The organism is Anaerolineales bacterium, assembly GCA_019637805.1.
Taxonomy (GTDB): Bacteria; Chloroflexota; Anaerolineae; order Anaerolineales; family UBA11579; genus JAMCZK01.
The window spans coordinates 1-57,671 of sequence record JAHBVB010000001.1 but is presented as its reverse complement, the minus strand read 5'-3'; the positions used below and the strand labels follow the sequence as shown (position 1 = coordinate 57,671).

Annotated in this window: 49 protein-coding genes (1 of these 49 running past the window's edge); 23 read left to right on the top strand and 26 right to left on the bottom strand. The window is 63.3% G+C overall.

Annotated features, from left to right (window positions below):
• The 4 genes from KF885_00245 to eno all read left to right on the top strand — a co-directional run.
• On the top strand, positions 1-224 hold the 3' portion of the coding sequence (locus KF885_00245) for a hypothetical protein (GenBank protein ID MBX3047585.1). The gene continues 64 nt to the left of window position 1, outside the view; 224 of the gene's 288 nt are visible here — the last part of the coding sequence; the start codon falls outside the window, past its left edge; its stop codon occupies positions 222-224.
• An 85-nt stretch (positions 225-309) separates the two neighbouring features.
• Positions 310-660 carry a roadblock/LC7 domain-containing protein gene (locus KF885_00240; GenBank protein MBX3047584.1) on the top strand — a complete coding sequence of 117 codons (351 nt, stop codon included), beginning with the start codon at positions 310-312 and terminating at the stop codon, positions 658-660.
• 111 nt (positions 661-771) lie between these two features.
• Positions 772-2,418 (top strand): CTP synthase, encoded by a 1,647-nt coding sequence (locus tag KF885_00235; GenBank protein ID MBX3047583.1) that lies wholly within the window; start codon positions 772-774, stop codon positions 2,416-2,418.
• Between the two features lies 1 nt (position 2,419).
• Complete coding sequence (eno, locus tag KF885_00230) at positions 2,420-3,721, top strand: phosphopyruvate hydratase (protein ID MBX3047582.1); 1,302 nt, start codon at positions 2,420-2,422, stop codon at positions 3,719-3,721.
• 24 nt (positions 3,722-3,745) lie between these two features.
• Here eno and KF885_00225 read toward each other — a convergent pair whose 3' ends face one another.
• A complete protein-coding gene (locus KF885_00225; protein MBX3047581.1) occupies positions 3,746-4,297 on the bottom strand; it encodes a hypothetical protein in 552 nt (183 codons plus the stop codon).
• Between the two features lie 78 nt (positions 4,298-4,375).
• Between KF885_00225 and KF885_00220 the strand changes: the two genes are divergently transcribed.
• The 4 genes from KF885_00220 to KF885_00205 all read left to right on the top strand — a co-directional run bounded on the left by KF885_00220 (position 4,376) and on the right by KF885_00205 (position 7,559).
• Positions 4,376-5,302, top strand: coding sequence for an AEC family transporter (locus KF885_00220; protein ID MBX3047580.1), 927 nt, complete (start codon positions 4,376-4,378; stop codon positions 5,300-5,302).
• Positions 5,303-5,385: 83 nt separating this feature from the next.
• Positions 5,386-6,495 (top strand): recombinase RecA, encoded by a 1,110-nt coding sequence (recA, locus tag KF885_00215; protein ID MBX3047579.1) that lies wholly within the window; start codon positions 5,386-5,388, stop codon positions 6,493-6,495.
• A 69-nt stretch (positions 6,496-6,564) separates the two neighbouring features.
• Positions 6,565-7,080 (top strand): hypothetical protein, encoded by a 516-nt coding sequence (locus KF885_00210; protein ID MBX3047578.1) that lies wholly within the window; start codon positions 6,565-6,567, stop codon positions 7,078-7,080.
• Between the two features lie 44 nt (positions 7,081-7,124).
• Entirely contained in the window at positions 7,125-7,559 is a 435-nt protein-coding gene (locus KF885_00205; GenBank protein ID MBX3047577.1) for a YbaK/EbsC family protein, read from the top strand.
• On the opposite strand, the gene KF885_00200 is transcribed toward KF885_00205, so the two are convergent.
• The 5 genes from KF885_00200 to KF885_00180 form a co-directional block, all read right to left on the bottom strand.
• Positions 7,556-9,031, bottom strand: a complete 1,476-nt coding sequence (locus tag KF885_00200; protein ID MBX3047576.1) for a glycosyltransferase family 39 protein — start codon at positions 9,029-9,031, stop codon at positions 7,556-7,558. The two genes, KF885_00205 and KF885_00200, sit on opposite strands and share 4 nt — an antisense overlap.
• A 96-nt stretch (positions 9,032-9,127) precedes the next feature.
• Positions 9,128-10,219 carry a peptidoglycan DD-metalloendopeptidase family protein gene (locus tag KF885_00195; protein ID MBX3047575.1) on the bottom strand — a complete coding sequence of 364 codons (1,092 nt, stop codon included), beginning with the start codon at positions 10,217-10,219 and terminating at the stop codon, positions 9,128-9,130.
• Entirely contained in the window at positions 10,216-11,916 is a 1,701-nt protein-coding gene (locus KF885_00190) for a PD40 domain-containing protein (GenBank protein ID MBX3047574.1), read from the bottom strand. Before KF885_00190 ends, KF885_00195 begins: the two co-directional genes overlap by 4 nt.
• Before the next feature lie 48 nt (positions 11,917-11,964).
• Entirely contained in the window at positions 11,965-12,387 is a 423-nt protein-coding gene (locus tag KF885_00185; protein ID MBX3047573.1) for a hypothetical protein, read from the bottom strand.
• A gap of 82 nt (positions 12,388-12,469) precedes the next feature.
• Complete coding sequence (locus KF885_00180; protein ID MBX3047572.1) at positions 12,470-13,210, bottom strand: hypothetical protein; 741 nt, start codon at positions 13,208-13,210, stop codon at positions 12,470-12,472.
• Positions 13,211-13,321: 111 nt separating this feature from the next.
• Here KF885_00180 and KF885_00175 point away from each other — a divergent pair, with 111 nt between their 5' ends.
• From KF885_00175 to KF885_00165, 3 genes are all read left to right on the top strand, one after another.
• Positions 13,322-14,479, top strand: a complete 1,158-nt coding sequence (locus KF885_00175; protein MBX3047571.1) for a cystathionine gamma-synthase — start codon at positions 13,322-13,324, stop codon at positions 14,477-14,479.
• A 15-nt stretch (positions 14,480-14,494) separates the two neighbouring features.
• Complete coding sequence (locus KF885_00170) at positions 14,495-14,845, top strand: hypothetical protein (protein MBX3047570.1); 351 nt, start codon at positions 14,495-14,497, stop codon at positions 14,843-14,845.
• A 200-nt stretch (positions 14,846-15,045) separates the two neighbouring features.
• Complete coding sequence (locus tag KF885_00165) at positions 15,046-15,252, top strand: hypothetical protein (GenBank protein ID MBX3047569.1); 207 nt, start codon at positions 15,046-15,048, stop codon at positions 15,250-15,252.
• A gap of 23 nt (positions 15,253-15,275) precedes the next feature.
• On the opposite strand, the gene KF885_00160 is transcribed toward KF885_00165, so the two are convergent.
• From KF885_00160 to ruvX, 4 genes are read right to left on the bottom strand one after another with little or no spacing between them, the layout of a single operon-like run.
• Positions 15,276-16,115 carry a hypothetical protein gene (locus KF885_00160; GenBank protein ID MBX3047568.1) on the bottom strand — a complete coding sequence of 280 codons (840 nt, stop codon included), beginning with the start codon at positions 16,113-16,115 and terminating at the stop codon, positions 15,276-15,278.
• Between the two features lie 10 nt (positions 16,116-16,125).
• Entirely contained in the window at positions 16,126-17,541 is a 1,416-nt protein-coding gene (locus KF885_00155; protein MBX3047567.1) for a cystathionine beta-synthase, read from the bottom strand.
• Positions 17,542-17,569: 28 nt separating this feature from the next.
• Positions 17,570-18,694, bottom strand: coding sequence for an endolytic transglycosylase MltG (gene mltG, locus KF885_00150; protein MBX3047566.1), 1,125 nt, complete (start codon positions 18,692-18,694; stop codon positions 17,570-17,572).
• A gap of 1 nt (position 18,695) precedes the next feature.
• Positions 18,696-19,112 carry a Holliday junction resolvase RuvX gene (gene ruvX, locus KF885_00145; GenBank protein ID MBX3047565.1) on the bottom strand — a complete coding sequence of 139 codons (417 nt, stop codon included), beginning with the start codon at positions 19,110-19,112 and terminating at the stop codon, positions 18,696-18,698.
• A gap of 106 nt (positions 19,113-19,218) precedes the next feature.
• Between ruvX and KF885_00140 the strand changes: the two genes are divergently transcribed.
• Entirely contained in the window at positions 19,219-19,587 is a 369-nt protein-coding gene (locus KF885_00140; protein MBX3047564.1) for a hypothetical protein, read from the top strand.
• 100 nt (positions 19,588-19,687) lie between these two features.
• Here KF885_00140 and alaS read toward each other — a convergent pair whose 3' ends face one another.
• The 5 genes from alaS to KF885_00115 all read right to left on the bottom strand — a co-directional run bounded on the left by alaS (position 19,688) and on the right by KF885_00115 (position 25,391).
• Positions 19,688-22,420 carry an alanine--tRNA ligase gene (gene alaS / locus KF885_00135; GenBank protein MBX3047563.1) on the bottom strand — a complete coding sequence of 911 codons (2,733 nt, stop codon included), beginning with the start codon at positions 22,418-22,420 and terminating at the stop codon, positions 19,688-19,690.
• A gap of 62 nt (positions 22,421-22,482) precedes the next feature.
• Positions 22,483-23,100, bottom strand: coding sequence for an alpha/beta hydrolase (locus KF885_00130; GenBank protein MBX3047562.1), 618 nt, complete (start codon positions 23,098-23,100; stop codon positions 22,483-22,485).
• A complete protein-coding gene (locus KF885_00125) occupies positions 23,100-24,047 on the bottom strand; it encodes a ring-cleaving dioxygenase (GenBank protein ID MBX3047561.1) in 948 nt (315 codons plus the stop codon). Before KF885_00125 ends, KF885_00130 begins: the two co-directional genes overlap by 1 nt.
• A 191-nt stretch (positions 24,048-24,238) precedes the next feature.
• Complete coding sequence (locus KF885_00120) at positions 24,239-24,895, bottom strand: methylated-DNA--[protein]-cysteine S-methyltransferase (GenBank protein MBX3047560.1); 657 nt, start codon at positions 24,893-24,895, stop codon at positions 24,239-24,241.
• Positions 24,888-25,391 carry an RNA polymerase sigma factor gene (locus KF885_00115; GenBank protein MBX3047559.1) on the bottom strand — a complete coding sequence of 168 codons (504 nt, stop codon included), beginning with the start codon at positions 25,389-25,391 and terminating at the stop codon, positions 24,888-24,890. The genes KF885_00120 and KF885_00115 overlap by 8 nt, the downstream gene beginning before the upstream one ends.
• Before the next feature lie 75 nt (positions 25,392-25,466).
• Between KF885_00115 and KF885_00110 the strand changes: the two genes are divergently transcribed.
• From KF885_00110 to KF885_00100, 3 genes are read left to right on the top strand one after another with little or no spacing between them, the layout of a single operon-like run.
• Positions 25,467-25,964, top strand: coding sequence for a DinB family protein (locus KF885_00110; protein ID MBX3047558.1), 498 nt, complete (start codon positions 25,467-25,469; stop codon positions 25,962-25,964).
• 28 nt (positions 25,965-25,992) lie between these two features.
• Complete coding sequence (locus tag KF885_00105; protein ID MBX3047557.1) at positions 25,993-27,546, top strand: fused MFS/spermidine synthase; 1,554 nt, start codon at positions 25,993-25,995, stop codon at positions 27,544-27,546.
• Positions 27,546-28,202: a TIGR01906 family membrane protein gene (locus KF885_00100; protein ID MBX3047556.1), complete on the top strand. Its 657-nt coding sequence runs from the start codon at positions 27,546-27,548 to the stop codon at positions 28,200-28,202. The genes KF885_00105 and KF885_00100 overlap by 1 nt, the downstream gene beginning before the upstream one ends.
• 129 nt (positions 28,203-28,331) lie before the next feature.
• On the opposite strand, the gene KF885_00095 is transcribed toward KF885_00100, so the two are convergent.
• From KF885_00095 to ugpC, 3 genes are all read right to left on the bottom strand, one after another.
• Positions 28,332-30,029, bottom strand: coding sequence for a hypothetical protein (locus KF885_00095; protein ID MBX3047555.1), 1,698 nt, complete (start codon positions 30,027-30,029; stop codon positions 28,332-28,334).
• Positions 30,030-30,033: 4 nt separating this feature from the next.
• Positions 30,034-31,245 carry a 2,3-bisphosphoglycerate-independent phosphoglycerate mutase gene (locus KF885_00090; protein ID MBX3047554.1) on the bottom strand — a complete coding sequence of 404 codons (1,212 nt, stop codon included), beginning with the start codon at positions 31,243-31,245 and terminating at the stop codon, positions 30,034-30,036.
• 77 nt (positions 31,246-31,322) lie between these two features.
• On the bottom strand, positions 31,323-32,423 hold the full coding sequence (ugpC, locus tag KF885_00085; GenBank protein ID MBX3047553.1) for a sn-glycerol-3-phosphate ABC transporter ATP-binding protein UgpC: 1,101 nt from the start codon (positions 32,421-32,423) through the stop codon (positions 31,323-31,325).
• A 145-nt stretch (positions 32,424-32,568) separates the two neighbouring features.
• On the opposite strand from ugpC, the gene KF885_00080 reads away from it, so the two are divergent.
• Positions 32,569-33,441 carry a hypothetical protein gene (locus KF885_00080; GenBank protein ID MBX3047552.1) on the top strand — a complete coding sequence of 291 codons (873 nt, stop codon included), beginning with the start codon at positions 32,569-32,571 and terminating at the stop codon, positions 33,439-33,441.
• Positions 33,442-33,471: 30 nt separating this feature from the next.
• Positions 33,472-36,057 carry a DNA mismatch repair protein MutS gene (mutS, locus tag KF885_00075; protein MBX3047551.1) on the top strand — a complete coding sequence of 862 codons (2,586 nt, stop codon included), beginning with the start codon at positions 33,472-33,474 and terminating at the stop codon, positions 36,055-36,057.
• A gap of 143 nt (positions 36,058-36,200) precedes the next feature.
• Here the strand turns inward: mutS and KF885_00070 are convergent, their stop codons facing one another.
• The gene (locus tag KF885_00070; GenBank protein MBX3047550.1) at positions 36,201-36,914 is read right to left on the bottom strand and encodes a class I SAM-dependent methyltransferase; all 714 of its coding nucleotides are present in this window, start codon (positions 36,912-36,914) and stop codon (positions 36,201-36,203) included.
• Positions 36,907-37,794, bottom strand: a complete 888-nt coding sequence (locus KF885_00065; protein MBX3047549.1) for a homocysteine S-methyltransferase family protein — start codon at positions 37,792-37,794, stop codon at positions 36,907-36,909. Before KF885_00065 ends, KF885_00070 begins: the two co-directional genes overlap by 8 nt.
• Before the next feature lie 166 nt (positions 37,795-37,960).
• Between KF885_00065 and KF885_00060 the strand changes: the two genes are divergently transcribed.
• From KF885_00060 to KF885_00050, 3 genes are read left to right on the top strand one after another with little or no spacing between them, the layout of a single operon-like run.
• Positions 37,961-39,370 (top strand): MBOAT family protein, encoded by a 1,410-nt coding sequence (locus tag KF885_00060; GenBank protein ID MBX3047548.1) that lies wholly within the window; start codon positions 37,961-37,963, stop codon positions 39,368-39,370.
• A gap of 8 nt (positions 39,371-39,378) precedes the next feature.
• On the top strand, positions 39,379-40,497 hold the full coding sequence (locus KF885_00055; protein ID MBX3047547.1) for an SGNH/GDSL hydrolase family protein: 1,119 nt from the start codon (positions 39,379-39,381) through the stop codon (positions 40,495-40,497).
• Positions 40,494-40,742: an acyl carrier protein gene (locus KF885_00050; protein MBX3047546.1), complete on the top strand. Its 249-nt coding sequence runs from the start codon at positions 40,494-40,496 to the stop codon at positions 40,740-40,742. The genes KF885_00055 and KF885_00050 overlap by 4 nt, the downstream gene beginning before the upstream one ends.
• A 6-nt stretch (positions 40,743-40,748) precedes the next feature.
• Here KF885_00050 and KF885_00045 read toward each other — a convergent pair whose 3' ends face one another.
• The 4 genes from KF885_00045 to KF885_00030 form a co-directional block, all read right to left on the bottom strand.
• The gene (locus tag KF885_00045) at positions 40,749-42,407 is read right to left on the bottom strand and encodes an AMP-binding protein (protein MBX3047545.1); all 1,659 of its coding nucleotides are present in this window, start codon (positions 42,405-42,407) and stop codon (positions 40,749-40,751) included.
• 55 nt (positions 42,408-42,462) lie between these two features.
• Entirely contained in the window at positions 42,463-44,298 is a 1,836-nt protein-coding gene (ftsH, locus tag KF885_00040; protein MBX3047544.1) for an ATP-dependent zinc metalloprotease FtsH, read from the bottom strand.
• A 162-nt stretch (positions 44,299-44,460) separates the two neighbouring features.
• The gene (locus KF885_00035; protein ID MBX3047543.1) at positions 44,461-45,819 is read right to left on the bottom strand and encodes an FAD-binding oxidoreductase; all 1,359 of its coding nucleotides are present in this window, start codon (positions 45,817-45,819) and stop codon (positions 44,461-44,463) included.
• A gap of 85 nt (positions 45,820-45,904) precedes the next feature.
• Positions 45,905-53,932 (bottom strand): isopeptide-forming domain-containing fimbrial protein, encoded by an 8,028-nt coding sequence (locus KF885_00030; protein MBX3047542.1) that lies wholly within the window; start codon positions 53,930-53,932, stop codon positions 45,905-45,907.
• Between KF885_00030 and KF885_00025 the strand changes: the two genes are divergently transcribed.
• Positions 53,913-54,206, top strand: coding sequence for a hypothetical protein (locus KF885_00025; protein MBX3047541.1), 294 nt, complete (start codon positions 53,913-53,915; stop codon positions 54,204-54,206). The two genes, KF885_00030 and KF885_00025, sit on opposite strands and share 20 nt — an antisense overlap.
• Before the next feature lie 13 nt (positions 54,207-54,219).
• Here the strand turns inward: KF885_00025 and KF885_00020 are convergent, their stop codons facing one another.
• The gene (locus tag KF885_00020; GenBank protein ID MBX3047540.1) at positions 54,220-55,110 is read right to left on the bottom strand and encodes a dihydrodipicolinate synthase family protein; all 891 of its coding nucleotides are present in this window, start codon (positions 55,108-55,110) and stop codon (positions 54,220-54,222) included.
• Between the two features lie 8 nt (positions 55,111-55,118).
• A complete protein-coding gene (locus tag KF885_00015; GenBank protein ID MBX3047539.1) occupies positions 55,119-56,033 on the bottom strand; it encodes a DMT family transporter in 915 nt (304 codons plus the stop codon).
• Between the two features lie 107 nt (positions 56,034-56,140).
• On the opposite strand from KF885_00015, the gene KF885_00010 reads away from it, so the two are divergent.
• Both KF885_00010 and KF885_00005 read left to right on the top strand, forming a co-directional pair.
• Entirely contained in the window at positions 56,141-57,361 is a 1,221-nt protein-coding gene (locus KF885_00010; protein ID MBX3047538.1) for an acetyl-CoA C-acetyltransferase, read from the top strand.
• 50 nt (positions 57,362-57,411) lie between these two features.
• Positions 57,412-57,648: a PspC domain-containing protein gene (locus tag KF885_00005; GenBank protein ID MBX3047537.1), complete on the top strand. Its 237-nt coding sequence runs from the start codon at positions 57,412-57,414 to the stop codon at positions 57,646-57,648.
• The last annotated feature ends 23 nt before the right edge of the window (positions 57,649-57,671 follow it).

Sequence of the window (57,671 nt, the reverse complement as noted above, 5' to 3'; positions counted from 1 at the left end):
TGGCCTTGTGGGCCAGCCTGGTGTATTGGACCTGGAGAGACGCCCAAGCGCGTATCAGCCAGCCGCTGCGCCGCACGCTGGCGGTGTTGGTTCCAGTGGTCTTGTTTATCCCCGGGGTGCTGATCTACCTGATCCTGCGCCCGGCGCGCACTATCGAAGAAGAGTATTTGCTGACGTTGGAGGAAGAAGCCCTGCTGAGGGCGGTGGAGCAGAGCGAAGAGTAGCCTGCCTTCCCGCCGGATAGGGCTGCGCTTGACCGATATGGTAGACTAAACCAACCGAGTGATGGCTGAAACGCGCGCGACTGAAATGATACATCGCCTGCGAGAGCTGCAAGCCGCAGCTCCCGACATCCTCGGCTCGGCGGTGGTCACCGCCGACGGTCTGTCGCTGGCCTCGGCCCTGCCGGCCGAAGTCAGTGAAGAGCGCATTGCGGCCATGTCTGCCGCCATGCTGAGCCTGGGCGAACGCATCTCTGTAGAATTGCAACGCGGCGAATTTGAGGAAGTCTACATCCGCGGCGACCAGGGTCTGGTGCTGCTGACTGCCGTGGGCCGCGACGCAGTGCTGGCGGCGCTTTCCCGCAACGAATCCAAGCTGGGTATCATCTTTTTGGAAATGCGCCGCGCCGCGGCGGATCTGCTTGCCTATGTGTCGTAGAGTACGCCGTTCCACCCTGCCATCTGATCAACGCCTCGGGGAGGGGTCCCTGTCAACACCCCTCCCCGATGTCTTTTAACTCCCCTGCCATGAGAACAAGTGGAGAGCACAATGACTGTTAAATATATTTTTATAACCGGCGGCGTGGTCAGTTCGGTGGGCAAGGGCGTCACTTGCGCGGCGATCGGCCGCCTGCTCAAAGAGCGCGGCCTGAAGGTGGCCATCCAGAAGCTAGATCCTTACATTAACGTGGACCCAGGCACGATGAGCCCTTACCAGCACGGCGAAGTCTTTGTGCTGGATGATGGGGCCGAGACCGACCTGGACCTGGGCCATTACGAGCGCTTCGTGGACGAGAACCTGAGCCGGGTGTGCAACGTGACCACCGGCCAGGTCTACGCCGATGTGATCGCCAAAGAGCGGCGCGGCGATTACCTGGGCGGCACGATCCAGGTTATCCCGCACATCACCAACGAGATCAAGCGCCGCATTGGCCTGGTGCCCAAGGAGACCGGGGCCGAAGTGGTGCTGGTGGAGGTGGGCGGCACAGTGGGCGATATCGAGTCACTGCCCTTTATTGAATCGCTGCGCCAGATGCGCAGCGAAGCCGGGCGCGAGAACACCTTCTATATCCACACCACCTGGCTGCCACATATTTCGGCCACGGACGAACTGAAGACCAAGCCGACCCAGCACTCCGTGCGCGAGCTGCGCGCCCTGGGCATTTCGCCCAATATGATCGTGGCGCGCGCCGACCGCGAGATCCCCGCCGAGCTGGCCAACAAGATCGCCCAGTTCTGCGATGTGGACCCGCAGGCGGTGGTGCCGATGCCCACCACAGATGTGATGTACGAAGTACCGCTGCTGCTGGAGCAGCAGGGCGTGGGCGACTATATTGTGAAGAGCCTGGGCCTTAGGCCGCGCCGCAAGCCCGACCTGTCGCAGTGGCGGGAGATCGTGACCCAGGCGCGGGCCAGCAAGCCGGTGGTGCGCGTGGCACTGGTGGGCAAATACGTGGAGCTGCACGATGCCTACATGAGCGTGCGCGAGTCGTTGTACCACGCCGGCCTGGCGGTTGGCGTGCAGGTAGAGATCGACTGGGTGAATTCCGTGGAGCTGGAAAAGGGCAATGGCTGGGAGGAAGTGCGCGCCGCCGATGGCGTGCTGGTGCCTGGCGGCTTTGGCAACCGCGGCATTGAGGGCAAGATCCAAGCCGCCCAGCATGCGCGTGAGCAGGGCGTGCCCTATTTTGGCCTGTGTCTGGGCATGCAAGTCATGGCGATCGAGTTCGCCCGCAACGCCCTGGGCCACGCGGGGGCCAATTCCACCGAGTTCGACCCGAAGACCGCCTACCCGGTGATCGACCTGATGCCCGACCAGCGCGACCTGGCCGACAAGGGCGCCACTATGCGACTGGGGGTATACCCCTGCCAGCTGCAGCCCGGCAGCCTGGCGGCGCGCGCCTATGCTGCCGAGACGGTCAGCGAGCGCCACCGCCACCGCTTCGAGTTCAACAATGCTGCGCGGGACGCCTTTGAAGGGCGCGGTGTGCGCTTTTCCGGCATCTCGCCGGATAACCGCCTGGTCGAAATTATGGAACTGGCCGAGCATCCCTTTATGCTAGGTACCCAGTTCCACCCCGAGTTCCTCTCGCGCCCGACGCGGCCGCACCCCCTGTTCATCGCCTTTTTACAAGCCGTGGCCCACAAGGCCGGCGTGCTTGCCGAAAGCATCCCCATGAAAGCGGAGATTAACTAAGATGACTTCCACCAAGATCCAATCCATTCACGCCCGCCAGATCCTGGATTCGCGCGGCAACCCGACCGTTGAAGTGGACGTACGCCTGGAAGGCGGCGCTTTTGGCCGGGCGGCGGTGCCCTCTGGCGCCTCCACCGGTATTCACGAAGCGCTGGAACTGCGCGACGGCGACAAGAGCCGCTATGTGGGCAAAGGCGTCTCCAAGGCGGTGGCCAACGTGAACGGGGCAATTGCGGCTGGGTTGAAGGGCGCCGATACAGCTGACCAGGCCGGGCTGGATGCAGCCCTGCTGGCGCTGGACGGGACGTCGAACAAGGCGTCCCTGGGCGCCAATGCCGTGCTGGGCGTGAGCCTGGCGGCGGCCAAAGCCGCCGCGGCGGCCGCCGGCCAGCCGCTGTACCGCTGGCTGGGCGGCGAGGAGGCCGTGCTGCTGCCGGCGCCGATGCTGAATATATTGAACGGCGGGGCGCACACCGGCTGGCAGTCCACCGACTTTCAGGAATTCATGGTGATGCCGCTAGGCGCGCCCAGCTTCAGTGAAGGTTTGCGCTGGGGTGTTGAGGTCTACCACACGCTGCGCGGCGTGCTGAAGGAGAAGGGTTTCAGCACGCTGGTGGGCGATGAGGGCGGCTACGCCCCGGCGTTGGGCAGCAACGAGGAGGCCATCGAGCTGATCTTGCAGGCAATCGAGAAGGCTGGCTACCAGCCCGGCGAGCAGATCAGCATCGCCTTGGACCCGGCGACCAGCGAGCTATTTGATGAAGACAAGGGTGACTACCACCTGCGCAAAGAAGGCCGCCGCCTGAGCAGCGCGGAGATGGTCGGCTTTTGGACCGAGTGGACGCAGAAATACCCGATCGTTTCGATCGAAGACGGCCTGGCCCAGGAAGACTGGGACGGTTGGAAGTCGCTGACCGCCGCGGTGGGCGACAGCCTACAGCTGGTGGGCGACGACCTGCTGGTGACCAATCCGAAATTCGTGCGCCGGGCGATCGACGAGCAGGCCTGCAATGCGCTGCTGGTCAAGGTCAACCAGATCGGCAGCCTGAGCGAGACCATCGAGGCCGTCAAGCTGTGTCAGGATGCCGGCTGGGGCACGGTCAGCTCGCACCGCTCCGGTGAGACTGAGGACAGCACCATCGCCGACCTGGCGGTGGCGCTGCGCATGGGCCAGATCAAGACCGGCGCGCCTGCGCGCTCCGACCGCACGGCCAAGTTCAACCAGCTGCTGCGCATCGAAGAAGAGCTAGGCGATAAGGCGCAGTATGCTGGGTGGAGCGCGTTGAACCTGAAGCAGTTATGAATAAAGACTGCTCAGAGGACACGTTTAAACTGAAAGCCTCTTCTTGCACAACCTTACAAACTCAGCATGTTTGGTTTCGAAATTATTTGCTGCAGTATTGATTGCTTCAGCAGCTTCCATGAACTGAGCGTGCTCCAAATCTTTTGAAATAGCACGCACATCCCCTCCTACAAAATTGGAGTGGACACTAACTTCTTCTAAGAGGGTGTCTATGCAATCAAGTAACTCTACATGCTTTGCAGCTATTTTCTTGTCCAGAAACTCGTGCTCCGGGTTTTTCCACGAATAGAGGTGTTGCTTTAGAGGATCAAACCACTCGGAGCGGAAAGCTGAACCAAAATCGTAACTTCGAAACGTCTCAAATTTATGTGTTCCTAAAGATACAAGGAATTCTTGATAGAGCCTCTTATCAGCTTCATTATCTTTTTCTCTCTTTTTGAGATAGAACTCAGTAAACAGTAGAATAGCGACAGCTGATAGAGAGGTTCCCAGTGCGCCCCAGTCCTTGCCCTGTAACAGAACGAGTGCTGAAGTCAAAAGCAAAATCCCACTAGCTATTTGATAGAAAATCATCATTTCTTTGCCTCCTAGTTTTTGATGATTTTAATCGTGTTCGTTTGTGGGGGACAACCGCTTCGGGTGTAAGATAGCCCCGTGACCCACATCCTCGCCATCATCGTCCCCGTCTTCGCCGTGGTGGCCGTCGGTTACCTGGCGGCCCGCTGGGGTTGGCTGTCCGCGGCGGACAACAGCGGCATCTCCAAGTTCGTCTTCGTCTTGGCGCTGCCGCTGCTGCTTTTCGACTCACTAGCGAACTTAGAGTCGCCCGGCGTCTTCCGTTGGCAGTTCCTGCTGTCCTTCTTCGCCGGGTCTTTCATCGTCTACGCGCTGGGGTATTTGCTCAGCAAATGGCTGTTTGGCGCGGCCCCGAAAGAGCAGGCCGTCTTCGGCCTGGGTGGGGCCTATTCCAATATGGTGCTGATCGGCCTGCCGGTGGTCTCGGCAGCCTTTGGCGAAGCCGGGCTGCTGCCCATGCTGATCCTGATCTCGTTGCACAGCGTGTTGTTGTTCAGCGTCTTTCTGCTGCTGATGGAGCGCGGCGACCCAGGCGACTGGCTCCGCCAGCTGCGCTTCTCTGCCCGCCAGCTGATGACCAACCCGCTGATCCTGGGCCTGTTGGCCGGTGTGCTGGCCCGGGCGCTGGGGCTGGGGCTGCCCGGCCCACTGGCCGAGGCGGTGCACATCATCGGCCAGGCGGCGCTGCCCTGCTCGCTGATCGTGCTGGGCGCCTCGCTGCGCGAGTACAAGATTGGCGGCGAGCTGGGCAAGGCCTGGGTGATCGTGGCGCTCAAACTGCTGGCCCAGCCGCTGATCGTCTGGGCGCTGGCCTTTCACGTCTTCGAGCTGGAGCCGCTGTGGGCGGCCGTGGCGGTGATCGCCGCGGCGCTGCCGGTGGGGGTCAACGCTTACATCATGGCTGAGCAGTACCAAGTGGGCCGGGCGACGATCTCGACCGCCATCCTGGTCTCGACGTTGCTGTCGGTGGTGACGCAGTCGCTGTTGCTCTCCATTTTGCTCTAGCCAACGCCTTGACAGAACTGTACGAATGTTCTATATTCTGTCTGATATTAGAACACTCGTTCACTGACGGAGGCTGAACAGATATGGCACGAGCAAAAGGCAACGAAAGCGCGAACGGCTCTCTCGAACCCGGCGACGAGCGCGGCAAGACCCTGCAGCGCACCCTGGATGACATCATGAAACGCTACGGCGAAGGCGCCATCATGCGCCTGGGCGAAGCCCACGGCATGCTGGTGGAGGCGGTGCCGACCGGCTCGCTCTCACTGGACATCGCCCTGGGCGTCGGCGGCATCCCACGCGGCCGTGTGACGGAGATCTACGGCCCGGAATCCTCGGGCAAGACCACCATCTGCCAGCACATTGTGGCCGAAGTGCAGAAGCGCGGCGGCACGGCGGCTTTCATTGATATGGAGCACGCCCTCGACCCGAAATACGCGGCGCGCTGCGGCGTGGATGTGGACAAGCTGCTGGTCTCCCAGCCGGACACCGGCGAGCAAGCCCTGGAGATCGCCGAAGCGCTGGTGCGCTCCGGCGCGGTGGACCTGGTGGTGATCGACTCGGTGGCGGCCCTGGTGCCGCGTTCCGAGATCGAAGGCGACATGGGCGATGCCACCATGGGCATGCAGGCTCGCCTGATGTCGCAAGCGCTACGCAAGCTGTCGGGCGCCATCAAGCAGACCAATACCTCGGTGGTGTTCACCAACCAGCTGCGCCAGAAGATCGGCGTGATGTTCGGCAATCCCGAGACGACCACCGGCGGCATGGCGCTCAAGTTCTACGCTTCGGTGCGCATGGACGTGCGCCGCATCCAGTCGATCAAGGTCGGGCAGGACGTCGTCGGCAACCGCACGCGGGTGCGCGTGGTCAAGAATAAGGTGGCCCCGCCGTTCCAGACCGCCGAGTTCGACATTATGTACAACGAAGGCATTTCCAAGTCCGGCGACCTGCTGGACCTGGGGGTGGCCTGTGAAGTGATCGACAAGCGCGGCTCTTTCTACAGCTACAACGAAGAACGCCTTGGCCAGGGCCGCGAGAGCGCCAAGGACTTCCTGCGCGACAACCCGGCGCTGGCGGAAACCATCGAAGCGCAGGTGCGCGAGAAAGTGCTGCAGGCGCCAGTATCGATGGAGATCATGGACGAGGATGGCTTGGAGGCTGAGCCGCTGGATGAAATGGAAGCACTGGAAGCCTGATCATAAAAAGGACGGCATTCGCCGTCCTTTTTCTTTTATCCCCTGCTGAACAGCTAGTATACTGACCGTATGCGCGCTTTCCCCCTCCGCCAATGGCTGGCTGGCGCCGGCCTGGTGCTGCTGCTGGCCGCCTGCACCCGCAGCGCGCTGCCGGCAGACCAGGGGCTGTTCATCCCACCGACTCTGGCGGGTGACACCGCTCCGCTGATCCTGGAGACGCATACCCCGCTGCCGCCCTCGCCGACGGCGCCTTGTGACAATGGCCTGGTCTTCCTGCAAGATCTGAATATCCCCGACGGCACGCACATGCTGGCCGGCCAAACCTTCGAGAAGAGCTGGCAGGTGCGCAATGATGGCAGCTGCCCCTGGGTGCGCGGCTATACGGTGCGGCTGGTGGGAGACGTGGCCATGGGCGCCATTGACCGACAAGCCCTGCCGGAGGTGCCGCCTGGGGAAACCGCTGCCATCACGATCCAGTTCCAAGCCCCGCAGCTGCCCGGCACTTACCGCAGCGCCTGGAAGGCTTTTGACCTGGGTGGCCAGGAATTTGGCGTGCAGATCTACGTGGAGATCATTGTCCAGTAATGCTGCCGCCCAGCAACCCCACCGCGATCAAATTTCAAGAGTTGTTGAAACGACTTGACCTTTCAGGTCAAGTCGTCGAATTCAGCCAGACCACTCGCACCGCAGCCGACGCGGCGGCCGCGATTGGCTGCGAAGTCGGCCAGATCGTCAAGTCGCTGATCTTTCGCGTGGCCCCGGACGGGGACGCGGTGCTGGCCTTCACCAGCGGCGCCAACCGCGTGGACGAGGCCAAACTGCGCGCCGCGGTGGGCGGCGAGCTGGCCAAGGCCGACGCCGACTTCGTGCGCCAAGTGACGGGCTACGCCATTGGCGGCGTGGCGCCTTTCGGTTACGCCCACCCGGCGCACACCTATATCGATGAAGCGCTGTTTCAATACGATCAGATCTGGGCCGCGGCCGGCACGCCGAATGCGGTCTTCCCGCTGACCGCCGTTGAGTTGCAGCAGCACACAGGCGGCCGCCGGTTGCAAGTGGCTTAGTCGCCGGCCACCGGCGCCAGGGCGAGCCAGCCGTTCTCAAAAACTTGCACCGGTTTGTATATCTGATTGATCTGGTAGGCCAATTCTTCAGAACGGGCTGTTTTGCTGCCCCCAAAGCGATTGGGCATATCTGTATCACCAGTGGTCAAGATGATCAGCGCAGGTTTGTGGCGCAGCACATCTTCAAAGAACTCTTCCAGATAGTCGGGTTGGGCGTACGCCTGGCGATAAAGGGGATATTGGTACACGAAGCGAGTTGGGCTTGTCCTCCGGGTTTCAAAGTTAATGCTTGTCTCCGCTCCAACCAGCAGGACTTGATCCTGGTCGCTGGTGTGTTGCTGGATATAGCTGATTACATCCAATGGCCTTTCAATGTTTTGGTTGGCGCGCAAGTTTTCCTCGTAGCGTGGGTAGATGTAGATCAGGATGCATACAAGCGAGAGCGCCAAAATTCGCTGAGCCGTCACAATTGTGGTTTTGGTAGCAAGCCAGCGCTCGATACGCGAGAAGCAATATCCTGCCATGACGGTCGCCATGGGCAGCAGCGCAATGAAATAGGGCAGACGTGGCCGCCCACTCATGGCAACCAATGCGAATTCAAGCACAAAAGCCAATGTCAGATATTGCAGGTAGCTACTAATGTGAGATACCGAGCTTGATTTGTCTTTCAGCCAGGCTGGAACTGCCAAGACAAACCCAGCCAATAGGAACACGGCCAAGCCAACACTACCCAAAGCTTGAAAGCCGCTGACCAGTGCGGAGATGCGTTCCCTAATCCCGCCTTCAGAGGCGTAGTGGATATTGAACAGAACCGCAGCATCCCACAGTTCAACCAAAGCAGAGTGATAGGCAAAATACAAAGCCACCGGGAGCGCTACAAGCACAACACCGGCCACCCCATTGAGGGCAGATCTTAGGATGAGGGTGGGCTTTCTGTTGATCGCCGCCCAAAGCAGCATCCAAGCGGCGGCTGCCACAAAAACGCCTACCGAATTCTGACGGAACACGACGGTGCCAGCAGTCAGAATACCCAGCCAGAACCAGGGCTTCTTGTCTTCCGGATTCTGAGTGAGCCTTAGCGCCAGCCACAGGCCGCCAGCCTGGAACGGCAGCGCGGGGAGCTGCGTCAGATTTCCCCCTGCCAGCATGTCCGACAACGCGACTAAAACCATCAGCATACTGAGTGCCGCGCTGGTTGTGCCAAATAGGCGCTTAACCAGCAGGAATAGCAGGACACTTGCTGCGCAAACGAACAACCATTCCAGCCCCCAAACTCCCCAAAGGCTTGCCGGATCCAGAGCCAACCCAAGAGCATCCAAGTAAAAGATGCCAGGGGTTTTGTGGTCCCAAACATCGCGATAGGGTATCTCTCCCTCTAAGATGCGCCATCCCGTGTACAAGAACACGCCGGAATCCCGGCTAATTGCCTGGCGATTGGCTGGGCTGCTGGGCCACAAGGCCACGGTTGTCAACAGGACCAGCGTTAGCAGAAGAATTGCATTGGTGTAAAAGGTCTTGTGAATGTCTACCCCCTTATATTCTGGATGTACTTGCCTAACGATGCTAACTCAAGGCGTGTTACCCGGCAATGCTGACGCGGGCAGGTCAAAATTATAGCCATTATTTCCTGAGAATCGGAAATACGTAACCGCGCCCGGCCTGATCTCTACCTCGGTACGTTTCCAGATGCCGAAGTGCGGGATGGCGATTTCATAGCGGCCCGGGGGCAGCTCCCCCAGCACAAAGTTCTCATTGTAATAACCGTCCGGCAGCAGCCGAGTTTGGGTGGCGTAGCTGTAGGCGTTGATGCGCCGGCGGTCCGCCAGGTTGCGCACTTCGACCAGCCGGTTCATCAGCGGAAAGTCGCGCGTGTCGGTAATGCGGCCGACCAGCACGCCGTAGCCATCAGTCGGGGCGATCCACAGCTCCGGGTTGTGCGTGAAGTACACGCTGTTTTCCCCCAGACGCACTTCAAAATGCAGGTGCGGCCCGCTGGACTGCCCGGTATTGCCCGAGAGGCCGATGACCTGTCCGGCGACCACCTGGTCGCCAAGCATCACTCGGGTTTCGCGCAAATGTGCATAGATGGTGTACAGCGGTTGCCCCTGATGGCCGAAGCTGTGGCGGATAGCCACAGAGATGCCATAGGGGTCTTCTAGGTAGCTGGGTGATCGATAGAAGAGCCCGTAATCTGCCCAGACCACTTCACCGGCCCCCGCCGCCAGGACGGGTGTGCCCGCATTCAGACTGACATCCAACCCGAGGTGCGGCAGGCTGTTGTCGCCGGTCTCTTGAAATACGCCATAGCGCTGGCTGGGGGGCAGGTTGTGCTGGCTCAGCGGCCAGTGCAGATAGAAATGGTCGTATGGGCCTAAGGCTATAGGCGCACTCAAGGACGTGGCTGAGCTCACTGGCGCTGTGGTCGGCTGCAGCTGCTCAGCGGAGAGTGGGAAGGGCGCCAGAGTGATTTCCGGATAGCCTGGCCACGGCGTGGGGCTGGCTGCCGGGGAGGGGGTCCACGCCGCGCTGGCTGAGGCCGCCTGAGTGTCTGTAATAAGCAGAGTGGCCGCAGGTGTGTTCCTGGGCAGCCCAGCCTGGCTTTGGCAGGCCGCCAAAGCCAAGCCGACGCAGCCCAGCGCCAGCCAGCCCAGCGGCTTCATGGCGACCCGCTGGCCAGCAGGCCGGCCAGTTCGTCTGCTGCGTAAAGCTGCAGCATGGCTGCTTCCCAGCTGAGCCCCTGGCGATATGCGAATTGGCTGAAGAGCGTGCCCGGGTAATAGCGCTGCCAGTTGTCCAAGGCTGCCGGGCGTTCAAAACCGTGGGCGGCGGCCAGGGCAGTAAAGTCGATCCAATAACCTTGCGGGATTTCATTGGCCGGTTGGCCCAGCGTGAAATCCCAAGGATGCGCCAGCAGAGGCAGCCCCAGCCCGCCATCTTGGCGGGCGGTGCGCAGGTAAACGCGCCAATAGGTCTGGCCGGCAAAGTCTTCGCGCACCGCCGCCAGCCAGCCGGCCGGCTGCAGGGCGGCATGCAGTTCAAAGGCACGCCCGGTGTACAGCCAGTCCTGCCCGCGGCCCGGCGGCAGCAAGCCGCTGAGCGGCACAAAGGCATTGTCCAGGCTGGAGAGAGCGTCCCAGCCCAGCAGTTGGGCCGTGCGCTGGCGCAGCAGGTCAAAGGCCGGCTCTGCCGCCGAGCTCAGCTGCGCACTGGGCGCCTGCACGCTATCCAGCGCGCTCAGCTCGGCGCTGGGGTTGATCGCCTCACTGGCCGCTGGAGCCATGGGCTGCGCTTGGGCTTGCAAGGTTGCGCCTAGGGCGGCCGGCCCCCAGGCCAGCCCATTCAGCGGGCCGGGCAGCGGCTGCGGGGCCAGCGCCAGGCCGCCATCGAGGTCGTAGCCCGTCAGGTAGCTGCGCTGGGCATCCCGCAATTCCGCCAGCACGGTTTCACCCGAGGGGCTCCATTGCGGGTTATGGCCGGCACCAAGCCGCCGCGCCGCGCCGGGGTTGCTCATGTCAAGCAGGTAGATGGCCCAGGTCAGGTCTTCTTGTTCGGACCAGGCCAACCAGCGGCCGTCTGGCGACCAGGCCGGGGCAGCTTGCGCCCGCGGGCTGGCGGCTATCAGCTGGAAGCGCTGCGCCCCGCTGTGCTCCAAATCCAACAGCCAAAGCTGCGCCAGGCCGCTACGCACGGAGACGAACGCGATCTGCTGCTCGCCCGGCCGCCAGGCAGGCTCAAAGTCCGCGGCGGCATGGTTGCTTAGGGGCACGGGGTCGACCGACGCGTCCAGCGGCCGCATGAAGATCTCCAGATTGCCGCCCAGGTCATGCTCGTAGGCCAGCCAATCGCCCCCAGGCGACCAACTGGGGTTGCCGTCGTAGGCGGCGTCATCGCTCAGGCGGTTGGTTTGTCCGCTGCTCAGCTCCATCAGGTAAAGATCCCAGTTGCCGCTGCGGTTGGAAGTGAAGGCCAGCTGGCCCCCGCTGGGACTGGCGGCTGGCTGCGCATCATCCCAGTCGCCGGCGGACAAGCCGGAGAGCTGGGCCGCCCCGGGCTGATACCAGGCGAGCTGCTGATACCCGGCGGCGTTGAGGCCGAGCAGGATGCTGCCCTGCGCCAATCCGCCCAAGCTGCTTGATGTGGCGGCGATTGTGGCTGGGGGTGGGATGGCTGGTGTGTCTGTTGGGGCGATTGTGCTGAGGCTGGGCTCGGGTGTGGGGCTGGCCGCCTGCGCCAAATCACTTTGGGCCAGAGCGGGCCAGGCCATGGCCAGCAGAAGGAAGGTGCTGCCGGCCAGAATGGCGAAGGAGAAACGGCGCAGGCCGGTGCGCGGGGGAGCGATATCAGAATCTCTGCTCATGTGCGGGAAGGAGGATGGAGCGGGCGATGGGACTCAGGCGGGATCGCCTCAGTTCCTGGCTCCGGTAGGTACCTCAAATTCGATTTGGCGCCGGTCCACTACATAGCGGGCGCGCTGCAAGATCTCGCCGGAAGAGGATGTTTCGCCTTCCTGCAGAGCGTTGCCTTCTACGTCTGCATAGAAGACCTGCATCTGCAGGCGGTATTGGCCGCCTGGCTGGGCTTCTCGCAAGTGCATGGTGAATTCCATTTCGGTGTCAATCGCTTCGACCACGCTGAGGTTGGAGACTGGCTGGTCGATGGAGTTCAGGATATCGATTTCGAGGTTAGGGCGTTTCTGGAACGGGGTCAGCGCAAACTTGACGTTCACCCGCCCGCCGTCGGGGCGTGGCTGGGCGGTTAGTTGGCGAATGCGCACTTCATCCGGGGGCAGCGGGGCTTCGTCCAGGCTGGTAAAGAAGATGTCCGACATACTAGGGATTATAGCTTGAGCGCACGGCTGGCCGGTGCTAACAGAGAAGCCGCCCACATCGGGCGGCTTCTCTGTTTATTTTTTAGCCTCCAAGTATGTAGCCGTAAACGAACAGCTGGTAGCTGTCGATCTCTCCTTCGGCGATCTCCGCCGGGCCTACGCTGATCTCGAAGAGGATGCTGTCGTCCGTTTCGGCGCAGATCCAGGCGGCGGAGACGGCGATGATGTTCCCGCTCGGGTCAAACAAAGCGGCCAACAACTCATGGGCATCACCGCGCACTTCGCCAACCTGCTTCACCTCTACACCCAGGTCAAAGACCGAGCCGGGCACGCTGTGGCACGAACCCGGCACTTCGCTGGCGCTGACGATCTCAAAGTCCTGCGGCTGCAGCACGGTGTTGGGGCCGGTAGGCAGCTCCAGGAAGACAGCTTCATAGCCTTCCCATTCGAGGCTGGCTGGGAATGTAACAATGAAGGGGGCATGCCCACCGGCTTCCAGCACGGGCAACTCGCGTGAACCGGCATCCACCGCCTGGCCGGCCGCGTCCAGCAGTCTGACCATCACCATCACGTCGTACAGGTCGCTGGCGCCATTGTTTTGCGCCAACCCGAACATCGCCAGCGTGTCTCCATTGAGGTACCAATTGATGTCGGCGAGGACCACGCCTTGCGCGCCTTCCAACGGGGGCACATTTGGCGGACTGGGCGGCTGCTCATCGACCTGCGCGGCGGTCGCCTCGGCGGGTTGCGGCGCGGCCGCGCCGCCGCAGGCTGCCAGCAGCAGGCAGAGGGCGCTCAATATTAGGAAGGACTTTGTCTTCATACGGTCACCTTTCAAGTTTGGCAATAGCATGCACCATAGCACGATTGGCACAGCCTCGCCAACGACGCAGAAGGCTTATTGTTGCGCGGCACATATAGTGGGTGGATTACAATGTTTTGCGGAGGACACATGCCCGACCATTTCGAGACCCTCGCCATCCATGCCGGCCAACCCGCCGACCCGCAAACCGGGGCGGTGATGACGCCGATCTACCAGACCTCCACCTATGCACAGCCGCGCGTGGGCGAACACAAAGGCTACGAATATTCCCGCACCGGCAACCCTACGCGCACCGCGCTGCAGGATTGCCTGGCGGCCCTAGAAGGGGCAGCCCACGGCCTGGCGTTTGGCTCTGGTCTGGCCGCCACCGACACCATCATTCGCACGCTTTCCCCCGGCGATGAAGTGCTGGTGGGCGGCGATGTGTACGGCGGCACCTTCCGCCTGTTCGACAAGGAATATCGCCGCTTTGGGCTGGTGTTTCGCTATATGGATGCGACCGACCCGGCCGCGGTGGACGCCGCGCTGAGCGATAAGACGCGCATGGTCTGGCTGGAAACGCCGACCAACCCCTACCTGCGCCTGGCGGACCTGGCTGCCATCGCAGAGCTGCTCAAGCAGCGCCCCAATGCCCCTCTGCTGGTGGTGGACAATACTTTCGCTTCTCCCTATTTGCAGCAGCCCCTCAAGCTGGGCGCCGATATTGTGCTGCACTCTGCCACCAAGTACCTGGGCGGCCACTCTGACTCGGTCTTGGGCTTGATCGCTTTGAATGATCAAACCCTGGCGGAACGCCTGGCATTCTTGCAGAACGCGGCCGGCGCTGTACCCGGGCCGATGGACTGTTTCCTGATCCTGCGCGGCCTGAAGACGCTGCACTTGCGCATGGACCGCCATGCGGCCAATGCGCAAGCCGTGGCGGCCTTTTTGGCCGACCATCCCAAGGTCAGCCAGTTGTACTATCCCTTCCACAGCTCTCACCCACAGCAAGCGCTGGCGCGCCGCCAGATGCGTAATGGCGGCGGCATGGTTTCGTTTGAGATAGCAGGCGGTGAAGCCGCCGCCCGCAAGATGGTGGAGCGCACGCGCATTTTCACATTGGCTGAGTCGCTGGGCGGTGTCGAATCGCTGATCGAAGTGCCGGCGGCGATGACTCACCTGTCCACTGCCGGTTCTCCGCTGGAGGTCAGCCCCAGCCTGGTGCGCCTGTCTGTCGGCCTAGAGCATGTGGATGACTTGATTACGGATCTGGAGCAGGCGCTGAGCTAACCCTAGGAGGTTGTGATGCCCGAAAACGAGAAGAAGGACAAAAGCCAGGACGCGATGGATGCCGCTTCTGAAGGCATGGGCCACGCCATCGGCGGTTTGGAGACCAGCTCGGCGGAGTTCACCGATTTTCTTGACAAGGTCATCAAGGAATTCAAAGAGGAATCGACTGGGGCCACGCTGCGTGAAGCGGCCCGGATCGTGATCGAGCGCGAAGATTTGGAGCAATACACGGACCGCGTCGAATCGATCCACATTTTTCTTAAAGCATTCCTGGGCGGCAAGAATACCGACTGGAGCGCCCTGGAAGAAGAAGATACCAAGCGGCGTTTACGCGACGACAAAACCCTGGGTGGCACGCCGGGATAAAGGGGATCGGTGCCACTCTCACCTATTCTTGCCTGCGAAGACGTCGCGGCGGCGATTAAGTATTACACACAAACATTAAGGGTTGAACTGGCCTGGCAAATGCCGCCTACCGACAAAGGTCAAGTCGAATTTGCTGGCGTAAAGCTGGGAGATGCCGAGATACTGCTGGGTATCACGGAGGGCTTTGTCGCCCTGCGGATATGTCCAAGCGCGGCACCGGTGTGCAGATCTATATCAACCTGGGCGAGGGCTTGAACATCGACGCAATCTACAAAGCGGCCCAAGACAGCGGTGCGCTGATCACCAAAGAAATCGAAACCCGTGATTGGGGTGAACGAGCCTTCAATGCCAGTGATTTGGATGGCTACAATTTAATGATTGCCCAGCAGCTCAAAAAAGAAGGATAAATAACCGCCTCGCTAAGCGCTGATTACTCGTCATAGAGCACGGTGGGCTCGGCGTAATAGCGCACACCTTTGCGTGCAATCCGCTCGCTGATCCAGCGCTCCAAAGCAGCGTTCTTGGCCTCGATCGGCCGGTCAGCGGAGAGCTCGTCCAGCGGGTAGTTGACGCGCAGGCCGCGCGGCGAGATCGTAAAGCGCGTGATGCCCGGCGGCAGCAGAATGCCGGCGGCGCACAGTTCCAAAACTTCTCCCGGTGTATAGGGTGGGTAGACCACGATGGCGGTCAGCTCTGCGTATTTGTCGCCCAGCTGCGAGACCTGCTGGGCCGTAGTGCGGTCCAGGGTGGCTTTGCCCATGTAGGCCCGGGCTACTTCCACCAGGCGGCGTGAGCGCCCGGCTAGGTCGTCCGGCTGGCTGCGCACGATGTGCGCTTTGCCGTCTGGCGTCTGCACCCACACCAGCGTTTTTATCGGCCAGCGCGACTGCGGGCGGCGCACGGTGGGGTCTATCTCCTGCATGCGGGTGTCTTCGATGCCGGCCAGCGTTTTCAAAAATTCGGCGGCATCCCAACCCCAGAGGACATGGTTCCACGTGTGCAGGTCCAGGCCTGGATCATTCGGGGCGACCACCTGGGCCAGGATGTGCGGCAAGCCCATTTGGCGGAAGGCCGTGCTGCGGTTGGCGCCGTCCAGCACCATGTAACGTCCCGAGCCGTCGGCCAGGGGCGTGACGATGGGCGGATTGCGCAGCACGCCGCTGGCGCGTAAGCGATCCACCAGCGGCTTGGCGCGCTGGTCGTCATGCCACTCGTGTGGCGTGAGCGATGCGGTGGGCAGGATTTGCAGTTGGGGCAGGTTGTGCGCCATGGCGCGTCCCCTAGCGCTGGATGAAGTCCAGCACGTCGATCTTGGTCAGAATGCCGATCGGCTTGCCGCCGTCAGTGACCAGGATGGCGCCATGCGTCAGCAGTTCGCTCATTGCATCGCCCAGGACCATCTCGGCCGAGAGGCTGGGCGGAGCGGGCTGCAGCAGGCTTTCGATGGGCTGCTCGCCGGGGCGCTCGTTCTTGCCATCCAGCAGGAAGGTCAGCAGGTCGCCCTCACGCACCAGGCCGGCTACATCTTCTTCGGCGTTGAGCACGGGCAGCTGCGAAATGCCGTATTCTTTCATCTGGGCGACGACTGCGCTGATGGTGTCCTGTGCTGAAGCGGCGATGAGCTGCGAAATATTCTTGGCGGCCAGGGCTTCGCGCAGAGAGGCTTCGCTCCACTCGGATTCGAGGAAGCCGTTCTCGCGCATCCACTTGTCATCGAAGAACTTGGAGAGGTAGCGCGAGCCGGAGTCTGGAAGCAGCACCACAGCCAGGCTGCCTGCTTCCAGCCCGGCGCAGTAGCGCATGGCGCCGGCCAGCGCCGAGCCGGCGGAGCCGCCGGCAAAGATGCCTTCTTCCGCCACCAGGCGCCGCGCCCAGGTGAAAGATTCTTTGTCGTTGACGCGCACGATCGCGTCCAGTTGGGAGAGGTCGCTGGTGGAAGGCAGGAAATCTTCGCCAATGCCCTCGACTTTGTAGGTGATGGCTTCGACGCCTTCCGGGATCTGGCCGTGGTTCTCCCAGATCTCTTTGAGGATCGAGCCTTCCACATCGACACCCACAATACGCACCTTGGGGTTCTGCTCTTTCAAATATTTGCCCACGCCGCTGTAGGTGCCGCCGGTGCCCATGCCGATGATCACATCGGTGACCTTGCCGCCGGTCTGCTCCCAAATTTCGGGGCCGGTGGTCTCATAATGGCTGCGCGGGTTGTCCGGGTTGTGGTATTGGTTGGCCAGGATGGCATTGGGGGTCTCTTTGGCCAGGCGTTCGGCGACACGGTAATACGAACGCGGGTCTTCGGGGGCCACCGCTGTGGGGGTGATGACCACTTTGGCGCCAAAGGCGCGCAGCAGCTGGATCTTCTCCTGGCTCATCTTGTCTGGCATGACGAAGACCGACTTGTAGCCGCGGATGGCGCACACGATGGCCAAGCCGACGCCAGTGTTGCCCGAAGTGGCCTCCACGACTGTGCCACCCGGCTTAAGCAGCCCCTGCTGCTCCGCCGAATCGATGATGGTGACGCCAATGCGGTCTTTGACCGAGCCGCCGGGATTAATGAACTCCACTTTGGCATACAGCGGCACAGGCAATTGCTTGGCCAGTTTGCTCAGGCGCACCAGCGGCGTATTGCCAATGGCGCCCATGATGCTGTCGTATACGCGTAATTCTTTGGATTCAGGCAGCCCTTGAGGTGTCATGCGAGTAGTTTACCGCGGTTGACCCTGGCTAATTGCAGTTATTTCTCAAGTGCTCTTCATAGGTGACGGCGAATACGTGCCAGCCGGAGCCGTCGCAGGCGGCCTGAAAGAAGAAATAGGGCGATTGCGGCGGTTGGGCCACCGCTTGCAGGGCCGCCAGGCTGGGCGCGGCAATCGGGCCGGGCAGCTGCTCGTAACGATAGCTGTTGTACGGTGAATCCAGCCCCAGATCGCTAAAGGTCAGCGGGCGCGGCCACCAGCCGCCGCGGGCCGCGTCGTACCCCACCGCATATTGCACCGTGGGGTCGGCCTCCAACTTCATACCGATTTGCACGCGGTTGGCGAAGACGGCCGCGATGGCCGGGATTTCCTCGGCGATCACGGCTTCGCGCTGCACGATCGAGGCGAGGATGAAGGCCTGGTGCTCGCTGAGGCCCTGGGCGGCAAAGCCCTGGCGCAGGGCCGCGTCCAGCACTTGCTGGTAGCCCTGTTCGAGCAGCAGCTCCAGCGTTTGCAGTGCATCATGTTCGCGCGGGATCTCGTAGCTGCCCGGCAGCAAATACCCTTCCAGGCTGCTGCCGCTGGGCAGACCGGCGGGCAGCGGCAGGCTGGCGGGCGGCGTCCAAGCCGCCCGCAAAAAGTCTTCAGGGCTGAAGGCCACCCCGGCGCTGGGCAGACTGGCGGCGATCTCCTCCAGCCGCCAGCCGGGCAGGACCACCAGCGTGACCGACCCCGGCGTGGGGTCGAGCAGGGCGGCGGCCAGTTCCGGGGCGTTCATGGCCGGGCTGAGTTGGTAGCTGCCCGCTTGCAGCTGCGTGTCCAGCCCGCTGTAGACTAGATAGCTCGAGAACAAGCCGGCTTCGCGTACCAGTCCGGCGTCTTGCAGGCGATTGACCAACTGAAGGGTGGGTTCGCCCAGGGCGATGTCAAACCGCACCGGCTGGGCGCCCGGATCCACGGGGCGCAGCAGGGCATCGGCTCGCCAACCCAACTCCAGGCCCAGGCGTGTGCGCTGCAGGCTGCTCAGCCCGGCCGCTGGCGGGCCGAAGTGATTTTCGGTCCGGGCGATCAGGCCGTTGAAGGCAAAGAAACCTACAAAGGCCAGCACGGCCAGCAGGCCCAGCGCCACGAGGCAGGACAGCGAGCGCGGCATGCTATTCCGCCTGCCTTTCATCTAAGTATTCTTGCAGAATGACGGCGGCCGCTTCAGCGTCCACCGATCTTTGTTTTTTCTTGCGGCTGAATTCCATCTCCTGGCGCACGCGCAGCGCCTTCTGAGTGGTGAAGCTCTCCTCCACTAGGTCGACATCCAGCCCGGTCAGGCCGCGCAGCCGCTCCGCCATGCGGGCGGCTTTGCGCCCGCTGCGGGTGGGGCGGCCGTGCTCATTGAGCGCCAGGCCGACCACGATGCGTCCCACGCCGTGCTCTGCGGCGATGGCCGCCACGCGCTCGGCGTCCTTGTCGCGGGCAATGTGCTGGATGATCTGCAAGGGCCGCGCCAGCGTGCCGCTGGGGTCGCTGATCGCCAGCCCAATGCGCACTTCTCCAGGGTCTACGGCTAAAACCTTCATCGCCGACAAGTTAACCACAAAGACACAAGGAGCACAAAGCGAAACGGATGTGGGGTATTGCTGACCCTGCAGGATAAAATCGCTCCACTGCAAAGGAGTTTCTTTTATGACCACTTCAGCTGAAGTTTGTATCCCCAACATCAACACCGCCGAGAGGCGCAAGCGCCTGACCTTTGGCATCTTCGCCTTTATCGCCGCCCTGGTCCTGCTCTGGCTGTTCGTCTCCAATGATCTACATCCCACCTGGCGTCTCTTGCTCTTCATGCCCTTCGCCGGGGCCGCTTCAGGCTTCTTCCAGTGGAAGGACCAAACCTGCGTGGGTTTTGCCGCACAGAATGCCCGCAAGATCGGCGAAACGCTGGAAAAGATCGAAGACGCTGGTGAATTGGCGCAGGTCAAACAACAAGCGCAACGTGTGCAGTTAAAAGCGGCCATTACTGGCGTAGTGCTGACTGCTTTGACGCTGCTGATTTAGCTGCGCGGAAGTAACAAAAACTGGGGCGGGATTTTTCCCGCCCCAGTTTTTGTTTATTGAACTTATCTTCACCAACGTAGTGATATCTACGATAACTGGGCTACGTGCCGGCCAGTTTGTCTTTCAACCAGAATTCTGCCTGCCCTAAAGCTTCTGTGATTTTTCCGTTATCGTCGCCGCCAGCCTGGGCCAGGTCCGGCTTGCCGCCGCCGCTGCCGCCCAGCGGCGCGGCGGCCAGTTTGACCAGCTCGCCAGCGTGCAGGCCGCGGCCCACCAGGTCCTTGGTGATCGCCGCGATCAGCGTGGCGCGGCCGTCGGCCAGGCCAGCCAGCAGGGCCACCCCACTGGGGTACTGCTGGCGGAAGCGGTCCGCCAGGCTGCGCAGGGCTTCAGCGTCTGCGCCGGGCACCACCGCGGTGAGCAGCGGCACTCCTGCCACCTCAGGCACGTTGGCCAACACGTCTTGCAGGCCTTCCTGGGCGCGGGCCACCTTGTACTCGGAAATTTCTTTGTCCATGCGGTTGAGCTCAGACTGCAGCGCCAACGCCTTTTCGGGCAGCTCTTCCGGCGTGGTCTTGAGCGTGCGCGCCGCGGCGCTCAACGCCGCGTGGCGCTTTTCGGCCAGGGCATACGCCGCCCGGCCAGTGACCGCCTCAATGCGGCGGATGCCGGCCGCTGCGCTGCCCTCGCTGGTCAGCAGGAACAGGCCCACATCGCCGGTTTGGCTGAGGTGCGTGCCGCCGCACAGCTCGTAGGAGAAGGGCTGGCCTTCACCGATGGCCACAGTGCGCACCTCGGCGCCGTATTTCTCGCCAAAGAGGGCCATGGCGCCTTCGGCCTTGGCCTCATCCAGCGATTTGTATTCGATCACGACCGGATAGTTGTCCAGCGCCCAATTGTTGACCTTGGCCTGAATTTCGGCCAGCTCTTCTTTGGTCAGGGCCCGGGGATGGGTGAAGTCGAAGCGCAGCCGGTCTGGGGCCACCAGCGAACCCGCCTGGCGAGCATGTTCACCCAGCACCTGGTGCAGGGCAGCGTGCAGCAGGTGGGTGGCGGTGTGGTTGCGCATGATGTCCTGGCGGCGGACGCGATCCACGCTCGCCCGGGCGGCATCGCCCACGGCGGGCCGGCCTTCCAGCACCTGGCCAATGTGCACCACCGCCCCAGCCGCGGGTTGCTGCGTGTCGCTGACGCGGATGCGCCAGCCCGCCCCGTTGGCGGAGACGATGATGCCGGTGTCGCTGATCTGGCCGCCGGAGGCCACATAGAAGGGCGTGGCGGGCAGCAGCACACCAACCGTGTCGCCCGGCTCGGCTTGCGGCACGGGCTGGCCGTCGCGCATCAGCGCCAGCACTTCGCCCTCCGCTTCCAGCGGCCCATAGGGGTCGTAAGCCACGCCGCTTTTGCCCAGCTTGCCGGCGCCTTGCAATTCTTTGAGGACCTCGGCGTAGGCGCCGGCTTGTTCGCCGCCCAAGGCGCCCATGGCCTGGCCGCCGCCGGAGGCCAGGCGGTGGGTTTCCATGGCGTCCTGGAACCCGGGTTCGTCTACGTCCAGGCCGCGTTCGCGCACGATGTCGCGGGTGATCTCGAAAGGCAGGCCGTAGGTGGCGTACAGCTCAAAGGCGGCCGCACCGGAGAGGGTCTTTTCGCCCTTGAGGCCGGCCAGCAGCTCTTCCAAATGGGCCAGGCCGCTTTCCAGCGTCTGGGCAAAGCGCTCTTCTTCGCGGGTCAGGTTATCCAGGATGGTCTTACGGTTCTTTTCCAACTCCGGGTATGCCTCGCCATACTGCTCGATGATCGCCTCGGCCAGCGGGGCCAGGAACGGCCCCTGCAGGCCGAGCTTGCCGCCAAAGCGGGCGGCGCGGCGGATGATCATGCGCGCCACGTAGTTGCGGCCCAAATTGCCCGGCACCACGCCGTCAGCGATCAGGAAGGCCGCCGCACGGCTGTGGTCGGCGATGACGCGGTAGGGGGTGTAGTTGGCGTCGCGCTCGGCATCGCTGTGGCCAGTGAGCTGCTGCAGCTTGGCGATAATCGGCGTGAATAAATCGGTGCGATAGTTGGAGTCCACGCCTTGCAGCACCGAGACGATGCGCTCCAGGCCCATGCCCGTGTCGACATGCATGGCGGGTAGCGGATCCAGCTGAGTGGCGCTGCTGCGGTTGTATTGGATGAAGACCAGGTTCCACAGCTCCACGAAGCGCGGCCCGTCGAGGTCCACCTGGCCGGCTGCGGTCTGGGTCAGTTCGCCCTTTGCTGGGCCAAGGTCGATGTGGATTTCGCTGTTCGGGCCGCAGGGGCCGGTGTCGGCCATCTCCCAGAAGTTGTCCTTGCGCCCCAGGTAAATGAGATGCGTTGGGTCAAAGCCGGGCTGGGCCAGCCAGGCTTCGGCGGCCTCGTCGTCGGTGGGGATGTCGCCCTGGTCGTCCTTGAACACCGAAGCGTAAAGCTGCTCCGGCGGCAGGCCCCACTCCTTGGTCAGCAGTTCCCAGGCCCAGGCAATGGCCTCTTTTTTGTAATAGTCGCCAAAAGACCAGTTGCCCAGCATCTCAAAGAAGGTGTGGTGCGTGTCGTCTGTGCCGACATCTTCCAGATCGTTGTGCTTTCCGGCCACGCGCAGGCACTTCTGCGAATTGGCGGCGCGTACATAAGGCCGCTGGTCGGTGCCGAGGAAAACATCTTTGAACTGCACCATGCCCGAATTGGTGAAGAGCAGGGTGGCATCCCCGCCCGGCACCAGGGAGGAGGAGGGCACAAAGGTGTGCCCATACTTCTTGATAAAGAAATCAATGAATGATTGCCGGATTTGGTTGGCAGTGGTTGGTGTTGGCATGGCGCAATTATAGTGGACTGCGCCGCCAGCAGGGGCGCAGCCTGTTGCTGCGCCTTGCCAGGTCAGCCCGCGTTCAGGAAAGCCAGCAGCGCCTCGCGCTCGGCGTGGGTCAACTCGTGGCCGCCGGGATGCGAGAACTCCTCCACCGTGGCGCCGGCCGCCTGCAGGGCAGCGATGACCGCCGCGGCTGCGCCCGGCGGCATCATGCCGTCTTGCAGGCCGTGGGTCACCAGGTAACGCCCGCCGCTGAGATTCACCTGCGGCGGGTCGAAGGGCAACATGCAGTGCAGCAGGGCCGCCCGGCGCAGCAGGCTGGGGTAGCGCAGCAGCGTGGCCAGGATCATGTTAGCCCCATTGGAGTAGCCCACAAAGGCAGCCTGCTCAGGGTTGAGGTCGTGCTGCTGGTTCCAGGCCGCCAGGAAGGCGGCCAGCTTTTCGGTCTCGGTGCGGATGCTTTCCTGGTCGAAGACGCCCATCGCCTGGCGGGCGAAGAAACGCGGCATGCCGCCTTCTTGCACGTTGCCGCGCAGGCCAACCAAGTTGTATTGCTCAGCCAGCGGTTCCACCAGCGGCAGCAGATCGCGCTCGTTGCCGCCTGTGCCGTGCAACAGGAACAAGGTGCGTGAGCGCCCATTGTCTACGTGCACGTGGGTGAAGTAATTCAGCGCGGTGCCGTCCATTACTGCTGGACCGTTACGGGGGTGAGCCCGGCTTCGATTTGCTCGCGGTGCGGCTCCAGGAAAGGCGGCAGCGCCAGGCGCTCGCCCAAGGTGGCGGCGTCTTCGTCGGCGGTGAAGCCGGGGCCGGACGTGGCGATCTCGAAGAGCACGCCAGCCGGGGTGCGGAAATACACAGACTTGAAATAGTAGCGGTCAATCACTTCGGTGGGCTGCAGGCCCAGGCGGCGCACCTGCTCACGCAGTTCATTTTGCGCGCCGTCATCTTCGGCGGTGAAGGCGATGTGATGCACGGTGCCGGAGGCGTTGCGGCCGGGGCCGGCGTCCGGGTCCACTTGCAGTTCCAGATAGGCGCTGCGCTGCACGCCTGGCTGCACGTAGAGGCTGAGATCGCCCTCTTCGGCCATCCGTTCATAGCCGAAGGATTGGATCAGGATCGGTTCGATCAGACTCTTGTCGTTGACCAGCATGCGGGCGGAATGGAAATGACGGATGGCCTGCTCCACGCCGACCTGGCTGGTGGTCCAGACCTGGGATGTGTCGGCAGGCAAATCGTCCACGCCCACCAGCTCCAACTGCTGGTTGTCCGGGTCATAGAAGACCAGGCGCTCCCAGCCGAACTGGTTGCCCAGCGGCTCCTGCGTCACGCCCAGCGCCTCAAAGCGCGCCTGCCAGAAAGGCAGGCTGGCGGCGGGCACCGCCAGCGAAGTGGTGGTCACCTGGCCGGCGCCGCGGCTGCCAGTGGCCACCCGCGGGAAAGTGAAGAAGGTCAGGTCCATGCCCGGCCCGCCGGTTTGGTCGCCGAAGAAGAGATGGTAAGCGGAGACGTCGTCCTGGTTGACGGTCTTCTTGACCAGGCGCAGGCCGAGGGTCTGTGTATAAAAATCGACTAGGCGTTGTGGGTCGGAACCGATGGCGGTGATGTGGTGGATGCCTTGAGCAGTGCGCATGGGTTTACCTCATTCTAAAATCTGCGGTCGGAATACTGTATGGACTCGGCCAAGTGCAGTCATCTTACAGCACTCTGTGTCATTCTGAGCGGGTGGCGAGCTTTCACCGGGACGCGGATCCTGACCCGCGAAGAATCTGTACAACCGTCTCTTCGGAGAAACCTGAAACCACGTGCGACCTGCCGGCCAGGTCACGCCAGCCAGGCGCCCTCCAACTGCAGCAGCTTGATCTTGCGCTGGCTGCTCATCTCCCCGCCGTAGCCGCCCAGACTGCCGTCTGAGGCGACCACGCGGTGGCAGGGCACCACGATCGGGATCGGGTTGCGGCGCAGGGCTTGTCCTACGGCTCGCACAGCCTTCGGCATCCCCAGCCGTTTGGCGATCTGGCTGTAGGTGGTCACCTGGCCGCGCGGCACGCGGCGGGCCTCCTCCAGCACACGCTGTTGGAAGTCAGTCAGCGCGCTGAGGTCTACATCCAGTGAAAGCTGTGTGCTGTCCTGCGCCAGGTAGGCCGAGAGCTTGTCTTTGATGTCCGCCAGAGCGGTCGCGGAACGCTGGGCCGCTTGCCCCGGGCGGATTTTGTGCAGATACGCCAGCAGATCCGCTTCCGTGCCGCCGTATTCCACGGCCAGCAGCCCTTGAGGGCCAACGGCCAGCCACAGCGGCCCCAGCGGGCTGTCCTCCAGCCGGTCATAGTGGATGGGCTGCAGCGCGCTTTGCAAGGCGCGCAGGGCGGCCTGGGCCGCGGCGGGCGGCGGGCCGGCCTGGTACAGACCGTCCAGTGCCTGGCTCAATCCATCCGGCGCGCTGGCGCCGTCTTCAACCCAGTCGATGTAGGGATTAGTCATGTTCGTTCTCCTTGAACCATTGGCGCAGTTTCTTGAGCGCCTGGTAGACGTTGGCGCGGGCCGCGGCCTGGCTGCAGCCCAGCGCGGCGGCCACTTCGGCGTAGTCCAGTTCCTGGTATTTGCGCAGCATCAGAGCAGCTTGCTGGCGGGCCGGCAGGCTGCGCACGGCGCGCCGCAGCTGCGCCAATTGGTGGCGCTGGGTCACGGCCGCTTCCACGCCCCCGGGGGCAGCCAGCGGCTCCAGCCATTCGGTTTCACGGGCGGCCCGACGGGCGCCCTGCACCTGGCGGCTGCGGGCGGTATTGGTGGCGATCTTGTACAGCCAGGCGCGCAAGAAACGCGTATCGTGTATTTTCCCGTAGGCGCGCAGGGCGCGCACAAAGGCGTCTTGCAGGCAGTCCTGCGCTTCGGCCTCGTCGCCCAGCAGCCGCCACAGGTAAGCGTGCAACTCGCGGCCGTGCGCTTCCACCAGCTCGCTAAAGTCAGGTTTGTTCATCTAATCCCTATAACCATCATAACTGCCGCTTTGTGAAATATTGCCAGCGTATAATTCCCCCGTATTGGAGGACGTATGAACCTGGCTGCCATCAGAGATATCTTCGAATACAACTACTGGGCCAACAAGCTACTGCTCTCCAAGGCGGAGCAGCTGACCATTGAGCAGTTCCGCCAGCCGACCTCGTTCAGTTGGGGCAGCCTGCGCGGCACGTTGGCTCACATTGTGGACGGCGAGCTTGGCTGGCGGGTCATATTCCAGCAGGGCCTGGCGAAATTTGATGTTTTGGTTGGTGAGCATTTCCCTGATGTGCCTTCAATGCGGACGCGCTGGGAGCAGGACGAGGCCGAGATGTGGGCCTACCTCAAGGGCCTCAAAGACACCGACCTGGCCGCGACGATTACCTTTGACGATGAGGGCTGGACTGTGAAGCGCACCCTGTGGCATTGCCTCTGGCACGTGGTCAACCACGGCATGCAGCACCGCAGCGAGTGCGCCGCCATGCTGACAGACTTTGGCCAATCGCCTGGCGACATCGACTTCACGGTGTTCCTCTACCAACGCGACGGCTGAACGGCATGGCAGGCTATAATGCCCGCCTATGTCCCCGCGCTTCCTGGCCTTTAGCGTCTTCTCCGCCGGCATGACCACCCTGGCGGTGGAATTCACCGCCTCCCGCTTGCTGGGTAATGTCTTTGGCACCAGCAACCTGGTGTGGGCCAGCATTATCGGCCTGATGTTGATCTATCTGACCATCGGCTACTTCATCGGCGGGCGCTGGGCCGACCGTGCCCCGCACCTCGATCTGTTCTATCGCATCATCCTGTGGGGCGCCTTCACTTCGGGTCTGGCGGCGTTGGCCGCCCGCCCGGTGCTACGCCTGGCTGCCGACGCCTTTGACCACCTGCAACTGGGCGTGCTGGCCGGCTCCTTTGCTTCGGTGCTGATCTTGTTTATAGTGCCCATCAGCCTGCTGGGCATGGTCTCGCCCTTTGCCATCCGGCTCTCGCTGGACAACAAAGAGCAGGCCGGCCAAACGGCTGGGCGGCTGTACGCCATTTCCACCATCGGCTCGTTTGTGGGCACTTTCCTGCCGGTGCTGGTGGTCATCCCGCTGGTGGGCAGCACCTACACCTTCCTCATCTTCAGTTTCTACCTGATGGCAGTGGCGCTGGCCGGCTTGTGGCAGGCCGGCGGGGCGCGCTTGGCGGCCCGCTGGGTCTGGCTGCCGCTGCTGCTGGCCGCCTTGTCCGCCATTTGGGCGGGGGGCGCCTTCAAGAACACGCCCGGACAGGTCTACGAAGCCGAGTCGGCCTACAACTACATTCAAGTGCTAGAGTTCAACGGCACGCGCTACCTGCGCCTGAACGAAGGCCAGGGTGTGCACTCGGTCTACAATCCGGAGCAGTTGGATTTCCGCGGCACCTGGGAGCAGTTCTTGGTGGCGCCGTTCTTTAATCCAGACGCTGAACCGCACGCGGTGGGGCGCATCGCCGTGGTGGGGCTGGCGGCCGGCACCAGTGCCCTGCAGGCCAGCGAGGTCTTCGGGCCGGTGCCTATCGATGGGTTTGAGATCGACCCCAAGCTGATCGAGGTGGGGCGCCAACTGTTTGGCATGACCATGCCAAACTTGAACGCTATCGCCGCCGACGGGCGCATGGGGTTGCGCAACAGTCCCCACAGCTATGACCTGATCCAGGTGGACGCCTATCGCCCGCCCTACATTCCGCCGCACCTGACCACGGTGGAATTCTTCAGCCTGTGCCGCGAAAAGCTCAGCGAGCATGGGGTGCTGACCATCAACGTCGGCCGCACACCCAGCGACCGCCGTCTGGTGGACGCGCTGGTCGCCACGCTCAGCCAGGTCTTCGCCAGCGTGCACGTGATGGACGTGCCCAACAGCTTCAACTCCATCGTCTACGCCACGGTGCAGCCCACCAGCTTCGACGACCTGCAGGCCAATTACATCCGTCTGCACGGCGAACCCGGCGTGCACCCGCTGCTGCTGACTGTGATCGAGCGCGCCCTGGTCAATCGCCAGCAAACGCCCACTGGCGGCCTGGTGCTGACCGACGAGCGCGCCCCGGTGGAGTGGATCGTCAACAGTATGGTGCTTAACTTTTTCACTTCGGATGGGGTGGAGGACTTGCAATAATGCGTAAGCTATTCTTGGGTCTCGTTTCACTGATCGTGCCGGTCTTTTTGCTGCTCACCGGGCTGCGCTTGCTGCTGACCCCCGCCTTCGTAGAGTTGGAGTACAGCCTGCCCGGTTTCCCGGCGGACAGCTACGGCATGCCCGCCGCCGACCGCCAGCGCTATGCGCTCTCTGCCCTGGACTACCTGGTGAATGAAGAAGGCATCGAATTTCTGGGTGATCAAACCTTCCCCGATGGCGCCCCGCTGTACAACCAGCGCGAGCTGCGCCACATGCACGACGTCAAACAGCTGACCCAGGCCGTGCTCAATGTGTGGGTTGGGATCACGCTGGCTTCGGTGGCGCTCTTTTTGCTGGCGCGGCGCGGCGGCTGGAGCGCGGAACTGCGCAGCGCCATTCAGCAGGGCGGGCGGCTGACTGTGCTGCTGATCGCTGCCATCCTGATCCTGGTGGTGCTCAGTTTCGACGCCATCTTTGTCGGTTTTCACCGTATCTTTTTTGAGGGCGATACCTGGCTGTTCCAGTACACCGATACGCTGATTCGCCTGTTCCCCATGCGCTTCTGGCAGGATGTCTTCATCGCCGCCGGCCTGCTGACCGCCCTGGGCGGTTTGCTGCTGGGCTGGGTATGGCCCAGGCTGAAGGCGAGAGGGTAAAGGCGGGAACTTCGACCTCTTACTTCACAACTCGAACTTGCCATAAGCAGGCGGTGTACGCTGGAAGAGGAGGGGCGGTTGCAACCGCCCTACGCGAGGCTTGCCCTGAGGGGCCGGTCTCAGACCCGGCTAACCAACCAGCCCGAGAATGTAAGGCGCAATATTGCTGAACAAGAAGTGAATAAAAGCCAGATTGTTGAGGCTCAGCAAGGCCAGCAGACCCACCAGGGCGAGGGTCACAGGCCAGTGGTGCGCCCAGCGCTGTAATCCAAGCGCCACAAAAAAGAACAGGGCGTAATTCCAATCTACAGCGTACAAGAAGGGTTCATACCCGTAGACCATGTGGAAGATGTAATTGAACATCACACAACCCAAAAATGCCAAGGCATAGCGGTTGTTCAACGAAAGCTTTTCCTGGCGCAGGCTGAGGACAAATCCGGCCACTGAACTAAGCAATAACGCCGTCCAAAGCGGGGCAGCCACCTTTCCCAGCCCGGTCAGGCGAGCAGAGTTTGGCCCAAGCATGAAATTGAACTTGGGGAACTCGCCGCGTTCATCCTTCTCTTGCGTCAGCAGGAAAGGTTGCGGCGCCACCGCACTGAATAGGAACACATCCCGGCTGACGATGTTGGCGCGGGCTGCAAACTCTTCTGGGGTGCTGCCCAGTTGGAGATGTTCCGTCTCTCCCCCAATTTTCTCGGGGACAAAGTACAGAGCTGAATCTGGGTACATGGCGGCGTGTGCCAGGTTTAGGCCGGCGCTGATGACCAGCACAGCCAACGCGAACAGAACCGCGCGTTTAATGCGCATGTCCGCCAAAAAGAAACCAAGCATGACCTGCACCAGGTTTGAGATGGTCACCCCAAAGACGGCCACTGCGTTGAGCAGCAGCCAATGAACAGCCGCGCCGCGTTGCAGCAGCACATAGAAAAGCACCAGCAGGAAAGCCGAAGCCATATAGCTTTCCATCAGGGGCGAAAAAACCAGGTTGGCGGTAGAAATGCCAAACAGACCGGCGATCAGGAGCGCATAGGTTGGACGCTGTGTCAGGCGGGTGATCAAGATCCACGCCAAGTAGATCTGCGTGCCGCCCAGCAAGCCCAGCAGAAACTTCATAGCTTGATAGGTGTCTGTAGCAAGCAGGAAAGCCGTGAGGAACGTGATTGGGCGCAGAACAAAGAAGGCCAGCGGGTGCACGGCGCGCATCTCCATCGTATAGCCATGCGGATGGGCGGCACGCAATTGCCATTGGTGGCTGTCGGCCGCAAAGAACACATTGTTTAGGTTGAAGTCCATGCGATTGATCACATTGGCCAACACAAAGTACAAAACAAAGAACAAGGCAGCCATCAACAGCCCTTGCCAGTGGCTTTTCAGCCAGCCTTGTACATGCAGAAACACGGCCGGCCACTGTTTCTTTCCATAGACCTGGAGGAAGATCAAACTGGCCAGGCCCATCGCGCTGGCCAAGCCAAACAGGGGCAGGCTTTCTGCCGGCAAAAGCAGCCGGCTGAGGGGCAGCAATCCTTCAAAGGACAGGCCAATTTCAATCACGCGCCAGGTGAAGCGCCCAACCAAGGCCAGCGCCAACCATGTCGGCCAGTCTTCCTTCAAATTGGGAGTTCGCCAGTTTTCGAGGGCCAGGTGTAGACCTTGGGTGACAATCCAACCGAGTACGCTGATAACCAGCCAGGCTTGCAGAACCAGTTGGATGGGGTTCGGGGGCTGGGCGGCAAAGAAGGCGCTCAGGAAATAGGCGGGCAAAACCACCAGCAACCAGGCCAGGGCCGCGAGGATGAGTCCTTTATAGTTCAGTGATCCCCCCAAATTTCTAAGCTCCAAATTTCTCCAGCCGCCCGGCGTGCGCCAGGGCCAGCGGCATGATATCGGTGGCTGGGATGGTGCCCAGACCGCCCAGGCCGCAGGCGCGTTCGCCGAACTGGGTCTGCGCGTCCGGCAGCGCATTCTGCGTTGACCAGAGCAGCAGCGGCACCGGATGCCAGGAGTGTGCCCGCATCGGCACCGGGGTGGAGTGGTCGCCAGTCACCAGCAGTACGTCCGGCTTGAGTTCCAGCAAGGCCGGCAGCGCCGCATCCACGCTCTCGATCACTTTGAGCTTGCCGTCGTAGTTGCCGTCTTCGCCCATGCTGTCGGTTTTCTTGATGTGGATGAAGAAGAAGTCGTAGTCGCCCCACACGTTTTGGGCGGCGGCAAATTCGTCCGCCGGGCTTTCGCCAGAGAACTTGATCACGTCCATGCCCACCAGCTGGGAAACGCCCTTGTACATCGGATAGACCGCTACGCAGGCGCCGCGCAGGCCGTAGGCATCAGTGTACTGCGGCAGGCGCGGGTCCCCGCCGAAGCCGCGCAAGGTAATGCCGTTGGCCTTGGGCTGGTCCGCCAGCGCCTGGTGGGCGGCGGCGATCCAGGCGTTGACCAACTCGGCGGTCTTCTGCGAACCCTGGCTGCGGGCGACGGCGGGCAGCGGTGGCTGGCCGGTGACCTGCGGGTCGGTGTCCTCAATGTCGCCCTGCAAACCGACGCCGCGCAGCACCAGGGCAAAGCGGTATTCCTTCACCATCTGCACTTCGGCGGTCATGCCGGGGACTTGCACGCCCTGCAGCAACTCGATGATCGGGGCGGCTTCTTCGCTGGAAATGCGCCCGGCGCGCCGGTCGATGATGTTGCCTGCCGCGTCCAGCGTGCAGAAGTTGCCGCGCACGGCCACATCGCCGGCGCCGACCTGCATGCCAATCCCCAGCGCTTCCATCACGCCGCGGCCGACCAGGTAGGTCAGCGGGTCATAGCCGAACATGGCCAGGTGCGCCGGGCCGGAACCCGGGGTCACCCCGGGGCGCACCGGGATGGTGCGCCCCAGCGCGCCCTCGGCCGCCAGGCGGTCCAGGTGCGGGGTATGGGCGGCTTCCAGCGGCGTCAGCCCGCCAGGCTCGGTGGGGATGTCTCCCAGGCCGTCCATCACCAGCAAGACGATCTTGCTGGGCACGTCTTTGCGTAACAGGGGGATCAGGTGTTCGGCAGGCATGTGTATCCTTTGGTTAAAAGTAAAAGAGCAACGCCATATGGCGTTGCTCTTATTGTACCTAGAGCAGGCCTTGCGGGTTAGCGAATGGCCTTTTCGGTGTTGTTGTCGAACAGGTGGATATTGTCCGAGTTGAAGATGACCTGCACTTTGTCACCGTACTTGTACTCGGCGCGCGGGTCCACCCGGGCCACGTAGTTGGCGTTGCCGGACTTGATGTAGGTCACGATCTCGTTGCCCATCAGCTCGACCACTTCTACCTTGCCCTCCACCTTGGCCGGGGTAATGCCGGCCGGGGTGAACTTGGTGTGGTGAATGTCTTCGGGGCGGATGCCCAGAGTGACAGACTGGCCCACATGGCCTTCGTAGGCCTTGGTGGATTTCTTGGGCACGTCAATCTGGAAGACGCCCGCGTCCACCACCAGCTTGCCGCTGCCCTTGACCAGCTTGGCATCGAAGAAGTTCATGGCGGGCGAGCCGATGAAGCCGGCCACGAACTTGTTGGCCGGATAGTCGTACAGATTGTGCGGGGTGTCGATCTGCTGCAGCACGCCCTGGCTCATCACGGCGATGCGGGTGGCCATGGTCATGGCTTCCACCTGGTCGTGGGTCACGTAGATAAAGGTCGTCGCCAGGTCCTTGTGCAGCTTGCTCAGTTCGGCGCGGGTTTGCACGCGCAGTTTGGCGTCCAGGTTGGAGAGCGGCTCGTCCAGCAGGAAGACGTTGGGCTCGCGCACGATGGCGCGGCCCACGGCCACACGCTGGCGCTGGCCGCCGGAGAGCTGGCGCGGTTTGCGCTGCAACAGGGCTTCGATGCCCAGGATGCTGGCGGCCTTGTCTACCCGGCGCTTGATCTCCGCCTTTTCCATTTTACGGAGGCGCAGACCAAAGGCCATATTGTCGAAGACGCTCATGTGGGGATAGAGGGCGTAGGATTGGAAGACCATGGCGATATCGCGATCTTTGGGGGCCAGGTCATTCACCACTCGGTCACCGATGCGGATCTCGCCTGCGGTGATGTCTTCCAGCCCGGCCAAAAGGCGCAGGGCCGTGGTTTTGCCGCAGCCCGAGGGGCCGACCAAAACCAAAAACTCTTTGTCCTCAATATGGATATTGAGGTCGTTGACCGCCAGTACGTCGCCGTACTTCTTGGTCACGTGATCATATGTTACGCTTGCCATTGTTCTGAACCTCCAGTTCTCGAATGTATGGTAGGGCAATTATAAGACGAATGGGGTTTGTGAACAATGCGACGATTTATCCCTCAATCGCCTATATAATTCCAAGTGAAGACTTGACCTGGAATGGGAGGGCCAGAGAACAGGCATGCAGGACGAGAACAAAACGATCGCCGGGAAACGATATCAGTATAGTATTTGGCAGCGCTTGGCGGTCATCCCTGCAGTACTCATATCCATCGCCGCGGCACTGATTCTATTGCGAGCTGAAGTGGCTTGGATTGTGCTTTTGGTGCTGCCTCTTTTTGTCGTCGCCATCATCTTGCCTAGCATGATGGTCTCGTACAGTGTTACGCTGCATCCTGAAGAAATTCAAGTAGGTTACTTTAGAAAGCAACAGGTATTACGTTGGGATGCAGTCGGAGGTTTTAACTCCATCGGTGTTAGCAGCGCTACGTACACTCTGCACGATCACAACCAACGCGTCAAAGTGTTGATCGATTCTGAAGTGGCCGATTTTCCGATAGTGAATGAATACATTCGGGAACACTTGCCTCAACTCTGGAATGATTACCATGAGAAGATTTTTTCGATAGATAAAAACCTGATGGCTATTTCTTTTACGATGTTCGCAATCGCATTGGCTGGTGTTCTCTGGGGATTTTTGGATGACACCTTCACTGGGCTTCTCTTGAGTGTTTTTTTTATCTTTATCTTTTTTCAGTTTATTCTTCCTTTGTTGCGGGCGTATCGCAGTATCGCTATTCTTGGCGGCGCTTTGCATTTGCAGCCTGTGCTAGGCTCTACAAAGACAGTTTCTGTGGAGGAAATCGAGTCCATATCTTTGCAGCGTGAGCGCTTTCGTTCGCGTCTCCACAGAGGCGTTGAATATTCAGTGATGCTGACATTGGATAGCGGCCGGAAGCTCAGGATTCCCTACATGCAAGACGGGTCTGCCGTACTGGTCAATACGCTGCGCAATTGGTGGCTGGCGCAGAGCCTGCCGGGCGCCCGTCGCTGAACCCGTAACCCTAGCTGTTAGAATTTCCGCATGCTTTCCCCCAACGGACAGGACGAGCGCATCAGCCCGGTGCGCCAGCAATACCTGGAGATCAAGCGCCAGTATCCGGGAGCGATCCTGTTCTTCCGCCTGGGGGATTTCTACGAAACCTTCGATGCTGACGCCGAAGTGGTGGCGCGTGACCTGGACATCGTGCTCACCTCGCGCAACGTGGCTAAGGGGCACCGCGTGCCGATGGCCGGCATCCCACACCACGCCGCCGAAAATTATCTGGCCCGCCTGATCGAGAAAGGCCACCACGTGGCCATCTGCGAACAGGTGGGCACGGAGCCGGTGAAGGGTCTGATGCCGCGTGAAGTCGTGCGCATCGTCACCCCCGGCACGGTGGTGGAGCCGGGCCTGCTGCCCGGCGATGCCAACAACTACCTGGCCGCCCTGGTGCAGGCCGAAGGCCGCACCGGGCTGGCCTTTGCCGATGTGACTACGGGCGAGTTCAGCGTGACCGAGCTGGATGGCCCGGCGGCCCTGCGCGCCGAACTGCTGCGCCTGGCCCCGGCCGAGTTGCTGCACGCCGAAGGCGACCCGCCGCCCGATATTGACCTGCATGCCAGCCCCTGGGCGGCCTGGCACTTTGAGCCCGGCCGCTGCCGGGAGACCCTGCTGGCTCATTTCAAGGTCGCCAGCCTCAAGGCTTACGGGCTGGAGACGCGCCCGCTGGCCCTGCAGGCCGCCGGGGCGCTGCTGCAATATTTGGGCGAGACTCAGTCCGCCGCGCTGAACCTGCTCAGCAGCTTGCACGCCTACAGCCTGGACGAATTCATGACCCTGGACGGCGAAGCCCGCCGCACCCTGGAACTCACCGAAGCCCTGCGCGGCGGGCCGCGCGGCTCGCTGCTGGATGTGTTGGATGTCTGCATCACGCCCATGGGCCGCCGCCTGCTGCGCCAGTGGGTCAGCAAGCCGCTGCTGGACCTGGGGGCCATCCACCTGCGTCAAGCCGGCGTGGCGCATTTGTACGCCGAGGGCCTGCCGCGCGCCGAACTGCGCGCCGCCCTGCGCCCGTTGGGCGACCTGGAACGCCTGGCCAACCGCGTGCTGGGCGGCAGCGCCCAGCCGCGCGACCTGGCCGCCATCCGTGAAACCTTGCAAGCTCTGCCGCAGGTGATTGCTCGCAGCGCGGCGCTGGCTGCGGCCGCCCCCGGCCTGCTGGAAGGGCTGGCGCCCTGCGCTCCGGCGCTGGAGCTGCTGGACGCCGCCTTGGCCGAAGAGCCGCCCGCTGTGCTGGGCCACATGGGCGTCATCCGACCAGGCTATTCCAGTGAGCTGGATGAAGTGATGACCTCCACTCAGAAGGCGCGCGATTGGATCGCTAACCTGGAGGCCGCTGAACGGAAACGCACGGGCATCAAGAGCCTCAAGGTCGGCTACAACAAAGTGCACGGCTATTACATTGAAGTCACCAAGGCCAAGGACGACGGCAACCTGCCGGCCGAGTACATTCGCAAGCAAACCCTGGTCAACGCCGAGCGCTATATCACGCCAGAGATGAAAGAAGTGGAAGCCCAGGTGCTCAACGCCGAGGAGCGTATCCTGGCGGTGGAGACGCGCTTGTTCCGCGACTTGTGCAGCCAGCTGGCCGCCCAGGTGCCGGCGCTGCTGGCGGTGGCCCGGGCACTGGCCGCCGCCGACTGCCTGGCGGCCCTGGCCGAAGTGGCCGCCCTGAATGGCTATGCGCGGCCGGAGCTGCTGGCAGATACGACGTTGGACATCCGTGACGGCCGCCACCCGGTGGTGGAGCGTTTGCTGCCGGGCCAGGCGCGCTTCGTGCCCAACGATACGTTGTTTGAGGATGGGGAGCGCGTGCGCCTGATCACCGGGCCCAACATGAGCGGCAAATCCACTTATTTGCGCCAAGTGGCCCTGATCGTGCTGATGGCCCAGATGGGCGGCTTTGTGCCCGCGGCTGGCGCCCGCATCGGGCTGGTGGACCGCATCTTCACCCGCATCGGCGCGCAGGATGAGATCCACGCCGGCCAGTCGACCTTCATGGTCGAGATGGTCGAGACAGCCAATATCCTGCATCATGCCAGCCCGCGCAGCCTGCTGATCCTGGATGAGATCGGGCGCGGCACCAGCACTTACGACGGCTTGTCTATCGCCTGGGCCGTGATCGAGCACATCCACAACGCGCCTAAGCTCGGCGCCCGCACCCTATTTGCCACCCATTACCACGAACTGGTGCAGCTGGCCGCCGAGCTGCCCGGCGTGCGCAACTACAATGTGGCGGTCAGCGAGGAGGGCGAGCAAGTCGTCTTCCTGCACAAGATCGTGCCGGGCGCCACTGACCGTTCCTATGGCATCCACGTTGGCCAGCTGGCCGGGCTGCCCAAACCGGTGCTGCAGCGCGCCGGGCAGATCCTGGCTGAGCTGGAAGCTGGCGGCCGCCAGGCCAAGCCCGGGGGCTCGCCGCCAGCCAGCCAGCCGGAACTGTTCCCCGCCCACAGTCCGCTGCTCGATGAGCTGCGCGCCCTGGATGTGGAAGGCATGTCGCCCATGGAAGCCCTGAACAAGCTGTGGGAGTGGAAGAAGCAGTTTGGAGAGCGAAAGAGCCGATAACGGCCGCTGCTGTGCACCTACGTGTCGCTCAGAGCGACACGTAGCATCCCGAATCCCAGCTGCCTGCATGAACGAATATAGGATTTATGGGTGGTGATGGATTCTTGGCGGCGCGGCTGCGCCGCTGGCTCAGAATGACGGGTTTAGGCCCACCGGCTCCACATGCCGGTCCATTCCGGTACCCGGCTCCAAGCATTCTGGCGCACCCTGGCCGCCAGTTCCTCACCAAAGAAGAAGCCACAGATCTCTGCCGCCCGTTCCACTGAGCCGAAATCGTAATCGGTGGCGATGGCCTGCCGTTGGAAGCCCAGTTCATCCTCCAGCCAGGCGTAGTAATCGGCCAAGGCCGGGTTGGGCGGGGCAGGCTGCAGGGCGCCGGTGCCCAAGGTCTCGAAAATGACCATGACGCCGCCGGGGCGGGTGGCGCGCCGCATTTCGGCCACGGCCTGCTGCGCCTCGATCCGCCAGTCGGCGCTCCAGCCCGTGAAGTGGCCGTAAGCCCAGCCGGCGATGCTGGCGTCGGCCCAGCCGCCAGCCAGCGGCAGGCGGCGGCCGTCCGCCACCAACAGCGGCCAGCGGCGCCCAGCCGCGGCGGCCTGGGCGGCTTGTTCCACCAGCATGGCATGGTGGATGTCGCTGGCGACGATCTCGCAATCGATCTCCTGCAAGAGCAGAGGGATGCGCCCACTGCCGCTGCCCAGGTCCAGAATGCGTGCGCCGCTCAGCGGGGCAACCGCCTGCAGGGCCGGCAGCAGGTTGCCGTCGGCGTCTTCGGCCGCGATCAGCTGGTGATAGGCGGCCGCCTGATTCTTGTAGATCTGGATGAAATGATCGTTGGCCGGCAGGCTACTACGCATCCTCCACCCCGATCAAGTCGTGCAATGCGGCGATGTGTTCCGGCGTGGTGCCGCAGCAGCCGCCCAGCAGTTGGGCGCCGCCTTGCAGCCATCTTTCCCCATAACCCGCGTAGACCTGCGGGTCAACCGCGGCGGTCTCGTCCCAGTGCTGGTAGTCTTCGGTGTGGCTGGGGTTGGCGTACACCGCGATGGGCAGATTGGTGGCGTTGCGCAGCTCGGCCAGCGCCAGGTGCAGTTCAGGGGCCGCGGTGCAGTTGATGCCCAGAAAGTCGGGCGTGAAGGATTGCAGCGCGGCGACTGCCTCGGCCAGTGACTCGCCAGAGAACATGCGCCCGTCCGTCTTGCAAATGAAGCTGACCCCGTAAGGCAGCCCGGTAGCGCGTGCCGCTTCGGCGGCGGCCGAGGCCTCGCGGATCGTACTGATGGTTTCCACCAGCAGCAGGTCGGCGCCGGTCGCGGCCAGGTGCGCGGCCATTTCGCCGTGTTCTTCCAGGTAGGTTTCGCGCGGCAGGGCGTTGGCCACGTAGCTGTCCTCCAGCGGGGCCAGGGAGCCGGCCACCCAGGCCACGCGCCCGCTGGCGCGGATGGCTTGCTGGGCGATCGCCACCGCCAGGGCGGTCAGTTCGGCGGCCCGCTCGCCCATGCCCATGCTGGCCAGGTTGCGGCGGTGGGTGCGGAAGGTGTTGGTGATCAGCACCTCAGCCCCGGCGTCCAAATAATCGCGGTGGACTTGTTCCACCAGATCAGGTTTCTCGATCAGGGCCATCGCTGACCAGATCGGTGTATCCGTGTTGATGCCGCGGTGTTCCAGTTCAGTGCCCATGGCCCCATCCAGCAGGATGGGCCGTGGATCGATAAGTCGTTCTCGAAAGGTTCTCATGCCGCATTTTACCGTTTGCCTGACTGCTTTATAATTTCGCTTTCCATGCTTAAGTCTCTATTAACTCGCGAGAACCTCTACGCCGTCCTATTGTGTTTGGCCGTGATGGCGTTGCTGGTCATGACGGCCGACGCCAGCCCGTTATGGATCTACCAGGGTTTTTAGCATGACCCTGACCCAGATCCTGATCTTTGCCGGCTTAGGCCTGCTGGCGAGCCGTCTGTACCGCTGGCTGGACCGCGCCTGGCTGCTGTTTGCCGCCAGCGTCCTGGCGGCTTTCTGGCTGCAGCCTGCCTCCTTCGTGCGCAATCTGCCCTACCTGCTGCCCCTGGCCAGCCTGGGCCTGGCAGTGCTGGTCTGGGCGCTGACCCTGCCGCGGCGCTGGAACCGCCAAGACGCCTGGGCGGCTGCCGGCTTGGCGGCCCTGGCCCTGCTGGTCAGCGCCTCCCGCGTTGTCGAGCCGCTCAGCGCTCTCAGCCCGGCCCGCCCGCCGGGGTTGGAACTGGCGGGCGGCGGCCTGGCCCTCCTGGCCGTTGCTGCTGTGCTGGCGTACCGCCTGGGCCGCGGCCAGGCCGCCTGGCTGCACGGCGGCGTGCTGCTCTTGATCGGCCTGCTGGTGGTGCTCAAGTCGCCGCCGCTGGTGCAGGCGGCCAGCGCCTGGCTGCGCGGCCTGGGCGGCCAGGACCCGGCGCTGGCCAGCACGCTGGACCTGGGCTGGCTGGGTTTCTCCTACATCGCCTTCCGGCTGATCCATGTGCTGCGTGACCGGCTGGCCGGCCGCCTGGGGGAAGTGGGGCTGCGCGACTTCATCACCTACATCGTCTTTTTCCCGGCACTCACCGCTGGCCCGATTGAGCGCGTTGAGCGCTTTGTGCCCCAGCTGGAGCCTGGTTTTGTCTTGGACAGTGCCGGGCTGCTGGCGGCCGGCCAGCGCTTGCTCAGCGGCCTGGTGATGAAGTTCGTCCTGGCTGACGGGCTGGCCTTCTTTGCACTCAATCCAGTCAACGCCTGGCAGGTCAGTCAGCCGCTGTGGATGTGGTTGCTGTTGTTGGCTTATGCCCTGCGTATCTTCTTCGACTTCGCGGGTTACACCAGCATCGCTATCGGACTGGGCCAGCTGTTTGGCGTGACCTTGCCGGAGAACTTCACCCAGCCTTATCGCAAACCCAACCTGACCCAATTCTGGAACAGTTGGCACATTACCCTGGCGCAGTGGTTCCGGGCCTATTTCTTCAATCCCTTCACGCGCTGGCTGCGCGGCCGCGGCGCGCCGGTCTGGCTGGTGGTGCTGCTGGGCCAGCTGAGCACCATGGGCCTGATCGGCCTGTGGCACGGCATCACCTGGAACTTCCTGGCCTGGGGCCTGTGGCACGGTCTGGGCTTGTTCGCCCACAACCAGTGGGCGCAATTCGCCAAAGCGCGGCCACTGCCGTTTGAGCCGCGCTTGGCCAGCGGCCTGGGTTGGCTGGCCACCCTGGTCTTCGTTGCGCTGGGTTGGGTGTGGTTTGCCCTGCCGCAGCCGGCAGATGCGGCGCATGTCTTTGGCGTGTTGGCCGGGGTGGGGGTGGGCCGATGAGATCACCGGTGGTTTCACCTGTGCGGATTGTTCTCAAGGCCGCGCTGCTGTTTGTGCTGGTCAACCTGCTCTTCGCAGCCTTTGACCCCATGCCGGCTTTGGGCGGGCTCAGCTTGTACAACGGACTGCTGCCCGGGCGTGAGCGGCTGCCCTATGGCGATGATCCGGGGCGCGCCTACAACCTGAGCCTGTACAGCCTGGAGGCCATGTTTGCCTCGCACCAGCTGCACGGCACGCCCAAGGCCGCCGACGAGTACCGCGTACTGCTGATCGGCGATTCTTCAGTATGGGGCTATTTGCTGGAGAATAAAGACACACTGACGTCGGCACTCAACGCCGCCGGGTTGCGGACGGCCGATGGTCGCCGGGCGGTCTTTTACAACCTTGGCCATCCGACTATTTCACTAAGCAAGGACCTACTCATTCTGGATTACGCCATACGTTACCAGCCCGACCTGCTGATTTGGCCGCTGACGTTGGAAGCTTTTCCGCTGAGCAAGCAGGACAGCTCGCCGCTGCTGCAGCACAACCCGCAGCGGGCCGAAGCACTGATCCGCAATCATGGCCTGCCGTTGGACCCGGCGGACCCTGCTTTCGTCCGCCAGGATGCCTGGGGCGCCAGCTTGCTGGGCCAGCGGCGCAACCTGGCAGACTTATTGCGCTTGCAGTTCTACGGCGTCTTGTGGGCGGCCACCGGTGTGGATGTGCACATTCCTGAGCAGGTGGAACGCCATGCCATCGACCTGGAGGCGGATGAGCGCTATGGCGAATTTCTGCCGCCGGAGCTGCCCGAAACTGCGTTGGCCTTGGATGTGCTCGCCGCCGGCATCCAGCGCGCCGGCGAGACGCCCGTGCTGTTGATCAACGAACCTATGTTTGTCAGCCGCGGCGCCAACAGTGATATTCGTTACAATTCCTTTTATCCGCGCTGGGCCTACGACCAATACCGCCAGTGGCTGCAAGCTGAGGCGGAGCGGCAGAGTTGGCATTACGCCGACCTGTGGCAAGCGGTGGACAATGACCAATTCACCAATACGCCCATTCACCTGACGCCAGCGGGCACACAGCAATTGGCCCAGCAGATCGCAACTGTACTGGCCGAGCTCTTTGACTTGGAGAAAAAATGAAAGCAGAAATCATCAGCAAGCTGAACACATACATCACCGGCGAGATCTTGAAGCGTCCGGACAAAACGCTCTCCGCCACGGAAGCGCTAATTTCCGGTGGATTGATCGACTCGTTCTCGCTGGTGGACTTGTCGCTGTTTGTGGAGCAGACCTGGGGCGTGCGCCTGGATGATACCGAGCTCAACGCCGAAACCTTCGATACGCTGGAGCAACTTGCCGGCTTGATCGAAGCTCGGGCGAGCTAGCTCTCTCTAACTGAACTCGCGCAGATATTTCTCGCGGTTGTCGTTGCGGGCCTGCTTGCCGCTGGAGGTCTTGACGATCCAACCGCGCGGTACGAAACGGAAGTCGCCCAAAGTGACTTCGGTCTCTTTGACGATGGCGGCGCGCAGCTGGCGCTCGCTCTCGTCGGGGTCGGCGTCTGCGGCGGCCTCACACAGCACCACGATCTTTTCCGACCCTTGGCGCTCATCAAACACGCCAAACGCCACCGCCCGCCCCGGGTGCACCCCCGGTGTGCGGCTGGCGATGGCTTCGATATCCTGCGGATAGATGTTCTTGCCGCCCACGATGATCAGGTCTTTCTTGCGCCCCGTGATGTAGAGTTCTCCATCCGCCAAGTAGCCCATATCGCCGCTCAAGTACCAGCCGTCGGCGGTCAGCGCCTGGGCACTCAGGTCTGGGCGGTTGTGATAACCGCTCAGCATGAAATCGCTGCGCAGGGCGATCTCGCCCACCCGGCGCTCCGGCAGCGGCTGTCCCTGCTCGTCCACGACGCGCAGCTCGACCCTTGCGATGGGCGGGCCGCAACTGACGAAGCGCTTGCCCTCGGCGGCGGGCTGGGCCGCGCCGCGCTCCTGTATGGCGGCGATCTCCACGGTGTCCACCCGCGGGGGTTGGCCGATGCGGGTTTGAGTGACGGCAAAGGTGTTCTCTGCCATGGCATAGCTCACCGCCAGGGCCTCCTCGCGGAAGCCGTAGGGCGCCAGCTTTTCCAGCAGCAGTTGCTGGCTTTCCGCCTGTGCCGGTTCGGAGCAATTGATGACCGCCCGCCAGCTGCTCAGGTCCAGACCCTCTTGCGGCCGGAAGGTGCGCGCCAGCAGGTTGTAGGCGAAGTTGGGCAGCCAGCATAATGTGCCGCGATAGGTGTGGATCGCATCCAGCAAAGAGCCCGGCTGGCGCACCCACTCGAAGGGCGACATCAGCACCAGGTGCGTTCCGGTGATGATCGGCATCACAAAGCCGGCGATCAGCCCCATGTCGTGATACAGCGGCAGCCAGCTGACGATCACGTCTGTTTCCGGGTCCAGTTGGATCGCGGCGCGGTACGCGGCGATTTGGCGCAGCACGGCGCCGTGTGAAAGGGCCACGCCCTTTTGCATGCCGGTGCTGCCGCTGCTGTGCTGCAGCAGGCCGATCTCCTCCGCACTTATTTCAGCGGCCCTCAGCGGGCCGGTCGGCGCCTCCGGAATTCCTGCGGCGACCAACAGCTGCACGGGCAGTCCGGCCAGCAGCTCCCTCAACGCGGCCTGATTTTCCGGATAGGTGACGACCGCCTTGGCTTCCGAGTGCTCCACCAGGGTTTTGATGCGCTGGCGGTAAAGGTCCGGGTCCAGCTTCTCTGTCAGGAAAGCGAAGATCGAAGGCACTGCGCCCAGCAGGGCCGCCCCCCAAAAATAGTAGACCAATTCCAGCGAATGTTGCAGCACCAAAAGCACCACATCCCCCGGGCCAACCCCCTGTGCGGCCAGTTGGGCCGCGGCCCCGCGCGCATGCGCCAGCAGCTGGGCGCGGTTTACCGGCTGCGGCTGGCCGCCAATCATGAAAGTAAGCGCGGTCTGGTCGGGGTGGGCGTCTGCATGCTCCTGCAAATAGGAGCCCAGGGTTCGTTGGGGGTCGGTGGATGGCATGGGCGGTATTTTACAGTTAAAAAGAAAGAGCCAGGCATTGCCTGGCTCTTTGAAGCTAGCGGGAGTTGGCGCTGACCAAACGCGGCGTGCCGCTGCGCTTGGGTACTGGCGTGGGGAAGAGCTTTTCGAACTCTTCCCGGCTGAGGGTTTCCACTTCCATCAGCTTCTTGGCCACTTTGTGCAGGTGAGACTTGTATTTGGTCAAGGTCTTGCGTGCCCGGGTCAGGGCTTCCACGACCAGTTTGTGGACTTCTTCGTCGATCTTCTGGGCGACCGCTTCGGAGTAGTCGCGCTGTTCCGAAATCTCGCGGCCGAGGAAGACCAGTTCCTCTTTCTGTCCGTACACGCGCGGCCCCAACTCTTTGCTCATGCCCAGGCGGGTGACCATTTCGCGCGCCACACGGGTCACGTGCTCAAGGTCGCTCTGGGCGCCGGAGGTGATGTCGTCGAAGATGATCTCTTCGGCGGCGCGGCCGCCCAGCGTGAAGGCCATGCGGTCCAGTAGCTTGGCCCGGCTGATCATGGTGTAGTCCTCATCCGGCAGGGCCAGCACGAAGCCGCCGGCGCGGCCGCGCGGCACGATGGTCACTTTGTGCACCGGGTCGCAGTTGGGCAGGGCGTGGGCCACCACGGCGTGGCCGGCCTCGTGGTAGGCCACGATGGTCTTCTCGTCCGGGGTGATGATGCGCGTCTTGCGCTCCGGGCCGATCATGTTGCGTTCAATGGCTTCCTGAAGCTCGTCCATGCCGATGGCTTTCTTGTTGCGCCGGGCGGTCAGAATGGCCGCCTCGTTGACCAGGTTCTCCAAGTCGGCGCCCACCAGGCCCGGGGTGGCGCGGGCGATCACATCCAGCTTGACGCTCTTGGACAGCGGTTTGCCGCGCACATGCACCTTGAGGATGGCTTCGCGGTCTTTCACATCCGGCGCGTCCAGCATCACCCGGCGGTCGAAGCGGCCGGGGCGCAGCAGCGCTGGGTCCAAAATATCGGGGCGGTTGGTGGCGGCGATCATGATGATGTTGGTGTCGGTATCGAAGCCGTCCATCTCCACCAGCATCTGGTTGAGCGTCTGTTCGCGCTCGTCGTGGCTGCCGCCCAGGCCGGCGCCGCGCTGGCGGCCCACGGCGTCGATTTCGTCGATGAAGATAATGCAGGGCGAGTGGCGCTTGGCCTGGTCGAAGAGGTCGCGCACACGGCTGGCGCCTACGCCCACGAACATCTCGACGAATTCGGAACCGGAGATGGAGAAGAAAGGCACGCCGGCTTCGCCGGAGACGGCCTTGGCCAGCAGGGTCTTGCCGGTCCCCGGGCGGCCAACCAGCAGCACGCCCTTGGGGATGCGGGCGCCCAGCTGCACGAACTTGTCGGGTTCCTTGAGGAACTCGACGATCTCCTGCAGGTCCACTTTGGCCTCTTCCACCCCGGCGACATCCTTGAAGGTCACCTGAGGGCTTTCGCCGGTGAACATGCGCGCCCGCGATTTGCCGAAGGACATCGCCGCGTTGTTGCTGCCCTGCGCCTGGCGGAAGACGAACCAAAGCAACGCAGCCAGCACGATGACCGGCAGCAGGTAGGTCATCACCGTCGCTATGCCCAGCCAGGAGCTTGGCGGTTTGACCTCGATGGTGATGCGGTTGGCGGTGAGCTGCTCCTGGGTCACGCCCAGGGCCATCAGCTGTTCGACAGTGGTGGCCACGGGCTCTTTCTGCGCGGCGCGCTCTTCGCCGCTGCGGTAGACCACGGTTAGCCGGTCGTTGTCGGTGATGACGCGTGCCACGCGGCCGGCCTGGATGTCGGCGGCCACCTGGTTAATGCTGAGCGGTTCCTGGGTGTTGATTCGCTGGTAGTAACTTGCAAAAACAAAAAAGACCAGCGCAGCGAAAAAGAGCAGGTAGAGTACCGATACTCGGCTGCGGGGGGTATTCACTTAAGCGCCTCCAAGATTGCGGGTATCGCAAATTGACATTCGTCGAATTATACCAATTAGACCCGACCGCATTACCCGGCCGGCCTTTCTTATAAGACTCTTACGACGGTGAACTCTTACCCGGCCTCACAGCTGCCAGCTCTCGCCCCAGCCCGCCAGCTGCGCCTGGTAATCCGGGTCGGCGTAGCGGCTGAACTCGAACAACGGTGCGTAACCGGGCAGCTCCCCGCCGGTGAGGTGCGCGGCGAGCAGCTCGGCCAGCCCGGCGGCGGCCATCACGCCGTAGCCCGAGGCAGCGCCGATGAGGTAGGCGCCTGACACGCCCAGCGGCCCGGCCAGCGGGCGGTTCTCTTGCGTCTTGGTGTAGTAGCCGCCGTCCACCTGCGGCCGCGGCAGGCGGTTTGCGTAGGCCGCCATGCCCGGCAGCACACGCGCCAGGCCGCGCACGGCCAGTTCAGCGTAAAACGGGTCTTCGACGATGGGGAAGGTCGGCTCCACGGCTTCGTTGTGCGTATCCCACAGTACCAGAATGCTCTGGGCGGCGCGGTCGCCCTCCGGGCGTGTATGCGCCCCCGAGGGCAGCCGCTCAAGCAAGCCGGCGGTCTGCGGGTCGCTGGCCAGCAGCTCGCGCTCCTCCGGCGCCCAGTCCAGTTCCTGTTCGTCGGCGCAGATCACCAACGGCGCCTCGCGGGGCAGCGCGCCGAGGTGGTCGTTGAACGCCGCCTTGAGGTGCACTTCGTTGCTGATCGGGATGTCGACCCCGAGCAGAGCGCTTACCTGGCCGAGGTACGGCCCGGCGGCGTTGATGAACACCGGTGTGCGTATCTGGCTCCTGTCCTCCAGCGCCACGCCAGAGACCGCCCCGGCGCTGGCCTCCACCGCCGCCAGCCGCCCGCTGACCACTTCGGCGCCGGCGGCCTTGGCCTGCTCCAGCATCCACATGCCGAAGGTTTGCGCGCTGAGCCAGCCGGCGCGGCGCACGTGCAGCGCAGCGCGGGTATCCGCGCTCAGGTAGGGGAAGGCGGCCCGTGCCGCGGCGCCGTCCAGCAGGTCGGCGCCCAGCGGGCCGCCCACGCCTTCGGGCTGGTGCGCCCGATAGCCCGGCGCGCCCGGTCCGTGCTCGCGCAGTTCGCCGGCGCCCAGGCCGCTGGCCTCGGCGGCCGCGGCGCGCAGGCGCTCGGCGCCGTCCGCGGCGGTGCTCACATACAAATAGCCGCGCCGGTTGAGGTGGAAGAGGTTGCCGTTCTGCGCGGCCATTTCCTCCATCAGGCTGATGCTGCGGTTCATCAGCGCCACCATGGCATCGCCGGGGCCGGGCCACCAGTTGCGGTAGCACTCGGTGGATTTGTCGGATGTCAGCGTGAGCGGAGCCTGTTGGTCAATGAGCACGATATCCCGAACGCCCAGCCTGCTCAGGAAATAGGCGGCGCTGACCCCGAGGATGCCCGCGCCGCAGATGACGACTTCGGCCGATTTGTGGCTCATCTGCTGATGATAGCCTGAAACGCCAGCCTGTACAAAAAGGCCGCCTGGAATTCCAGGCGGCCTTGAGGGCTAATTTGAACGCGGGTTAGCTGCCCGGCTCAACGCGGACCAGTACCGCTCTCACCGCCACGCGCCACTGGTAGCTGTCGTTGGTTTCGTCGTAGCCGCGGCAGGTGATCAGGGTCAGCCAGGTATAGCCGTCACCCTCCAGCACGGAGAGGTCTGCCGGATCGACCAGCGAAACTTCGCGCACTTCGTAGACATATCTGTAGCCGGCCGAGTAAACCACCACTTCGTTGCCCCACTTCAACGTGTGCAGGTTGACGAAGGGGCCGGGGCGGCCATCAGCCAGGTAGACGTGGGCGGTGAGGATCGAATTGCCCGGGCGGGTGGGGTAAGCCGTGCCGTCCAGATAGCCGATGTCGTTGTTCAACCAGGTCACATCCCACTGCTCGCTTTGCAGCGGTACGCCCACGATACTCTCCGAGATGTTGATGTTCGGGATTTCTATGCGCAGGTCGCCCAGGTCCTGGTACATCGGGCCGGCAGGCTCAGGGATGGCGCTCACCTGGCCCGGGGCAAAGCCGGTGGCCGGCAACCCCCCCGGCACGGTCAGCTCTACATTGGCTTCGGTGAGGTATGGGTTGAGCGGGTCGCCGGGCAGATAGGCGCGTTCGCTCGAGAGGGTGTTGTGCAACGATTGCGGCAGGCTGAAATCGCCCGGCAGACTGCTCCATTCGGCCAGTGCGATGTTGGTGATCACATCTCCCGCGGAGACGGCGCCCACCAAAGCCTGGAATTCGATCACCGAGTCCTGGCCATTGTTCAGGAACTGGTCCCAGGTGATTTCGACACTGGCGCCCAGTTCGGTCAGCAATGTCGGCGTTTGGCCGGAGACATGTCGCAGCGTGCCGGGGATCAAGACCAGGCTGGCCGGCAACTGATTGCTGAGCACCACGTCGAAGGCGTCCGTCTCGCTGCCCGAGGTGTGCTGCAGGGTCAGCCGGAAGGTCACCGCCTGGCCCGGCAGCACCACATCCCGGTCGGCGGTCATCGCCAGGACCAGTTGCGGTTCGACGACGATCAGGTCCTCACTCAGCACGCTGAGCAGGCCGCTCTGCCACTCCCATAGCGCGCTGTTGGCCAGTATCGTTTGGCTCACGTTGTCCAGCGAGTTCAGCACCACGGCCGTGTAGCGGATGGTGATCGTGTGGTTGACGGCGCCGGTATTGGCCACATCGCCAAAGTCCAGCACCATGCGGCGGCCCTGGTCCACCGGCTCCACGCTGCCGGTCGGCTCCTCCTCGAATACGGCCGAACTGCAGATCGAGCTGAACCCCCCTGCAAGGGTCGTGGTCAGGTCGCCGCTCGAAGCGATCACTTCCACGCACTCCACAAAAGCCAGACCGGCGGTCAGGGTATCTGCCACCATCATGGCGGGCAAATCCCCGGGCGGGATGCTGAGGATGATTTCGTAGCTGACCATCTCGCCGATGGCCACTTCCGGGTGCGCGGTAAACGCCTGGTTCGACGCGGTGACCTGCTTGGTAATGTTCAGATTGGCCAGGCTGACCAACTGGTCAGTGTCGTCATCCGTGTTGTTGCTCAGGTCGGGGTCCGGGCCGTTGGTGCCGTCGTCCGTTACCGTGGCCTGGTTGGTGATCTGGGTGGCGAACGGCGTAAATGGATCGTTGACCTGAACGGTGACTGTACGGGTCACCGTGTCGCCGGAGGCCAGGTCGAACAGCGGCCAGGTGACGATGCCGCCGGCTTCAACGCCGCTGTCGATGGCGCTGAGGAAGGTGACCTGGGGCGGCAGCGTATCGCTGACAGCCACGCCGGTGGCATCCTGGTTGCCGATGTTGCTGATCGTCAGAGTGTAGGTGAAGATGCTTCCGGGGGCGACGATCGACACGCCGTTGTCCTTGAGTATCTCCAAGTCGGGCACGGCCTGCAGCGGGGTGATGTCGCTGTCTTCGTTGTCGCTGGGCGTGGGATCGAGGCCCTTGCTGCCGTCGTCGTCGATGCGGGTCGTGTTCAGCGTCTCGGTGATGGCCGCCGGCAGCGGCGTGATCACGGTGACCACGAAGTTCACCGTGGCGGAGGCGCCGCTGGCGATCGTGCCCAGCGGGAAGGTGCACACCGTCCCGGCCGGGCTGCCGTTCGCGCAGCTCCAGCCTACGGTGCTCAGGGCGGCATTGAAGGTGGTGTAATCGGGCACGGTTTCGGTGATCACTACGCCCGTGGCATCCGCATTGCCATTGTTGACATAGCTCAGCGTGTAATCAATATCGTCTCCAGGATCCACATTGATGCCGCCATCATCCTTGGTGATCGCCAGGTCCACGCCCTCCACAGTCAGGACAAGGCTGTCATCGGCGCTGTAATCGTTCACGCCGCCCGAGCCGTCTCTCTCGTCTCCGTTCGGCCCCGGCTGCGAAGTCCAGCTGATCGCAACGTCGTTGGTGATCGTGTCGCCCAAGAGCACTCCGGGGAACTGGACCAGCGCATCAAAGGTGATCTCCAGCGAGCAGCCCAGCGGCAGCTCGTCCACACTGGCCTCTATCACGTTGCCGGCACTGCTGCTGGTGTCCACGCCAACCGCGCAGTTCGCCGGGGTGTCGCTGAACGCCAGCGTGGCCAGGTCCACCAGCAGCTCCGCGGGCACATCGTCGAACAGGAGTACATCCAGGGCGGGCGAAGTGCTGCCCGGCAGGTGGCTGATGGTCAGGCTGAATGTGACCGTCTGGCCGAGGCCGGGCGTGGGGTTGTCCACGCCCTTGACGATCTGCAGCTCCGGTTCGATTACCGTGATCACAATTGGGCCGGAAGCCAGGGGTGTGCCGCCCAGCCAGTCGAGTGTGGCGGTGTTCTCCAGGGCAGTGCCGTTCTGGTTGCCGATCACGTTGGCCACCAGCGTTTCCACGCGCACCATGAAGGTGTTGTTGGTGGTCACGTTATCCGCGGTTGTGGTGGCGTCGCCAAAGGCCAGGCTCAGGTCGCCCCCGGTCAGGTCTATGGCGGGCGCCAGCAAGGTGCCGGCGAAGTCCGCCGCCAGCAGGCCACCGCTGGCCGCCGCGCTGGTGATCACCGTGTGGCTTTGGTAGACCAGACCGTCCGGCAGGTCATCGAACACGACCAACTGCGGGGTGATGCCCTCGGGCAGGGTGACCAGAATATCGTAGGTGACCAGGTCGCCGATGGTGTAAGCCGCCGGCACGGGCTGCAGCTTGGTGATCGCCGGCGTCGAGAGCGCATCCTGGATGTTGTCCGCATCGGCATACGCGTTCACCCCGCCGGCGCCGGTGCGTTCGCCGTGCTGCTGGCTTGGATTCGATTCGTAGCCAAAGGCCAGCAGTGTACCCAGGTAAGAGCCGGTAGGGTTGCCGCTGGTGCCAAAATCGCCGGGCAGGCTGGTATAGCTGAGGTCTGCGCTGTTGGGGATGATCTGCCCCGCCGTGGCGCTGGCGGCCACGGTGGTGTTGATCGTCACGGTGATGCTGGCGCCGGGGTCGAGGCAAGAGGCGGTGACCGTGACGGTTTGCCCGACGGTCAGCGCATTGGTGGCGAAGGCCGTGCCGCCGCTACAGGTAGCGCCCTGGGTGGAGATGACATTGACCGCGCCCACACTCAAGGCGCTGTCCACCACATCCACCACTTGCAGGTCAAAGGCAGTGGCCTGGTCGGCGCCGCTGGCTGCCGAGATGGTCAGCGTGTACACCAGGGCATCGCCCGCATCCTGCGAGGGGTCTAGCACGGAAGCCTTGGCCAGCGTGAGCGCGGGCTGGGCAGTGCGTACCTGCACGCTGTTCGATTCCAGCCCCACCTGGTTGCCATCGATGAAGACGTGGAAGGTGTTGTCCCGGTCGGTGCCGGTGCCATTGCCGGCGATGTTCATCACCAACGCGTTGAACTCGAGGATGATGTACTCATCGTCCGCGTCGCTGTCGTTGTTCAGCAGGCTGCCCAGCTTGAAGAACGGGTCGGTGTCCGAGAGATAGCCGTCCACATCGGCGATGGTGCTGTTGGTGCTGCCCACGTTCTCGTTGGCCAGCGCCGGGCAGGCGGCCGGGATGGCCGGATTGACTCCGTCGGCCGCATTGCCGGCGAACTGGCAGTTGGCATCGCTCACTGCGGACACAATGCCAACGCCGGCCGAGACGATTCCGCCGGTGGAGACGAACGCGGCTTTGGCCGTGCCGTCGTTGACAAAGACCAGCCCCGCGGGCAGGTTGTCCCGGATCTGGAAGTTGGGGGCGGCCCCCTCGGGCAGCTGGATCACCAGCCGGTAGCGCACGATTTCACCGATGGCCACGCGGGGCACGCCCGCAATCGTGGTGGTGTGGTCTTCGGAGGTCATGAGCAGGAATTTTTCCGGCGTGGTGGCGCTGATCGTCACGCTCGCCTGGCCCTGGGTGCGGTAATCGTTCAGCGCGCCTAAACCAAGCAAACCGCCCGCCCCGCTGCGCTCCACCGAGTTGGCGTTGAAGGGCGAGCGCGGGGCCGACTCGTCGCCGGGCAGGCTCGTCCAGCGCGTTTCGGCTGTGTTGGTCAGGGTTTGACCGGGGACTGCGGTGTGGTTGATCGTCGCCTGGAAGGTGAGCGTACAGCTCTGCCCGGGGTTGATCGCGCTCCAGGTGGCTGTCAGGGTGGGCAGCGTATCGTTCAGGGCAGGCGAAACGCTGCAGGCGCCCTCAGCAAGGGAAGCTGCCACATAGGTCATGTGGGCTGGGATGGTGTCGCTCCAGGTCACATCGTGGGCAACCGCCGCGTTGACTCCCATGGGGCTGCTCATCGTGATCGAGAAAGTGATCGTGTCGCCACCGTCGCCGCTGGTGGGCAGCGCCGATTTGATCGTGTTCACCGTCGGCTCGATCACGCGCACGTTGGGCGCCGAGGCCGAAACGCTGCCGGCCTGGAAGTTCAGCGTGGCCTGGTTGTTCAGTTGCGTCCCCGCCTGGTTGCTTGACTGGTTGACCACGATCACCCGATACTGGATAGTCAGCGTCTCGTCCTGGGCGTTGTCGGTGTTGGCGTTGCTTACATCGCCCAGATCGAAAGTAATCGTGCCTCCATTGGGGCCAATCACCGCGCTGGCGCAACGGTCGGAGAAGTCGCCCGCGCCGAGGTTGCTGGTCAGGTCGGCTGAGGAGCGGCTGACTGCCAGGCAGTCCACAAACGCCAGGCCCGCATCCAGCGTGTCAACCAGAATAGCCCCGGGCGTCACCCCTTCGGGGAAGCGCAGCGTCACTTCGTAGGTGACCATCTCGCCGATCACCGCCTCGGTATGGTCGTTGAAGGCGTCGCTGATCTCGGTGGTCACCAGAGTCTTGGTGGCCTCCGGTTCCGCCAGGGTGATCTCGGCGGTGTCTTCCAGTGGGTTCACTAGGTGGGAGGCACCGTCCTCCACGCCGGCATAATCCAATATGGACGCGGTGTTCACCAGCACTTCGCCGGCTTCCACACTGCCGTCCAGGATCACCTGGTAGGTGATCACGGCGATGTTCAGGCCATTGTTGGGATGGGAAACGGCCAGCGCGCCATCCACCGGGTCGACCAGCTCGATGCCGGTGGGCGTGAAGAAGTCCGCTTCGGCTCCGGAATAGGCCAGCGGCGTACCGGCGCCGTTGGTGACGCACAGACTGCCGGGCACCAGATTGAGGCCGGCGGGCAGTTCATCACGCAGCAAAACGTCGAAGGCTCCGGCGACACCGGACCCGCTGTTTTCCACGATGATGGCCATGGTGACCACATCGCCGGCGTCCACCATGCTCAGGTTGCTGTCCACCGGGTTGGCGGCCAGGTTGGTGGATGAAATCGTGCCGGCGAATCGCGGGCAGGCGGCCAGGCTAAAGACGACCGGCCCCACCGGCAGCGGCGCGATCACGCCTGCCGGATTGTCCACCCCAACGACGCCCTTGCTGATATTCAGCATGGGCTGGGTGAGGATGAACTGCGCCAGGGCGCTGGCCGTGGAAGCCTGTGCGCTGGTGTTGCTCTCCGAGGACTGCGCCTGGTTGGTCAGGAAGAGGCGGTCGGCGAACGGCTCGTCGGTCAGCGTGACTGAGAAGAGCAGGTCGATCGTGTAGGGCGCTTCGAACACTCCGTCGAAATCGCCATAAAAAATATCCAGGCGGTTGTTGGCGGCATTGGTTGAAAGCGTTGGCAGGATGCCGCTGTAGGCGCAGTAGGTCTCGTTCGGGCCATATTTGACGAAACCGGCGGGGGGCACGGTAGCATCCGCTGTGGCGCATGCATTGACCACGAACTGCCAGGGAGGCCCGAACACGCCATTGGCATCCGGGTCTGTCACCCGGAAGACGGGCAGGGGCAAATAATCTTCGAAGAACAGGTTCTCCACGTCGCCGGTGGGCAGGCTGTATTGGATGCGATAGGTAATCACATCCCCCGGGGCCGCCTCCACGGGCGGCACCACGACAGTGTTGCCGTTGACCGCATAGATCGATTTGCTGACCGCGCCGACTCCGATGGAGGCGCTCGCGCCGCTGGCGTCTTCCTCGAATTGCTCCGGGTTGTATGCGTTCAGCGTGGCCGTATCCAGCACGCGGCCGCGGGTGGTGACCGCGTTGTCCAGCCCATCGCCCTGGTCCACGCTCGGGGTGCCGACGAAGTCGTCCGTATATACCTGCTGCACTTGAGTGCGGAAGACCACTCGCGCCGTGGTGGCGCCGTCGTTGTGCGCGCTGCAGTCCGGGTTGGCGTTACCGGCCCCCGGGTCGATGCAGCCGCCGACCAGGCGCGGATCCTGGCCGCGGGTGGCGATTTCGTCGGACACGCGGAAGATCAGCGTGGTCTCGCCCGTATCCGCGGCGGGGTCCAGCTCGGTGCACTCGCTGGGCAGCGCGGCGCCAGTGTAGTTGCACGAGACGGTGAAGTTGGCCGCCGCGAATGCGGCCGAGGCCAGACTGTAGCCGTTGCCGTTGACGATCAGCGTAGGGGTGAAGCCGGGGAAGAAGTGCTGCCCGTCTGAGATGATGTCGGTCAGGATGACGTTGTCGAAGGCGAAGAAATCCGAAATCTGGATGTCCAGCGTGTATTCGAGCAGCGCTCCCGGGATCGGCGGCCCGCCGCCCACCACCGTGAGGCTTTTCTGGATGGCAATCGATTTGTCGTTGAGGGTGTGCTCGCAGCCGGCCTGGTCCATTTGCACCGGCTCGGGGTTGACCCCGTCCCAATCGCGCGGGTCAAGCGGCGCCCAGAGCCCATCCAGGGCCGTGTTGTTGCAGGAGATGGCATCGTCCGCAGTTTCCGGGTGGATCACCCGGTTGCCCCCGGCGTCCTCCAGGGGGATGTAGAAGCTAAAAGTGATCGTAGCCGTGCCGCTAACCGGATTGGTGAAAGTGCAGGAGAGCGTGCCGCCGGGAACCGTGGTGGAGGGCAGCGTGCAGGCGGCCGCGGGGTTGTTTGATACCAAGCTGACGAACTGCACATTGTCTGGCAGGTGGTCGATCAGCTCCAGGCCGGAAATCGTCTGCCCGGGTGCGACCACGGCCTGGATGGTGTATTGTCGCGGGTAGTTCGGCCCGGTGGCCGTTTCGCCCTCGGGGCCGCTGTACGATTTGCTGAACTGCACCAGAGTGGGGGTGACCGCGCCGCTGCTCCAGGCGCTGCTGGTGGCTGAGGGCGGGTCGGTGGGCAGGTCGTTCACCGGCGTGTAGCCGAACTCGTAGCTGCCGCGCGCCAGGATGGTTAGCGGGGCGCCTATGTCGGCGAAGTTGCTCATGTCCACGGTGATGTCCACCAGCGCAGCCGGCTGCTCTGGGGTGAACGAGCCAAAGGGCAGGCGCATGGCTACCAGCAGGTCGCCGGGCTGCACGCCGGCCGGGCAAGTCACGATCACAAAGCTGCCCGTGGCATCTCGCAGGAAGGGGTGCTGCGCCTGGCAGGTCAGGTCGAAAGGAACGACAGACGGCGTCAGCGGGGAGCCCAGATAAGACGCCTGGATCGAGGTGTTGCCCAGGCCGTCATCGCCGTCCATGCCCGTGGCCGGGAGGATGATGTCCAGCAGGGGCCCATAACCCGGGTCGATATCCGGGTTGCTGAACGCCGCGGTGAAGGAGACATTCTGCCCGATGAAAACCTCGGATGGCACGGACAGACTGACCGCTGGCGGCGCGGCCAGAGAAGGGGCGGCTGCAGCGCTGAGCGCCGGAAAAACTGCCGCCAATAGGATGGCCAAAACCAACGAAAAAGGGATTAGTTTGGGGGTTTTAGCCAGCCGGGACAAATCCCGCAGTTTGCGCAATGTTTGCCACCATGAATCCGAGATTGCCGGCTGGGCGCATGAGTTACTAGCCCCTCAAGGCACAACCTATTCTCATTATAACATAAAACAAACCCCGCTGTTGGTTTGTATCGTGACTTAATTCCTAGTGGTTGTCACAGGGCCGTGGCCTGGTGCACTTGCTCTGCGCTGAAATCGCGCAGCGGCGGTTTCACCGCCCAGCGCGGCAGGCCGTGGTGGGTGTGCAGCAGCGCTTTCAGGTAGGCCGGGGCGGGAGGCATGCTTTCCATCGCGTTGCGTTGGATGTCCAGCTCGGCCTGCATGGCGGCGGTGTCTTCGCCGCGAGCGTGAGCGTCGTAGATGGCGCGGGCTTCGGCCGAGTTCATGTTGGCGAGCGCGGTGATGCAGCCGGTCGCGCCGGAGGCCAGGCCGGCGGCCAGCAGTTTGTCGCTGCCTACAAGGACTGCCTTGCCCGGCAGCCCGGCGATGTAGGCCTGGGCCGATTCCAGGCTGCCGGAGGAGTCTTTGAGCCCGCCGAACTTCTCGCCGTAGGCCGCGGCCAGCCGCTGCAGCAAGCTGAGCGGCAGGGCCACACCGCTCACCGCGGGGATGTGGTAGCCGAGCAGGGTGCGCCCATCCGGCACGGCAGCTTCGATGAGCGCCGCGTACCAGTCGAACAGGCCATCTTCGCTGGCGTTGCGGATGAAGTAGGGCGGCAGCACCACGGCGGCTTCGAAACCCAGTTCGAAGGCGGCGCGGGTCAGTTCGATGGTCTCCCCCAGGCTGGGCGTGCCGGTTCCGGCCAGCAGCCGGAAACCCGGCTGCCCCTGCCGCCAGGCGGCCGCCGCGCCCCAGATCGCCAGGCGCTCGCCCGTCGAGAACGACGGCCCTTCACCGGTGGTGCCCAGCAGCAGGCTGCCGTGGCAGCCGCGCGCGGCGAGGAAGTCCAGCAGGGTATGCATGCCCTGCGGGTCGAATTCGCCGGATGGACTGCAAGGGGTTACTGCGGCCGCGTATACGCCGGCCAGGGGGTGAGTGAGCGACATGGCGGCCATTATAAGATGAACAGCAAAGCCACGCCCGTCAGTGCGACCAGGGTGCCCACCATGGCCCGCCAGCTAACTCGCTCCTTAAAGAAGAAATAGCCGATGGCGATCAGGAAGATCGGCGGCAGCGATTGCAGCGTGCTGGCCACACCGATATTGGCGGCGTACTTTACCGAAGCCAATGAGGTCCAAACGCCCATCACCGGGCCAAAGGCCACGGCCAACATCATGAAGCGTACGCCCAACGGGTTGGCTCTGAGGGTGTTAAACGTGTTCCCGACCTGGCCTCGCAATATGGCAAATAGCCAAATCGCCACCGCCGCGGTGCCCATGCGCAGCACCTGGCCGGAGAGCACCGCCATGTCGCCCTCAAAGCCCTGCCGGGCGGTTACCAAGCCGATGGCCTGCCCGATGGCGCCCAGAAGGGCCAGGAACAGGCCGGATGCATAAGCGCGCGGCTCAATTTGCGTCCCACTGCTCTCCTGGCGCTCCGAAACCACCCAGAGCACGCCCAGCAGGGTCACGCCGATGCCCAGGGCTTGCGGGGGACTCAGCCTGTCTCCCAGCCACAACCAGCCCAGAACCGCTGTGACGATCGGCGCCAGGCTGTAGACCAGCATGCTCAGCCGCGGGCCGATTTGCACGAAGGCCTGGAACAGGGCGGCATCGCCCAGGGTCAGGCCGATGACACCGGAGAGCGCGAACCAGCCCCAGTGCTCCAGGTCCGACCCAAAGGGCAAAGGCTGGCCGTAAAGCAGCCAGTGGATCAGGATCAGTACACTGGTCGCCAGCAGCAAGCGGCTGCGGTTGAGCACCGCCGAGCCGATCAGGCGTCCGCTAAGGGTGAAGAATGTGGGGCCGATGGAAAAGAACAGTGAGGCCGCCAGGGCGGCCAGTTCACCGGCAAAGGGGAATGGGGGCACGATGACCTCGTTGGCTTAGCCCGCCCATTGTAGTCCCAAACCCGACGGCGTATCATTTACAATGGATTGCACGAATTGCATTCTCTATTCCCGAGGAATGAAGACTTATGCCTGAAGCTGTAATTATCGACGCGGTGCGCACCCCAATTGGCGCGCTGGGCGGCGCCCTGGCTGCGGTGCGGCCAGACGACATGGCCGCCCTGGTGCTCAAAGCGCTGGTCGAACGCAACCCGATTGACCCCGCCGAAATCGAAGAGGTCTACATGGGCTGCGCCAACCAGGCCGGCGAAGACAACCGCAACGTGGCCCGCATGGCTGTGCTGCTCGCCGGCCTGCCGGTGGAAGTGGCTGCGGTCACTGTCAACCGCCTGTGCGCCTCCGGCTTGCAGGCGGTCAACATGGCCGCCCGGGCGATCAAGGCCGGCGAGGGCGATGTGTACATCGCCGCCGGCGTGGAGAGCATGAGCCGCGCGCCGTACTCCGTGCCCAAGGCCGCCGAGGCCTTCGCCTATGGCAACGTGACCATGTGGGACACGACCTTGGGCTGGCGCTACCCCAACCCGGCGCTCAAAGAACAATACGGCAACGACTCGATGGGCGAAACCGCCGAGAACATCTACGACGACACGCCGATCAGCCGCGAGGAGCAGGATGCTTTCGCGCTGCTCAGCCACCAGCGCGCCATCGCCGCGATGGATGCCGGGCGCTTCGCCGATGAGCTCGTGCCGGTGCCCGTGCCGCAGCGCAAGGGCGACCCCGTGCTGGTGGAGGCCGACGAACGCCCGCGCCGTGACACGAGCATGGAGGGCCTGGCCAAACTGCGCCCAGCGTTCCGTAAAGACGGCACAGTGACGGCGGGCAATTCCTCTGGGCTGAACGACGGCGCTGCGGCCCTGCTGCTGACCAGCGCCGAGAAGGCTGCCGCGCTGGGCCTCAGGCCGCTGGCCCGCGTGGCGGCTTCCGCGGCGGCCGGCGTGCCGCCGCGGGTGATGGGCCTCGGCCCGGTGCCGGCGACGCGTAAGGCGCTGGCCCGCGCCGGCCTGAGCATCGGCGACATCGGCCTGGTCGAGCTCAACGAGGCCTTTGCCGTGCAATCGCTGGCGGTGATCCGCGAGTTGGGCCTGGACCCCGAAATCACCAACGTGAACGGCGGGGCCATCGCCCTGGGTCACCCGCTGGGCTGCTCCGGGGCGCGCATCCTTGGCACCCTGGTGCACGAAATGCGCCGCCGCGCCGCGGGGCAGCCGCGGCCGTTCTACGGCCTGGCGACGATGTGCGTGGGCGTGGGGCAGGGCGAAGCCACGATCGTGGAGTGGATTGGCGACTGAGCGTAACCATTCGAAGGACATCTCGTACTTAATAATGAAAAGGAGATGCCGTGACTGCTAAACGACTGTATCGCTCCCGTGAAAATCGCATGCTCGGCGGCGTGGCCGCCGGCCTTGGCGATTTTCTGGATATCGACCCGACCATCGTCCGCCTGCTGTTCGCCTTTGCCTTCATCTTCTGGGGCGTGGGCGTCCTGGTCTACGTGGTGATGTGGATTGTCGTGCCGGAGGAGCCCGACGTGGACGCGACGCCGGCGCGCAAGCCGCGCACGCGCAAGACTTCATAAAAGCGCCGCCCGATGGGCGGCGC

Excerpts from the sequence above, each read along its gene's own strand:
- KF885_00240 (MBX3047584.1), top strand. The coding sequence starts at position 310 with ATGATACATCGCCTGCGAGAGCTGCAAGCCGCAGCTCCCGACATCCTC.
- KF885_00235 (MBX3047583.1), top strand. The coding sequence starts at position 772 with ATGACTGTTAAATATATTTTTATAACCGGCGGCGTGGTCAGTTCGGTG.
- eno (MBX3047582.1), top strand. The coding sequence starts at position 2,420 with ATGACTTCCACCAAGATCCAATCCATTCACGCCCGCCAGATCCTGGAT.
- KF885_00225 (MBX3047581.1), bottom strand. The coding sequence starts at position 4,297 with ATGATGATTTTCTATCAAATAGCTAGTGGGATTTTGCTTTTGACTTCA.
- recA (MBX3047579.1), top strand. The coding sequence starts at position 5,386 with ATGGCACGAGCAAAAGGCAACGAAAGCGCGAACGGCTCTCTCGAACCC.
- KF885_00210 (MBX3047578.1), top strand. The coding sequence starts at position 6,565 with ATGCGCGCTTTCCCCCTCCGCCAATGGCTGGCTGGCGCCGGCCTGGTG.
- KF885_00195 (MBX3047575.1), bottom strand. The coding sequence starts at position 10,219 with ATGAAGCCGCTGGGCTGGCTGGCGCTGGGCTGCGTCGGCTTGGCTTTG.
- KF885_00190 (MBX3047574.1), bottom strand. The coding sequence starts at position 11,916 with ATGAGCAGAGATTCTGATATCGCTCCCCCGCGCACCGGCCTGCGCCGT.
- KF885_00185 (MBX3047573.1), bottom strand. The coding sequence starts at position 12,387 with ATGTCGGACATCTTCTTTACCAGCCTGGACGAAGCCCCGCTGCCCCCG.
- KF885_00180 (MBX3047572.1), bottom strand. The coding sequence starts at position 13,210 with ATGAAGACAAAGTCCTTCCTAATATTGAGCGCCCTCTGCCTGCTGCTG.
- KF885_00175 (MBX3047571.1), top strand. The coding sequence starts at position 13,322 with ATGTTTTGCGGAGGACACATGCCCGACCATTTCGAGACCCTCGCCATC.
- KF885_00170 (MBX3047570.1), top strand. The coding sequence starts at position 14,495 with ATGCCCGAAAACGAGAAGAAGGACAAAAGCCAGGACGCGATGGATGCC.
- KF885_00165 (MBX3047569.1), top strand. The coding sequence starts at position 15,046 with ATGTCCAAGCGCGGCACCGGTGTGCAGATCTATATCAACCTGGGCGAG.
- KF885_00160 (MBX3047568.1), bottom strand. The coding sequence starts at position 16,115 with ATGGCGCACAACCTGCCCCAACTGCAAATCCTGCCCACCGCATCGCTC.
- KF885_00155 (MBX3047567.1), bottom strand. The coding sequence starts at position 17,541 with ATGACACCTCAAGGGCTGCCTGAATCCAAAGAATTACGCGTATACGAC.
- mltG (MBX3047566.1), bottom strand. The coding sequence starts at position 18,694 with ATGCCGCGCTCGCTGTCCTGCCTCGTGGCGCTGGGCCTGCTGGCCGTG.
- ruvX (MBX3047565.1), bottom strand. The coding sequence starts at position 19,112 with ATGAAGGTTTTAGCCGTAGACCCTGGAGAAGTGCGCATTGGGCTGGCG.
- KF885_00140 (MBX3047564.1), top strand. The coding sequence starts at position 19,219 with ATGACCACTTCAGCTGAAGTTTGTATCCCCAACATCAACACCGCCGAG.
- alaS (MBX3047563.1), bottom strand. The coding sequence starts at position 22,420 with ATGCCAACACCAACCACTGCCAACCAAATCCGGCAATCATTCATTGAT.
- KF885_00130 (MBX3047562.1), bottom strand. The coding sequence starts at position 23,100 with ATGGACGGCACCGCGCTGAATTACTTCACCCACGTGCACGTAGACAAT.
- KF885_00125 (MBX3047561.1), bottom strand. The coding sequence starts at position 24,047 with ATGCGCACTGCTCAAGGCATCCACCACATCACCGCCATCGGTTCCGAC.
- KF885_00120 (MBX3047560.1), bottom strand. The coding sequence starts at position 24,895 with ATGACTAATCCCTACATCGACTGGGTTGAAGACGGCGCCAGCGCGCCG.
- KF885_00115 (MBX3047559.1), bottom strand. The coding sequence starts at position 25,391 with ATGAACAAACCTGACTTTAGCGAGCTGGTGGAAGCGCACGGCCGCGAG.
- KF885_00110 (MBX3047558.1), top strand. The coding sequence starts at position 25,467 with ATGAACCTGGCTGCCATCAGAGATATCTTCGAATACAACTACTGGGCC.
- KF885_00105 (MBX3047557.1), top strand. The coding sequence starts at position 25,993 with ATGTCCCCGCGCTTCCTGGCCTTTAGCGTCTTCTCCGCCGGCATGACC.
- KF885_00100 (MBX3047556.1), top strand. The coding sequence starts at position 27,546 with ATGCGTAAGCTATTCTTGGGTCTCGTTTCACTGATCGTGCCGGTCTTT.
- KF885_00090 (MBX3047554.1), bottom strand. The coding sequence starts at position 31,245 with ATGCCTGCCGAACACCTGATCCCCCTGTTACGCAAAGACGTGCCCAGC.
- ugpC (MBX3047553.1), bottom strand. The coding sequence starts at position 32,423 with ATGGCAAGCGTAACATATGATCACGTGACCAAGAAGTACGGCGACGTA.
- KF885_00080 (MBX3047552.1), top strand. The coding sequence starts at position 32,569 with ATGCAGGACGAGAACAAAACGATCGCCGGGAAACGATATCAGTATAGT.
- mutS (MBX3047551.1), top strand. The coding sequence starts at position 33,472 with ATGCTTTCCCCCAACGGACAGGACGAGCGCATCAGCCCGGTGCGCCAG.
- KF885_00070 (MBX3047550.1), bottom strand. The coding sequence starts at position 36,914 with ATGCGTAGTAGCCTGCCGGCCAACGATCATTTCATCCAGATCTACAAG.
- KF885_00065 (MBX3047549.1), bottom strand. The coding sequence starts at position 37,794 with ATGAGAACCTTTCGAGAACGACTTATCGATCCACGGCCCATCCTGCTG.
- KF885_00060 (MBX3047548.1), top strand. The coding sequence starts at position 37,961 with ATGACCCTGACCCAGATCCTGATCTTTGCCGGCTTAGGCCTGCTGGCG.
- KF885_00050 (MBX3047546.1), top strand. The coding sequence starts at position 40,494 with ATGAAAGCAGAAATCATCAGCAAGCTGAACACATACATCACCGGCGAG.
- KF885_00045 (MBX3047545.1), bottom strand. The coding sequence starts at position 42,407 with ATGCCATCCACCGACCCCCAACGAACCCTGGGCTCCTATTTGCAGGAG.
- KF885_00035 (MBX3047543.1), bottom strand. The coding sequence starts at position 45,819 with ATGAGCCACAAATCGGCCGAAGTCGTCATCTGCGGCGCGGGCATCCTC.
- KF885_00025 (MBX3047541.1), top strand. The coding sequence starts at position 53,913 with ATGAAAACCTCGGATGGCACGGACAGACTGACCGCTGGCGGCGCGGCC.
- KF885_00020 (MBX3047540.1), bottom strand. The coding sequence starts at position 55,110 with ATGTCGCTCACTCACCCCCTGGCCGGCGTATACGCGGCCGCAGTAACC.
- KF885_00010 (MBX3047538.1), top strand. The coding sequence starts at position 56,141 with ATGCCTGAAGCTGTAATTATCGACGCGGTGCGCACCCCAATTGGCGCG.